This window comes from Streptomyces parvus (assembly GCF_014648875.1).
Taxonomy (GTDB): Bacteria; Actinomycetota; Actinomycetes; order Streptomycetales; family Streptomycetaceae; genus Streptomyces; species Streptomyces parvus.
Window position 1 is genome coordinate 170,640 of record NZ_BMRY01000005.1, and the last position, 56,418, is coordinate 227,057.

Below are 56,418 nucleotides of genomic sequence, written 5' to 3' on the forward strand. Positions count from 1 at the left end.
CCGTGGGAGCCCTCCAGGGCATGGCACCGGACCACGTCGCCCTGCTCGGCTCGCTGAGCAAGACGCTCTCCCCCGCCGTCCGGCTGGGCTGGATCGCCGCTCCCGGCCGCTGGACCGAGGCCCTCGTCGCCAGGGACACCGGAGGCGCCCCGCCCCCCGTCATCGACCAGGACGCCTTCTCCCGCTTCCTCACGTCCGGCTCCTACGACCGGCATCTGCGCGCGTCCCGGCTGCGCTACAAGCGCCGCCGCGACCGCCTCCTGCGCGAACTGGCCGCGCATCTGCCGGGCGCGGCCGTCGGCGGGGCGGCCGCCGGATTCCACCTGCTGCTCCCCCTGCGGGACTGCCCGGCGGACGCCGTGGTGAAGGAAGCGGCCGGCCACGACGTACGCCTGGCGAGCCTGGACGACTACCGGACGGTGCCGGAGGAACCCGGTCCGGACGCCTCGGCCTCGACCCTCGTCGTCGGCTACGGGAACCTCACCGACCAGGCGGTGCCGGAGGCCGTCCGGCGGCTGGCCGCCGCCGTCGAGCGCGTACGGGGTCAGTCGGTCTGACCGAGGGCCGCCGCGTCCAGGCGGGCCCTCAGCTCCCCCGGCAGCCGCAGCTCCGCCGCCCCCAGCACCTCGTCCAGCTGCTCGACCGAGCTGACGCCCACGATCGGGACGACCGGCGGGTCCCCGGCCATCAGCCAGGCCAGCACCACCTGGTTCGGCGTCGCGCCCAGCTCGTCGGCCACCTCGCCGAGCACCGCGAGCCGCCGCGCGCTGCCCGGGTGGTCGTACGCCTCCGGCAGCGGCTTGTCCGCCCGGGTGTACGCGCCCGAGATCAGCGACGAGTAGGCCATCAGCGTCAGGTCGGTCTCGGCCCGCAGATAGTCGAGCAGCTCCGGCGTGACGTGCACGTGCGCGCTCTCCGGCAGGCTCAGGTCGTAGCGCGGCTGGAGGTAGGAGTAGCGCTGCTGGACGCAGGTGTAGGGCGTCATCCCGCCCGCGCGGGCCACGGCGCGCGCCCGCTCCGTCCGCCAGGTGGCGTGGTTCGAGCAGCCCAGGACGGTCGCCTTGCCGTCCCTGACCAGGGAGTCGAAGGCCTCGACCGTCTCCTCCAACGGGACGGTCCGGTCCTCGACATGGGCCCAGTACACGTCGAGGTGGTCCGTGCCCAGGCGGCGCAGGCTGTCCTCCGCGGCCTTGCGGACGACCGCCCCCGACAGCCCCTCGGCCGTCTCCAGTCCGGTGCCGGGCACGGTGGGCCGCGCGCCCGTCTTGGTGGAGATCAGCACCTGGTCGCGCACGCCCCGGTCGGCGAGCCAGCGGCCGATGGTCGCCTCGCTCTCGTCCCCGGTGCCGCCGGGAGCCCAGAACGCGTAGTTGTTGGCGGTGTCGAGGAGGTTGCCGCCCGCCTCGACGTACCGGTCCAGGATGGCGAACGACGTCTTCTCGTCCACCGTGGTGCCGAACGGCAGCGTGCCCAGGGCCAGGGCGCTGGCAAGGGGACCGGTGGGTCCTCCGATACGACGTCGCAGCATGCGGAACTCCTCAACAAGGTGGTCGGCGTGCCCTCCTGGAAGTTCTCCGGGAGGAACGATCACCACCGTAGGCCGCGAACGGACCGGTATCCCGGGCCAATCCGACGACGGAAAACCGGACCGCTTTGCCGCGTCCGCGCTCGGGCACTCGGGGTGCTCGGGTGCTCAGGCTCCCTCGTCCGCGTTCTCCTCCGGCGTCACCCGTCCCGTCAGCGCCGCCAGCGAGCTGCGTACGTGCGCCATGTGCGCCTGGACCTCCTCGCGGCCCTCCTCGTGCTCCCGCAGGATCCGTTCCGTCTCCCGGACCACCCGCTCCTCCCGGACCCGGGCCTCGGCCAGCAGCTCCGCCGCCCGCGCCTCCGCGTCCTCCTGGCCGTGCCGGGCCGCCTCCTGCGTGGCGGCGAGATGCCGGCCCGCCTCCGCGAGAAGGGCCTCCGCACGCTCGGCCAGCTCCGCATGGCGGGCCTCCAACGCGGCTTCCCCGGCAGCCAGTTCGGCCTCGGCAGCCTTGCGGCGCTCCGCGTGCTCCTGCTCCTGGTGGGCCAGCACACTCGCCGTACGCTCACGGGTCGCCGCCATCGCCGACGCGGCGGCCGCCCGCACCTCCTCGGCGTCCTGCAGGGCCGCCGCCAGCAGCTCCTCCGCATCCCGGACCGCCGCGGCCACCCGCTCCGCCGCCGCCCGGTCCGCCGCCTCGCGCACCGCGTCGGCCGCCTCGCGCGCGGCGTCCCCGGCGGCCCGGCCCGCCGCCTCCGCCTCGTCCCGCAGCGCCTGGCCCGCCGCCACGGCCCCGGCCTCCAGCTCCCGGGCCTCGTCCTCGGCCAGGGCCAGGATCCGCTGCGCCCGCTCGCCCAGCTCCGCGTAGTCCTGGACGGGCAGCGTCGCGACGGCCTCCGCCAGCCGGGCCGCCTCGGCGAGAAGCTCCTCCACCCGGCCGGTCAGCCGCGCGACCTCGGCGAGCGCCCTGTCCCCCTCGGCCGTCAGGGTGGCCACCATGCGGTCCACCTGCTCCGGGCGGTAGCCCTTCCCCAGGGCACCGACGACGTCGAACGCGGACACCGGTCCAGCACGCATCCCTGAAACCTCTCTCCGACCCACCGACCCACCGCGATACGTCAAGGATGCGGCAATTGGTGCCGGAAGTCGGAATCGATCAGCGGCATTCAGGCCGGAAGCGACCGGCATCACAGATCCGGGCGAACCGGCACACAGCGAGGCGCCCGAACCCGGGAGGGGTTCGGGCGCCTCGGCAGGACCGTGGGGGCGGACCGCCGGGGCGGGCCGGCAGACCGGGTCAGATCAGATCAAGCCGTCCCACATCTGCTCCAGCAGCACCGACCACCAGCTCTCCGGCGACGCCAGCGCCGCCGGGTCCAGCGCCACCAGCTGTGCCTGGAAGTCGACGGTCCAACGGCCCGCCTGCTCCGGGTTCAGCCCGTACCGCAGTCGCCACATCCGGCCCAGCAGGGCCATCGACCGCACGAACTCGGGCAGCCCGGTGTTCACGAACTGCGGCGGCACCGGCTGCCCGCCGGGCCCCGCCTCCACCGGGACGGCCACGATGTTCGCCGTGCCGTACTGCACACAGATCGCCCGGCCGAAGTCCGTACCCATCACCAGGTACGACCCCGCGTCCGACGCCGGCTGCACCTGACGCTGCGCGGCCAGCTCGGCCAGCGTCGGCACCACCGGCTGTCCCGGCTGCGCCCAGAAGAACGGCCCGAAATCGGCGGGCAGCCCCGCCCACACCAGGGTGCGCGCGACCACTTCCGGCACACCCTGACGGGACACCGCCCGCTGGTCGAACCGGAGGATGCCCTGCGGACCGAACGCCTGCGCCAGCTCCTCGGCGATCGCCTCCGGCGGCAGCGCGGGCGCGGGCGGCATCTGCGGCAGCGGTGCCCGCACCGGCGCGGGCCGCGCCGGGCCGTCCGCCACCTGGTGCAGCTCGCCCTGGTGCGTCAGCAGATGCTGCATGCCCTGCTGGCGGCTGGCGTGATCCGTCCCGTACGGAGCGACGCTGGTGATCCGGACCTGCGGCCAGGTCTCCCGGATCATCCGCGCGCAGTACCCGCCGGGCAGCTCGCACGACTCCAGCTCCGTGTGGAGCTCGATGACCTGCTGCGGGGAGACGTTCATCGCCCGCAGCTCGTGCAGCATCTGCCACTCGGGGTGCGGGGTGCCCGGCGCCGAGCGGCGGATCAGCTGCTGCTCGCTGCCGTCCGGAGCCCGGAACCGCAGCACGGCCTGGTAGCCGGGGCCCACGGTCGGCTGTCCGGTGGGCTGCTGCGGATAGCCGTACGCCGGAGGCGGCGGGGTGTGCCCGCCGGGCGGCGGACCGGGCGGGCCGGGCGGACCCGGCGGCTGCGGTGCGGAACCGGGGGATCCGGCCAGTGAACCCCCGGGGGCCCCGGGGGGACCCGGCGGACCGACCTGGCCCGGAGCCGCGAACATCGTCTCCGCGTGGTGCACCCCGCCCCCCGGAGGCGGCGTGGAACCCGGCGGCGGACCCGGGGGACCGGGAGGCTGCGGCGCACCCGGAGCACCGGGCGGGCCGGGGGGCTGCGGGGCACCCGGAGCACCGGGCGGGCCCGGCGGCCGGGGCGCGCCGGGGACGCCCGCACCGATGCTGCTCCCGTCGGCGAGCATCGTCGCGGCGTGGTGCACCCCGCCACCCGGAGGCGGCGTGGAGCCGGGGGGCGAGGGCGGGCCGGGCGGAGCGGGCGGCGGACCGGGCGGCGGGGTGGAACCCGGCGGGGTGGCGCCGGGCGGGCCGAGCTGGGAGACCAGCTGCGTCGGGACGTACCCGCCCGCGGGGGCCCCGGGCGTACCCGGGCCCGAAGGCGGCGGGGTCGCGCCGGGAGGCATCCCGGGAACACCCGGCGCACCGGGCGGCGGCGGGGTCGACGGACCGCCCCCACGCGTCCCGCGCGGCGGCACCACGGCCTTGCTGGTGGCCGCGTCGGCGATGTCACCGGCCCCGGCCGGAGCGCCCTGCTCCGGCCGGAGCGCCGGCGCCACCTGCGTACGCGGCAGCTGGCTGCCCCCGGACATCAGCGCGGTGGGCGCCTCCGCCGGGACGACCGGCGGCGGGGCCTCCTCGTCGTCCGTCCCCGACAGCGGCGGTGCGAACACCGTCGCGGGCAGCGGGACCGCCGCGTCGTCGGTGTCGGAGTTGGTGTCCGTACCGGCCCAGGGGGTCGCCCCGGCGGGCACACCGTCGGAAGCCGTGGGCTCGTAGGCCGGGCCACCGCCGGCGGCGGGCCACGACGCGCCGGAGCCCCCGGCAGAAGGAGCGGAAGGGGAGGGGGGAGGCGGCGTCGCGTCCGCGGCGGCGGCCGGGCCGGGAACGGGGGTGTCGCCCGACGGTGCGGCCGGAGGCGCGGCCTGCGACGCCGACGGGGACGCGGACGCGGACGGCGACGACGGCTCAGCCGCCTCCGCGTCCGCCTCCCGGCGCTCCGCGCGGTGATCCGGAATCCCCAGCTTGTCCGCCGCCTCCTGGAGCCACTCCGGCGGCGTCAGCAGGAACGACGTCTGGTTCAGATCCACCCGCTGCGGCGGCTCCGGAGCAGCGGCCGGCGCGCCCGCCGGAGCCCCGTACTCCTCCTCGTACCGCCGGATGACCTCACCCACCGGCAGCCCCGGCCACAGCGTCGCCTCACCGCTGTCCCGGGCGATCACCAGCCGCTGACGGCCCCCGTCCGAGACGGGACCCTCCGGCCGGTCCTCGGCCCACACCACGAAACCGAGGTCGAACTCACGGACGCGCACCTCACGGTGCTGGTACGCGGGCACGTCACCGTTGACCCACTCGTCCGCCCGCTCCTGTGCCTGCGCGAAAGTCACCACCGCGCTCACCCCTCCACCGGGACGGCGCGCGCGAAGCCGCCGTCCACCATCAGGTTCGCCACGGTCTCCAGCTCCGGCGGATTGCCCGCCAGCCGCTCCAGGAAGGCGTCGAAGTCCGAACCGCAGGGCAGCAGCAGCCGCTCCACACGCTCCTGGACACTCCAGCCGTCCTGATCCCGGGCGTCGTCGTACGGGCAGAACCACACCGAGCCGACATCCTGGCCGCGCACCTTCACGGCGAGAATCCCGCCCTGGACGAACGCGACGCCCAGGAAGTCCTTGGTGAAGTGATCCCGCAGACACTTGTTCACGTACACCAGGTCGTTCATCGCGGCTTCGTCACGCACCGTGAAGAACGGCTGGTCCACCAGCAGCCCCAGTTCCGCGTCCAGCGCCGCGCCCACGGGGGCCGAACCGCCCGCCGCCTTGAGGAACGAGCGGTACGCGCCGGGCAGCCGGTAGCCGAGGTCCTCCTCGACCCCCTGAACCTGCTGTTCGGTCACCGCGCCGGCGCCCTTGGGCAGCCGGAAGTGCGCCGGACGGGTCTCCTGCAACGGGCGCGTGCCACGCCGGTGCTGGTCCACGTCCGTGCCCGCGAGGCCGGCGTGATGACGCAGCAGCGCCTTCACCTCGACCGGCACCAGCTCCATGCGCCGGCCGCCGGGCACGTGGTGCCACGTCCAGCCGTGCGGGGTCGCCACCGCGGGAATCGTGTCCCACAGGTCGTGTCCGCTCGCCGCCATCGCCGCGTTCGCCGACACGTAGTCGGTCAGGCGCAGCTCGTCGATACCGAAACCCGGAGGCGGATCGGCGATCTCGGCCGCGGCGCGCGCGTACGGCGAGAGAACCGGGTGGCCGCTCCCGTCCATCCGCACCCCACCGGGGTGCCGGGACGCCCGGACCGGATCCGGGAAACTCACGACCTGCCCGGCATAGGCGGCGTTCGGTGGCGCGGCTTGCTGCCCGAGCCGACCTGTCGTCATGGCTGATGCCCCCTGCTGCGTCCGGTGTTCCGCACAGCCTAAGCGGTGGGGCAACAGGGGACCCCGCCCCGCCGGTTCCGTCACGAACGGTCACATTCGCGTGACGGTGAGGCGACGGTCCCGCACCACCGGGCGACACGCAGACACGTTTCCCCGCCCCAGCTTCCCCACCACCCGGCACATTTGGCAGGCTGTCCCCGCAACTCGGGGGATTGCAGGGAGGGACGTCAGCACGATGCATTCAGCACAAACCGTCACATCAGGGGATCCACGCCTCACCTGGAGCGCTACCGGGACCAGCCGTACGCCCCGACTGATCCACCGCCGCGACGGGATCCTCCCCGCCGTGGCCGCCGCGCTGTCCGTCCGGGGCGAGACGCTGACCTGCACCGCGGGCAAGGGGGACCAGCCGCCGGTGCTGCACCCGCTCGTCCAGGACTTCCTCGACGCCCTCACCAGCGGCCAGCGCGAGCGCTTCACCGGCCGCTGCCCCGAAGCGATACTGCTCTCCCGCCACCTCACCGCCGCCGAGACCGGGCGCTCCAAACGGGCCCAGCGAAAACCCCTGACCAACGGGGAAGCGCGGCGCGCGCTCAAGCACGCGCGGATCACCGCACGGCGCATCCGCGAGGACGGCGACCCGCTGCACGGCAGCTACGCACCGCCCTGCCGGTCCTGTTCCGCGCTCCTGTCCCACTTCGGCGTACGCCCCGTCGACCTGACCTCCACCGGCGCCGCGACCACCGCCGAGAAGGGCTGACCGCCCACCGATGCACGACCGCCAGCAGCACACCTCCACCACCCGCTTCTCCGTCGCCGTCGACGCCGCCCTGCGCGAGGCGGGCTGGCAGCCCGGGCGCTGGGACATCCGCCAGGCCGAGGAGTGGGCCGACGCCCTGCGCTCCCACGCCTCCCCGGCCGGCCACCGGCACGCCGTCTTCCCGGCCGCGGTCGAGGCGTGGGCGGAGTTCGGCGGCCTCCGCATCACCGCGGCCGCCCCCGGCCGCCACATCGCGCCGACCGCGGTACGCATCGATCCGCTGAGCGGCCTGCACCTGGCCCGTACGCTCGGGGACCTCGGCCGGGCCCTGGAGACGGAGGTCAGTCCGCTGGGGGCGGAGGGGGAGGAGCAGGCGGTGCTGGCGATCGATACGGAGGGGCGGGTGTACAGCATCGATCACACCGGGGACTGGTTCCTGGGCCAGGACATCGACGAGGCGCTGACCACCTTGGTAACGGGCACGCAGCCGCCGCGCCTTGCCAGCCCGTCCGGCGTTTGAGGACGGAACCGTCGCCTCGGACGGGCCAGCACCATCACTTCCCCGGACACGGAGGGGTCGCCGCTCCCCACCGCCAGGGTTCCGTCCTCAATCGCCGGACGGGCTTAAAGGGCCAGGCCTCACGCGCCCCACGGGCAGAGGAAGGCAGCCCTCAATCGCCGGACGGGCTTGAAAGGCCCACCGGCAGTACCGCCGAGACGCGGAAGCCCCCCGCGTCCGTCGGGCCGGAAACGAACACGCCCCCCAGCCCCAGCACCCGCTCCCGCATCCCCACCAGCCCGTTCCCCCCGCTCGGCAACCCCGCGTCCGCCGCCGCCGCGTCCGACGGGCCGTTCTCGACCTGCATCGCGACCTCGGCCTCCCGATGCGCGAGCCGTACCCACGTCTTCGCGCCCGCCGCGTGCTTGTGGACGTTCGTCAGCGCCTCCTGCACCACCCGGAACGCCGTCTGCTCCACCTCCGGCGGATACGGCCGCAGCTCGCCGTGGACCGTCAGCTCCACCACCATCCCCGCCTGCCGGGACTGCGCCACCAGCGCCTCCAGCTCGTGCAGCCGCGGCCCGTCCTCCGTCGCGGCGGAGGCGGCGGCCGCCGCGGCCGCCTGCCGTACCGACGCCAGCGGAACCCCGCCCGCCGCGGCCGGCGCGGTCAGCGCCTCCCCCGTCCGCAGCACCCCGAGCATCTCGCGCAGTTCCGTCAGCGCCTGCCGGCCCATGTCCCCGACCAGCGCCGCGTTGCGTACGGCCTTCGCCGGGTCCTTCGGGGCGACCGCCTGGAGGGCGGCGGCGTGCACCACCATCAGGCTCACCCGGTGCGCGACCACGTCGTGCATCTCCCGGGCGATCCTGGTCCGCTCCTCCGTACGCGCCCACTCGGCCCGCTCCTCGGCCCGGTCCGCGAGCAGCGACAACTCCCGCTCCAGCGAATCGGCCCGCTCCCGCAGGCTCTCCATCAGACGGCGTCTCGCGCCTATGTAGAGGCCGAGGAGCACGGACGGAGCCGTGAGGCCCACCGCCATGAAGACGGACATCAGCGGGACGTACCAGTCCCCCGGACCGAAGTCGGTCTGCTCGGCCACGCTCTGCCGCAGCCGTACGTACGTGATGATGAACGTCCCCACCAGCGCCATGCTCGCGAGCACGACGGTGATCCGGCGCGGCACCTCGGAGGCGGCCAGCGTGTACAGGCCGACCAGGGCCATCAGGAAGCCCATCTCGGCGGGCGTCATCGCGATCGTCAGCAGCACCACGACGATCGGCCAGCGCCGGCGCACCAGCAGCACCGAACCCGCGAGCAGTCCGAACACCACGCCCACCGGCACCGGAATCCCGGTGTTCCGGGCGAACTCCACCCCCTCCAGGCCACACTCCAGCGCCGATACCAGCGCCAGTCCCACGTCCAGGGCGACACTCCGTCGCCGCTCCCACCACCAGTAGCCGCGGGTGGTCGATCCCGCCGCCTCCCGGTCTGCCCCCGTTGCGGTCATGGCATCCAGCCTACGGGCGGACGCATCTCAATTCCGGGTGACCGGCAACAGCACCCGTCCGGTGATCCCTTCCGTCGTCGCACAGAAGGCGCTTGGTACGGCATAGTGTTGGGTGCCGATCCGGCGAGCCGACGCGATGTCCGGTTCGGTCGGAATTGATCCCCCATGGTGTAATCAGGCAGCACTGCGGTTTTTGGTACCGTCTGTTCAGGTTCGAATCCTGATGGGGGAGCTTCGACACGAGGGCCCCGACCACACCGGTCGGGGCCCTTCCCCGTTTCCCGCCGAAACACCCCCGGTATCCTGCGGATGACCACCACCCGAAGCCGAAGGGCACATCCGTGAGCGCAACCAGCCCGGCAGCCGTCGTCGTCCTCGCAGCGGGTGAGGGCACCCGTATGAAGTCGAAGACCCCCAAGGTTCTGCACGAGATCTCCGGGCGCTCGCTCGTCGGACATGTCGTCGCCGCCGCCCGTGAGCTGGACCCCCAGCATCTCGTCGTGGTCGTCGGACACGCCAGTGAGCAGGTCACCGCCCATCTGAACGCCGGCGACGCCCCCGTGCGCACCGCCTTCCAGGCCGAGCAGAACGGCACCGGGCACGCCGTCCGCATGGGGCTCGAAGAGCTCGGCGGGACCGTCGACGGCACCGTGATCGTCGTGTGCGGCGACACCCCGCTGCTCTCCGGCGAGACGCTCGGCGCCCTCGCCGCCACCCACGCCGCCGACGCCAACGCGGTGACCGTCCTGACCGCCGAGGTCCCGGACTCCACCGGCTACGGGCGGATCGTGCGCGACCCCGCCACCGGCGCGGTCACCGAGATCGTCGAGCACAAGGACGCCACCGACGAGCAGCGGGCGATCCTGGAGATCAACTCCGGGGTGTTCGCGTTCGACGGGCGGCTGCTGGGCGACGCGCTGGGCAAGGTGCGCACCGACAACAGCCAGGGCGAGGAGTACCTCACCGACGTGCTGTCCATCCTCCGCGAGGCCGGGCACCGCGTCGGGGCGTCCGTGGCGGGCGACCACCGCGAGATCCTCGGCATCAACAACCGGCTCCAGCTGGCCGAGGCCCGCCGACTGCTGAACGAGCGGCTGATGGAGCGGGCCATGCTCGCGGGCGTGACCGTCGTCGACCCGGCGTCCACGCTGATCGACGCGACCGTCACGTACGAGCGCGACGCGGTCGTGCACCCGGGGACGCAGCTGCTCGGCTCCACGCATCTCGGGGAGGACTCCGAGGTCGGCCCCAACTCCCGGATCGAGAACACCCTCGTCGGCGCCGGCGCCCGCGTCGACAACGCCGTGACGCTCTCGGCCGAGGTCGGGCCCGGGGCGTCGGTCGGCCCGTACGCCTACCTGCGGCCGGGGACGCGGCTGGGGACGAAGGCCAAGGCCGGTACGTACGTGGAGATGAAGAACGCCACGATCGGGGAGGGGACGAAGGTCCCGCACCTGAGCTACGTCGGCGACGCCACCATCGGCGACCACACCAACATCGGCGCGGCGAGCGTCTTCGTGAACTACGACGGTGTGGCCAAGCACCACACGACGATCGGCTCCCACTGCCGTACCGGATCGGACAATATGTTTGTGGCACCGGTCACGGTCGGGGACGGGGTCTACACCGCCGCCGGGTCGGTCATCACGAAGGACGTGCCGTCCGGTTCGCTGGCCGTGGCACGGGGCCAGCAGCGGAATATCGAGGGTTGGGTAGCCCGGAAGCGTCCGGGCAGCGCCGCCGCGCAGGCCGCTCAGGCGTCGTCGCGGGAGCCCGACGGGCAAAGCTGACCGGAAACAGGTGCGCCGGTGACGGCGTACCGTGATAGATGCTCACCCCATTTCGGCTGGCTCGTTGCACATCGGGACCTATGCGTGCAGCGCCAGATACACGTCTGAGGAGACTGTGCTGTGACCGGGATCAAGACGACCGGCGAGAAGAAACTGATGCTCTTCTCCGGCCGCGCCCACCCCGAGCTGGCCGAGGAGGTCGCCCATCAGCTGGGAGTCGGTCTCGTGCCGACGAAGGCCTTCGATTTCGCCAACGGTGAGATCTATGTGCGGTTCCAGGAGTCGGCACGTGGCGCGGACTGCTTCCTGATCCAGAGCCACACGGCTCCGATCAACAAGTGGATCATGGAGCAGCTGATCATGCTGGACGCGCTGAAGCGCGCGTCGGCCCGCTCCATCACGGTGATCGTGCCGTTCTACGGGTACGCCCGCCAGGACAAGAAGCACAAGGGCCGCGAGCCGATCTCGGCCCGTCTGGTGGCGGACCTGATGAAGACGGCGGGTGCGGACCGGATCCTCACCGTCGATCTGCACACGGACCAGATCCAGGGCTTCTTCGACGGCCCGGTGGACCACCTGTTCGCGCTGCCGATCCTGGCGGACTACGTGGGTGCGAAGGTCGACCGTTCCAAGCTGACGATCGTGTCGCCGGACGCGGGCCGCGTGCGGGTCGCCGACCGCTGGTGCGACCGGCTGGACGCGCCGCTGGCGATCGTGCACAAGCGCCGCGACAAGGACGTGCCGAACCAGGTCTCCGTCCACGAGGTCGTCGGCAACGTCGAGGGCCGGGTCTGTGTGCTGGTCGACGACATGATCGACACCGGTGGCACGATCTGCGCCGCCGCGGACGCCCTGTTCGCGCACGGCGCCGAGGACGTCATCGTGACGGCGACGCACGGCGTCCTGTCGGGTCCGGCGGCCGACCGGCTGAAGAACTCGAAGGTGAGCGAGTTCGTGTTCACGGACACGCTGCCGACCCCGGGCGAGCTGGAGCTGGACAAGATCACGGTGCTCTCGATCGCGCCGACGATCGCGCGCGCGGTGCGTGAGGTGTTCGAGGACGGTTCGGTGACGAGCCTCTTCGAGGAGCAGGGCTGAGCGGAGCAGGTCTGACCGCCTGAGCGGTCCCTGTTGATCCACTTTGGGGTGCGGCCTCCCCGCCGGGTAGACTCAGCGAGTTGCTCGGCGAGGGAGGCCGTACCCACGTGTACGGCGGTCCGTTATCGACGCGCTCTTCGTAGCAGGCCTGTCGTGGGCCGGGTGACCGTTCGAGTTCCGTCACCCCCGACGGCTCTCCGTACCTGACGAGGAGTGCAACATGGCCGAGATCAAGCTCGCCACCGAGGTCCGTACCGAGTTCGGCAAGGGCGCCGCCCGCCGTGTCCGTCGTGCCGACCGCGTTCCCGGTGTCGTTTACGGCCACGGCGCCGAGCCCGTCCACGTCACGCTGCCGGGCCACGAGCTGCTGCTCGCGCTGCGTACCGCCAACGTGCTGATCGGTCTGGAGATCGACGGCAAGAACGCTCTGGTCATCCCGAAGGCCGTGCAGCGCCACCCCCTCAAGGGCACCATCGAGCACGTCGACCTGCTCACCGTGAAGCGCGGCGAGAAGGTCCAGGTCGAGATCGCGGTGCACGCCGAGGGCGACCTGGCGCCGGGCGCCAACCTGCTGGAGTTCGTCCAGAACACCCTGCTGGTCGAGGCCGAGGCCACCCACATCCCCGAGTCCGTCACGGTCTCCGTCGCGGGCCTGGACGCCGGTGACTCGATCGTCGCCAAGGACATCGCGCTGCCCAAGGGCTCGACGCTGGCCGGCGACGAGGACGCCATCGTGATCCAGGTCGTCGCCGCGCAGGCCGAGGAGCCGGCCGCCGAAGAGGCCGCCGAGGGCGAGACCGCCGAGGCCTGAGCCTCGCGGTCCACCCGCAGCACCTCTGTTCCACCTGCTTGACTGACGGGGTGGTGGTTCCCTTCCGGGAGCCGCCGCCCCGTTTGCCTGTGCCGTACGCCGTAAGTCCTGTGCCGTATGCCGTATGTGAGGAGACCGAGCGCTGATGTCCGACGCCACCGACCCCTGGCTCATCGTGGGCCTGGGCAATCCGGGTCCCGACTACGCGGCGAACCGGCACAACGTCGGGTTCATGGTCGCCGACCTGCTGGCGACCCGGATCGGCGGGAAGTTCAAGCGGGCGCAGAAGGCACAGGCGCAGGTCGTGGAGGGGCGGATCGGTCCGCCGGGTCCGGCGAGCCGGCGGGTGGTGCTGGTGAAGCCGATGTCGTACATGAATCTGTCGGGCGGTCCGGTGACGGCGCTGCGCGACTTCTACAAGGTGCCCACCGACCATGTCGTGGCCGTCCATGACGAACTGGACGTCGACTACGGGGCGCTGCGGCTGAAGCTCGGCGGCGGGGACAACGGGCACAACGGGCTGAAGTCGATGACGAAGGCGATGGGTCCGGACTATCACCGGGTGCGGTTCGGGATCGGGCGGCCGCCGGGGCGGATGCAGGTCGCGGACTTCGTGCTGAAGGACTTCTCGTCGACCGAGCGCAAGGAACTGGCGTTCCTGGTGGACCGGTCGGCGGACGCGGTGGAGTGTCTGCTGGCGGAAGGTCTGGAGCGGGCGCAGAGCGCGTACAACTCCTGAGCCACGAGCGCCCCTCCCCCGCCGCGTACAACTCCTGACATTCCTGGTGCTGCTGGGGCGTTTTTCGGCCATAGGTTGACCGCGGGTGCGGGTCTGGCCAAGGATCTGCCCCCATGAAGCGGAGCACTTCCCACCGGGCGGCGGCAGCGGGGCGGCGGATGGCCATGGGGCTGGTCGTCCTGGTGCTGCTGGTCGCGGGTGCGTGGTCGTCGTGGGACACCGCGCACCACATCGTTCTGGCCAAGGGCCGTGACCACGGGACCGTGACCGTGACGGGGTGCGGCGAGGAGAAGTGCACCGGGGCGTTCACCCCTGACTCGGTGTCGCGGGAGCGCCCGCGGGTGACCCTGGACCGGTCCGTCGCGGCGCGTGAGGGGGATCGTTTCCCCGTGGTGGTGAAGCCCGGTTCCGATGCGGTGGTCCGCACGGGGTTGCCGGGCTTTCTGCATGCCTGGGTGCCGCTCGCCGGGGCGCTGCTGCTGGCCGCGTTCGTGATCGGCGGCGGGCTGCGGATGGCGCGGACCGCTTGGGGCGTGGGAACGGCGGGGGCGGCCCTGCTGGTCGCGACGTTCGTCGCGCTGTAGCAGGACCGCCCGTTCGCCTACGCGGTGGTCAGCCGGTGTTGCGCAGACCTGCCGCGACGCCGTTGACGGTGAGCAGCAGGGCGCGGGAGAGCAGCGGGTCGGGCTCCTCGCCGCGCATCGCGGCCTGGCGCTGGCGGGCGAGCAGGGACACCTGGAGGTAGGAGATCGGGTCCAGGTAGGCGTCGCGGATGGAGAAGGTCTGCTGGAGCACCGGGTTGGTGTCGAGCAGCTTCTCGCCGCCGGTGATCCGCAGGACCTCCTGCACGGTGAGGGCGTGTTCGGCCTCGATGCCGTCGAAGACGTGCTTCAGCTCGTCGGGGACGAGCGTGTCGACGTAGTGGCGGGCGATGCGCAGGTCGGTCTTGGCGAGCGTCATCTCGACGTTGGAGATGAAGTTGCGGAAGAAGTGCCAGTGCTCGTGCATCTCGTCGAGGACGGTGTCGAGACCGGCCTCCCGCAGGGCCTTGAGGCCCGAGCCGACGCCGAACCAGCCGGGCACGATCTGCCGCGACTGGGTCCAGCCGAAGACCCACGGGATGGCGCGCAGGCCGTCCAGCGAGACGCCCGAGCCGGGGCGGCGGGCGGGCCGCGAGCCCAGGTGCAGGTCGGCGAGCTGGTCCACCGGGGTGGAGGCGAGGAAGTACGCGGGCAGGTCCGGGTCCTCGACGAGCTTGCGGTAGGCGCTGTGGGCCGCGTCGGAGACGGTGTCCATGGCCGCGTCCCAGCGGGCGAGGGCCTCGTCGGACTGGCGGGGCGCGGTGTGCAGGGCGGAGGCCTGGAGGGTGGCCGCGACGGTCAGTTCCAGGTTCTCGCGGGCGAGCGCGGGGATGAGGTACTTGTCGGAGATGACCTCGCCCTGCTCGGTCACCTTGATCTCGCCCTCCAGCGTCCCCCACGGCTGGGCGAGGATCGCGTCGTGCGAGGGGCCGCCGCCGCGGCCGACGGTGCCGCCGCGGCCGTGGAAGAGGCGCAGCCGTACGCCGTAGCGGTGGGCGACGTCGCGGAGGCGGCGCTGGGCGCGGTGGATCTCCCACTGGGAGGTGGTGATGCCGCCGAACTTGGACGAGTCGCTGTAGCCGAGCATGACCTCCTGGACGTCGCCGCGCAGGGAGACGAGGCGCCGGTAGGAGGGGTCGGCGAGCATCTCGTCGAGGATGGTGTCGGCGGCCTTGAGCTCGTCGGTGGTCTCCAGGAGCGGCACGATGCCGATCTTGGCCCAGCCGGCGTGGAGGTCGAGGAGTCCGGCCTCGCGGGCGAGGACGGCGGCGGCGAAGACGTCGTCGGCGCCCTGGCACATGGAGATGATGTAGGACTCGATGACTTCGGGGCCGAAGCGTTCGAAGGCCTGCTTGATGGTGTGGAAGACGCCGAGGGTCTTCTCCCCGCCCGCGTCGAGCGGGGCGGGGGTGGGGGCCAGCGGCCGGCGCGAGCGCAGCTCCTTGGCCAGCAGCTTCTGCCGGTAGTCACGCGGCATGTCGGCGTAGCGCCAGGACTCCTCGCCGAGCCGGTCGAAGAGCTGGCCGAGGGTGTGGTGGTGGGCGTCGGCGTGCTCGCGTACGTCCATGGTGGCGAGCTGGAGGCCGAAGGCGGCGAGCGTGCGGATGGTGCGGTCCATCCGGCCGTCGGCGAAGAGGCCGCCGCGGTGCGCGCGCAGGGAGGTCTGGATCAGCTCCAGGTCGGCGATGAGCTCGGCGGTGCCGAGGTAGTCGCAGCCGGGGCGGTGGGGGGTGCCCTCGGCGAGGCGCTCGCGGGTGTTGACGAGCTTCTGCCGGATGCAGGTGGCCTTGAGGCGGTAGGGCTCCTCGGCGTTCAGCCGCTTGTAGCGGGGGCTGATGCCGGGGAGGCGCTCCAGGTCGGCCTGGAGGGAGGTGAGGAGTTCCTCGGTGGCTCCGGCGTAGCGGATGGAGTTGGAGAGGAGGCCGCGGAGGTAGTCGATCATCTCCAGGGCGTCGGTGATGCCGTGCTCGTGCTGGAGGATCAGGACGTCCCAGGTGACGGCGGGCGTCACGTTGGGGTTGCCGTCGCGGTCGCCGCCGATCCAGGTGCCGAAGGTCAGGGGGCGGGTCCCGGCGGGCAGTTCGACGCCGACGCGGTCCAGCTCGGCGGCGAGGTCTTCGAGGACGTCGCCGACGGCGCCCGCGTGCAGCTCGTCGAGGTAGTAGATGGCGTTGCGGGCCTCGTCGGCGGGCTCCGGGCGGACGACGCGGAGTTCGTCGGTCTGCCAGATGAGGTCGATGTTCTCCGCGAGGCGGAGGTCGAGGCGGCGGCGGTCGGCCTCGATGACCGGGGTCTCCAGCAGCTCGGCGATGCGGCGCAGCTTGTTGAGGACGGAGCGGCGGGCGGCCTCGGTGGGGTGGGCGGTGAAGACGGGCCGGACGTTGAGGTTCTTGACCGTCTCGCGCAGGTGCTCGGGGTCGGCGTCCTTGAGGCGGTCGGCGGTGCGGGCCAGGAGGCCGCCCTCGGCCGAGCGGCGGTCGCGCATCTCGTGGGCGCGGTGGACCTGCTCGGTGACGTTGGCGAGGTGGAAGTAGGTGGAGAAGGCCCGCACGAGCTGGGCGGCGGTCTCCAGCTCCGTCTCGCCGAGGAGCTCGGCGGCGGCCTCGCCGTCGGTGCGGGTCAGGGCGCGTACTCGTTCGACGAGGTCGAGGAGTTCCTGGCCCTCCTGGCGTACGAGGGTCTCGCCGAGGAGGTCGCCGAGGCGGCGGATGTCGGCGCGCAGCGCGGGGCTGGCGGCAGGGGTCTGGTCGGCACTGCTCACAGTGTGCGGCTCCTTGCAGTGAATGAGGAGGTGCGTTCGCTTCGCCGTCCCCACGTGGGTAGCGGTGGGAGCGGGTGGCGGGGTCCGGGGCCCTGCGGCTGGCAGCGGTGCTGTCGCCACGCCCCGACGAGCGGGTGCGGACCGCGCTGTCCGACCCTCCCAGGATAGGTGTCGTCGCAGGCGGCGTGTCCGTTGCCCCGAGGGGGCGCGGCGCCGCCCGGGCGCACCGGGCGGTAGGGCGTGCCCGGCCATGATCCGCCGGACACGCCCTAACCCCTACCCCGGGGGCGGGCGGGCTACCGCGTGGGACGGGCTGGAGCGGCCTCTCGTGTTGTGGGCCCCGTCACTGCCATACTTACCAAACCGTAGGTTACGGAACCGTAGCCACGGCCGTCCGAGCCTTCTCCCTCACCCTCAGAGGTATCCCCCATGCCGAGCACTCCTCCCGCGGTCGACGAGACCGAGCCACCCGGAGCCGCCGCGGCTCCGCTGCCCTCCGCCACCCTGGGCGGCGACAGCAAGCGGTCGATCGAGCAGTTCGCGCTGCTGGCGTTCATCGTGGTGCCGTTCGTGGCGCTGGTCGCGGCGGTGCCGCTGGCGTGGGGGTGGGGGGTGAGCTGGCTCGACATCGGTCTGCTGGTGGCGATGTACTTCATCGGCTGCCACGGCATCACGATCGGCTTCCACCGGTACTTCACGCACGGTTCGTTCAAGGCGAAGCGGCCGTTGCGGATCGCGCTGGCCGTGATGGGCTCGCTGGCGGTGGAGGGGCCCCTGGTGCGGTGGGTGGCCGATCACCGCAAGCACCACCGGTTCTCGGACGCGGAGGGCGACCCGCATTCGCCGTGGCGGTTCGGGGAGAGCCTGCCGGCCCTGATGAAGGGACTGTGGTGGGCGCACATCGCGTGGATGTTCGACGAGGAGCAGACGTCGCAGCAGAAGTACGCCCCCGATCTGATCAAGGACCCGGCGATCCGGGCGGTCTCGCGCCACTTCCTGACCTTCACGATCGTCTCTCTGGCGATCCCGCCACTGGTGGGCGGGCTGGTGACGATGTCGTGGTGGGGCGCGGCGACGGCGTTCTTCTGGGGCTCGCTGGTACGGGTCGCCCTGCTGCACCACGTGACCTGGTCGATCAACTCGATCTGCCACGCGGTGGGCAAGCGGCCGTTCAAGTCGCGTGACCGGTCGGGGAACGTGTGGTGGCTGGCGGTGCTGTCGTGCGGCGAGTCGTGGCACAACCTGCACCATGCGGACCCGACGAGCGCCCGGCACGGGGTGATGCGGGGGCAGATCGACTCCAGCGCCCGGCTGATCCGCTGGTTCGAGAAGCTGGGCTGGGCCGATGACGTGCGGTGGCCGGATGCCGCGCGTATCGACTCCCGGCGCACGTCCGCCCCCGCCGACGCGGCATGATTGACGACGTGGCCACCGACCCCAGCACGAGCAGCGACCAGAGCAGGACAGCCTCCCCCTCCCGCCGGGCCCGGCGGGTCCGGATGACGGGGAAGGAGCGCCGCGAGCAGCTGCTGGACATCGGGCGCGCCCTGTTCGCCGACAAGGGCTTCGAGGGCACGTCGGTGGAGGAGATCGCGGCGCGCGCCGGGGTGTCCAAGCCGGTGGTGTACGAGCACTTCGGCGGCAAGGAGGGCCTGTACGCGGTGGTGGTCGACCGCGAGATGCGCCAGCTGCTGGACATGGTGACGGGGGCGCTCACGGCGGGCCACCCGCGCGAGCTGCTGGAGCAGGCGGCGTTCGCGCTGCTCGACTACATCGAGTCGTACACGGACGGCTTCCGGATCCTGGTGCGGGATTCGCCGGTGGCGCAGTCCACGGGCACGTTCGCGTCGCTGATCAGCGATATCGCCACGCAGGTGGAGGACATCCTGGGCCTGGAGTTCAAGGCCCGCGGCTTCGACCCGAAGCTGGCCCCGCTGTACGCGCAGGCGCTGGTGGGGATGGTGGCGCTGACGGGCCAGTGGTGGCTGGACGTACGGAAGCCGAAGAAGGCGGAGGTGGCCGCCCACCTGGTGAACCTGTGCTGGCACGGGCTGGAGAACCTGGAGTCGAAGCCGCGGCTGATAGGGCACCGGAAGAGCTGATCGCGGCTGATCACGTAACCCTTCCGCACGTCGTCACCCGTTGTGATGCCGCGTGCGGATTTCCCGCCGTAGTGTGGTCGGGAGGGCAGAGGATTCGTCCATGGGAGGAACCATGACCGCCGAGCCGACCACCGCGCACAGCTCCCGCTGGCCGGTGCCCCCGCAGGACGGATACACCGTGGACGATCTGTTCACGCTGCCCGATCTCCCGCCGCACACCGAGCTGATCGACGGGAGCCTGGTTTTCGTGAGTCCGCAGCGAGACTTTCACAGCACGATGATCGATCTGCTGATGACAGGACTGCGCAGTACGGCGCCCCCGGAAGTGAGGGTGCGCCGGGAGATGACCGTAGTGCTGGATCGGCGGAACGCTCCGGAGCCGGATGTCTCCGTCGTGCGGACCGAGGCGATCACAGGGCTCGACGTGACGCGGTACCAGGCCGCCGACGTCCTCCTCGCCGTCGAAGTCGTCTCCCCCGACTCCGAGGCCCGCGACCGCGAGGCCAAGCCGCACAAGTACGCGACCGCCGGCATCCCGCACTTCTGGCTGGTCGAGATGACCGGCACCGACCAGCACCCCGTCGTGCGGGTCTACGAGCTGGACCCGGTGACGAAGGCGTACGCGCTGACCGGGATCCATCACGACCGGCTGAAGACGGGCGTGCCGTTCCCGGTGGACGTCGACATCTCGGCGGAGGCGCTCGCAGCGCTGTGAGCGGGCCGCATCACGCGTCCGGCTCCAGGAACTCCAGGCGGTTGCCGGCCGGGTCGTGGGCGTAGAAGCGGCGGTGGCCGGGGAGGTTGTCGTCCCAGGTGACGGCCACGCCGTGGGACTCCAGGCGGGCGGCGTACGCCTCGATTCCGGTGACGCGCAGGCCCGGGTGGGCCTTCTTCACGGGGCGGAAGTCCTCCTCGATGCCCAGGTGGAGTTGGACCGGTCCGGCGGCGAACCAGCAGCCGCCGCGGGCAGCGAGCACCGGGGGTTTCGGGATCTCGGTCATGCCCAAGGCGTCGGCGTAGAAGGTGCGCAGGGCGTCCTCGGAGCCGGGCGGGGCGGCGAGCTGGACGTGGTCGACGGCGGCGAGGCCACAGGCGGGGGCGGTCATCACTTCTCCTTGCGGGCTACGGCGAAGATGCGGCGGAACGGGAAGACCGTGCCGTACGGGCCCGGCGGATAGGCCTCGCGGAGCAGGTCGCGGTATTCGGCGAGGAACGCCTCGCGGGCGTCCGGGTCGTCGGCGAGCGCGGTGAGGACGGGGCGCAGGGCGGTGCCCTTGACCCAGTCGAGGACCGCGTCGTCGCCGCCCAGGGTCTGGAGGTAGGTGGTCTCCCAGACGTCGGCCGTGCAGCCGAGGTCGCGGAGGCGGGTGAGGTAACCGGCGGGGTCCAGGACCGAGGCGGTGCGGTCGCCGACGCCGTGGAGCAGGGGGCGCCAGCGGTCGGACTCGCGGAGGCCGGCCAGAAGTGTGTGGCTGGGGGCGGTGAAGTTGCCGGGGACCTGGAAGGCGAGCGTGCCGCCGGGGGCGAGGGCGTCGAGCCAGCGCGGGAAGTGGTCGGCGTGGCCGGGGATCCACTGGAGTGCCGAGGTGGAGACGATCAGGCCGTACGTCTCGGTGGGCTCCCAGGTCGCGGCGTCGGCCTCGGCGAAGTCGAGCAGGGGCGGCCGGGCGTGGGCGGCGGCCTCGGCGAGCATCTCGCGCGAGGTGTCGTAGCCGGTGATCCGGGCCTCGGGCCAGCGGTCGGCGAGGAGCGCGGTGACGTTGCCCGCGCCGCAGCCGAGGTCGGCGATACGGGGTGCGGGGCGGCCGGGCAGGTCGTCGCCGACATGGGCCAGGAGGTCCTGGAAGGGGCGGGTGCGGTGGTCCGCGTGGCGCAGGTACTGCTGCGGGTCCCAGGAGGGCTGGTGGGATGCGGTCATGGGGAACAGGATCACGCCCAGAATCTCTTGATGTCAAGACACTTGAATTCAAGAGACTTCATGTCGAGGGACCCTCTACACTGATCGACATGGAGGACGAGGTCGACCGACTGGTCGCTGCATGGCGCCGCGAGCGCCCCGACCTCGACGTGGAACCACTCGAGGTGCTCAGTCGCGTCTCCCGCCTGGCACGCCACCTCGACCGGGCCCGCCGCATAGCCTTCTCCGAGCACAACCTGGAGCCGTGGGAGTTCGACGTGCTCACGTCGCTGCGCCGGGCCGGCGCCCCGTACCAGCTCTCCCCCGGGCAGCTCCTCACGCAGACCCTGGTCACCTCGGGCACGATGACCAACCGCATCGACCGGCTCACCAAGAAGAACCTCGTCGAGCGGCTCCCCGACCCCAACGACCGGCGCGGCGTCCTCGTCCGGCTCACGGCCGAGGGGCGCGACAAGGCCGACCAGTCGCTGGCCGGGCTGCTCGCTCAGGAGCGCGCGATCCTCGCCGAACTGTCCCGCGCCCAGCGCGGCGAACTGGCCGGGCTACTGCGCCAGTTGACCGCCCCGTTCGACAACATCCCTACCTAGCGGGCCCGTCCCCGGGTCGGCCGGGCCCACCCCCGCCCGGCGGGCCAGCGCCACCGCCGCCAGCGTCGAGTGCACCCCGAGCTTGCCCAGCACGTTCTGCATATGGGTGCGCACCGTGTGCGGGGACAGGAACAGCCGCTCCGCGACCGCTTTGCGGCCCAGGCCCGCCACCATGCAGCGCAGCACCTCGCGTTCCCGGGGCGTCAGCGACTCCACCAGCCGCTCGCTCTCGGAGCGGTGCTTGCGGGCGGCGGTCAGCTCCCGCAGGACGCCGGTGAGCAGGGCGGGCGGCAGATGCGTCTCGTCGCGCAGCACGCCCCGGATCACCGACAGCAGCCGTTGCAGCGAGCAGTCCTTGGCCACCCAGCCCGAGGCCCCCGCCTGGAGCGCCCGGGCGGCGGCGCGCGGGTCGTCCTTCTCGGCCAGCACCACCGACCGCACGCCCGGCCGGGCCGCGCGGACCCCGGCGACCAGGGCGATGCCGTCGACGGCGGCCGGCTCCTCCGGCCGGGGCGCGGGGACCGCGGGAAGCTCGCCGCCGCCCGTCCGGGCACCCAGCTCGGCGTCGACCAGGAGCACGTCGTAGCCCCGCCCCTCGGCGGCCGCGCGCTCCAGCGCGCGCAGCGCGGCCGGGCCGCTGCCCGCCGCGGAGACGTCCACGTCCGGTTCGGCCGCGAGGGCGGCCGCGAGCGACTCGGCGAAGATGCGGTGGTCGTCCACCACGAGAACCCGGATACGCGCCACAGAACCCCCATCGGTGGGGTCGGAAAGCTGCGGGTACGACGTCCGGGGCTCCACTGCGGCCTGCCACGCCGACGACCGCCGTCGTCGAACCGCCTGCCGCCCTGCCCCGGACGCCGTACCCGGCTTTCTCGCTCCCCTGAATCGACACCGGCCCCCACCGGTGCTGAGCATCAGCGTACGGGCGGGGGCCACGAGGGGAAGGCGATTCGGCGAACTGGTCACTTCCTTGTCCCGGCCGTCCCTTGCCGGTGGGTCTTAGGGTGTGCTTCATGTTCCGTCTTGAGACAGAAGTAGACAAAGAACGTCGCATTCTGCTGAGCGGGCGTCTGCACGAGGACAACGTCGCCGCATCGGCCGGCCTGCGTGCGCTGCTCTCCACCTCCGCCGAGCACGAAGTACCGCTGGAGGTGTGGGCGTCGGACGAGCACGGGGGCCTGGCGGGCGGGCTGACCGGGCGGACCTGGGCGTACTGGCTGCACGTCGATCTGCTCTGGGTCGACACCCCGCACCGGGGCCTCGGCCTCGGCGCGCGCCTGCTCGCCGAGGCCGAACGGACCGCCCGCACCGAGCGCGCCTGCACCCGCTCGCGGCTGGAGACCTGGGATTTCCAGGCGCCCGGTTTCTACCGCCGCCAGGGGTACGAGGAGATCGGCCGGGTCGCCGACTACCCGCCCGGGGTCACCGAGTTCATCCTGGTCAAGGACTTGTGAGCCCGGAACACCGGAACGGGCTCAGCTCAGCTCGGTTCAGCTCAGCTCGGTTCAGCTCAGCCGGCGCGCTCCGGCGGACGGGACGGCGTCGAAGATCCCCGGGGCCGTGTGTCCCGCCGCCGCGAACGCCTCGCTGACCGCCTTGGCCACCGTTCCCGCCGCCGTCTCCTCCACCAGGACGACCGCCGAGCCGCCGAAGCCGCCCCCGGTCATCCGCGCACCGAGCGCCCCGGCCGCGTTCGCCGCCTCGACCACCAGGTCCAACTCGGGGCAGGAGACCCGCAGATCGTCGCGGAGCGAGAGGTGGCCCTCGTTCAGGACGGGCCCCGCGGCGCGGACGTCCCCCGCGTCGAGCAGGGCGATGACCTGCTCGACCCGGTGGTTGTCGCTGACGACATGGCGTACGTAGCGGATGACGGACTCGTCCGCCCCGGCGTCGGCGAGGGTGGAGAGGGCCGTGGCGAGGTCCTCGTACGGCAGATCGCGCAGCATCGGTATGCCGAGCAGCCGGGCCCCCTCCTCGCAGCCGGCCCGGCGCTCCGCGTACGCCCCGTCGCCGAGCGCGTGCTTGACCCGGGTGTCGACGACCAGGAGCGTCAGGCCCTGGGAGGCCGGGTCGAAGGGGACTTGGCGCAGCGAGAGGTCGCGGGTGTCCAGGTGGAGGGCGTGGCCCTCGGTGCAGCAGGCCGAGGCCATCTGGTCCATGATCCCGCAGGGCACGCCGACGAAGTCGTTCTCGGCACGGCGGCCGATCACGGCGAGTTCGGCGGCGCTCAGGCCGAGTGCGAAGAGGTCGTTCAGGGCGAGCGCGGTGACGACTTCGAGGGCGGCGGACGAGGAGAGCCCTGCGCCGGTGGGCACGGTGGAGGTCAGCGCGATGTCCGCCCCGGTGACCGGGTGCCCGGCCTCGCGCAGCGCCCAGAGGACCCCGGCGGGGTAGGCGGCCCAGCCGTGGCCGGAGTGCGGGGCGAGTTCGTCGGTGCGCAGCGAGACGACGCCACCGGGGACGTCGGTGGAGTAGAGGCGCAGCACCCCGTCGGTGCGGCGGGAGACGGCGGCGACGGCGGTGTGCGGGAGGGCTAGCGGCATGACGAAGCCGTCGTTGAAATCGGTGTACTCGCCGATCAGGTTCACTCGTCCGGGTGCGGCCCAGATGCCCTCGGGCTCGCTTCCGTACAGCTCGGCGAAGGTGGCGGCGGGGTCGGCCCGGTGCCCCTCGACGGCGGCGGTCACGGTCGGTTCGGCGTGCTCGGTCATGGGGTGGTCGTGTCCTCTCGGCGGGCGAACTGCCAGGCGTCGGCGATGATTCCGGCCAGGTCGGCGCGGGACGGCTGCCAGCCGAGGCGCTCGATGGCGGTGGCGGCGGAGGCGACGAGGACGGCCGGGTCACCGCCGCGGCGGGGGGCGGCGGTCTCGGGGACCGGGTGGCCGGTGACCTTGCGGACGGTCTCGATGACCTCGCGGACGGAGAAGCCGTTGCCGTTGCCGAGGTTGCAGATCAGGTGCTCGCCGGGGGCGGCGGCGGTGAGGGCCAGCAGATGGGCCTCGGCGAGGTCGGCGACGTGGATGTAGTCGCGGACGCAGGTGCCGTCGGGGGTGGCGTAGTCGTCGCCGTAGACGTTGATCGACTCACGCTTGCCCAGGGCGACTTGGAGGACGAGCGGGATGAGGTGGGACTCGGGTTCGTGCCGCTCGCCGCACCTTCCGTACGCCCCGGCCACGTTGAAGTAGCGCAGCGAGACGGCGGCCAGACCGTGGGCGGTGGCCTCTCCGCTGATCATGTGGTCGACGGCGAGCTTGGACGCGCCGTAGGGGCTGGTGGGGGCGGTGGGGTCGGTCTCGGTGATGGGGCTGGAGACCGGTTCGCCGTAGGTGGCGGCGGTGGAGGAGAACACGAGGGTGCGTACGCCGTGTTCGCGCATGGCGGCGAGCAGGGCGGTGGTGCCGCCCACGTTGTTGACCCAGTACTTCTCGGGGTTCACGACGGACTCGCCGACCTGGGAGAAGGCGGCGAAGTGCAGGACGCCGTCGTAGGAGGGGTCCAGATGGCGGGCGGCGTCCTGGATGCGGCCCTCGATGAACGCGGCCCCGTCCGGTACGCCCTCGCGGAAACCGGTGGACAGGTCGTCCAGGACGGTCACGGTGTGCCCGGCCTCCAGCAGGTGCTGGGCGACGACGCTGCCGACGTATCCGGCACCGCCGGTGACCAGGTACTTCTTGGGCAGGTGGGACAGGTTCCGGGGAGTGCTCACTGGCTCGCTACCTCTCGCAGTCGCTCGGCCGCGGCCTCCGGCGGCACGTCGTTGATGAACACGCTCATGCCGGACTCGGACCCCGCGAGGAACTTCAGCTTGCCGGAGGTCCGGCGAATGGTGAAAAGCTCCAGGTGCAGGGCGAAGTCCTCGCGGCCGTCCACCCCGAACGGCGCCTGGTGCCAGGCGGAGATGTACGGGGTCGGCGGCTCGCCGGGACCGAAGATCCGGTCGAAGCGCCTCAAGAGTTCCAGATAGACCTGTGGAAACTCTGTCCGCGCGCCCTCGTCCAGCTCCCGCAGGTCGGGGACGCGGCGGCGGGGGTACAGGTGGACCTCGTAGGGCCAGTGCGCCGCGTACGGGACGAAGGCGATCCAGTGCTCGGTGGCGAGGACGACGCGTGAGCCGTCCTTCTCCTCGCGGGCGACCACGTCGTCGAAGAGGTTGGAGCCGGTCTCCGCGCGGTGCCGGGCGGCCGAGCGGAGCATCAGCCCGGTGCGCGGGGTGACGAAGGGGTAGCCGTAGATCTGGCCGTGCGGGTGGCCGAGGGTGACGCCGATCTCGGCGCCGCGGTTCTCGAAGCAGAAGACCTGGGTGACCTGGTCCAGGGCGGCGAGGGCGGCGGTGCGGTCGGTCCAGGCGGCGAGGACGAGTGCGGCCTGCTCCTCGGTGAGGTCGGCGAAGGACGCATCGTGGTCGGAGGTGAAGCAGACGACCTCGCAGCGGCCGGAGTCACCGGCGAGCGAGGGGAAGCGGTTCTCGAAGACCGCCACGTCGTAGCTGCCGTCGGGGATCTCGCTGTGCCGCCCCTCCCGGGTGGGGCAGAGCGGGCAGGCGTCGGCCGGCGGGTGGTAGGTGCGGGCCTGGCGGTGCGAGGCGATGGCGACCGCGTCGCCGAGCAGCGGATCGCGGCGGATCTCGGACGAGGTCGAGACGGGGTCCAGGGGGCGCTGGTCGACGGCGTCGCGGACGGTGTCCTCCGCGGCGTCGTAGTAGATCAGCTCACGGCCGTCGGCGAGGGTCGTCACCGTCTTCTTCACCAGGGTCCTCCACCCAATCCCTCCAACATAATCGCACATAACAAATCACAAGCAAACACACTCGTCAATGCCCGCAGGCGTGGTGGATCACGAGGGATTCGGCGCGGGGCATGGGCCGCATACCCGGACATTCAACCGCACTCGATCACGATCGAACAAAGAACCCCAACGAGACTGTTCATTTCTCGAACATGACGGCGTAAGTTCCGTCGGGTTAAGTTCGCGATACGAAGCGAGTACCCCCCATGCAGACACTGGCCGAAGGGCTTCGGCTCCCCACGAACGGGCTCGACTACGCCATCCTGGCGATCTACTTCGTCGTCGTACTCGGCATCGGCTTCATGGCCCGTGCCAGCGTGAAGACGAGCCTCGACTTCTTCCTCTCCGGACGGTCCCTGCCCGCCTGGGTGACCGGGCTCGCCTTCGTCGCGGCGAACCTCGGCGCCACCGAGATCCTCGGCATGGCGGCCACCGGCGCGCAGTACGGCGTCGCGGTGGTGCACTGGTACTGGATCGGCGCCATCCCCGCCATGGTCTTCCTCGGCCTGGTGATGATGCCGTTCTACTACCGCTCCAAGGTGCGCTCCGTGCCGGAGTTCCTGCTCCAGCGGTTCGACAGGTCCGCCCACCTGCTGAGCTCCGTGCTCTTCGCGTTCGCGGCGATCCTCATCGCGGGCGTCAACCTCTACGCCCTGTCCATCGTCGTGGAGGCGCTCCTCGGCTGGCCGCAGTGGGTCGCGATCGTCGTCGCGGGCCTGTTCGTGCTGGTCTACATCACGATCGGCGGGCTCTCCTCGGCGATCTACAACGAGGTGCTCCAGTTCTTCGTCATCCTCGCCGCGCTGATCCCCCTCACCGTCCTCGGCCTGAAGCGGGTCGGCGGCTGGGACGCCATGAGCGACTCGCTGACCAAGCAGCACGGCGGGGACTTCATGACCGCCTGGGGCGGCACCGGCATCGGTGACGCCAACCCGCTGGGCGCCAACTGGCTGACGATCATCCTCGGCCTCGGCTTCGTGCTGTCCTTCGGCTACTGGACGACGAACTTCGCCGAGGTGCAGCGCGCGCTGTCCGCGAAGAACCTCTCCGCCGCCAAGCGCACCCCGCTCATCGCCGCCTTCCCGAAGATCTTCATCGTCTTCGCCGTGATGATCCCGGGCCTGGTCGCCGCCGTGATCGTGCCGAAGATCGGCACCCCGGACTCCGACCTCACCTACAACGACGCGATACCCCTGCTGATGCAGGAACTGCTGCCCAACGGCGTCCTCGGCATCGCGGTCACCGGTCTGCTCGCCGCGTTCATGGCGGGCATGGCGGCCAACGTGTCCTCGTTCAACACGGTGTTCACCACCGACATCTGGCAGCGGTACGTGGTCAAGGACAAGCCGGACACGTACTACCTGCGCTTCGGGCGGCTGATCACGGCGATCGGTGTGCTGGCCTCGATCGGCACGGCGTTCATCGCCGCCAGCTTCTCGAACATCATGAGCTACCTCCAGACGCTGTTCTCGTTCTTCAACGTCCCGATGTTCGTCGTCTTCATCATCGGCATGTTCTGGAAGCGCGCCTCGATGAAGTCCGGCGTCTGGGGCCTGGTCGCGGGCACCGCCGCCGCGATGGTCAACTACTTCTGGATCTACAAGGGCGGGATCATCGACATCCCCTCCGACCAGGGCGCCAACTTCGTCTCCGCGATCGTCGGCTTCGTCGCCGGAGCCGTCGTCATGGTCGTCGTCACCCTCTTCACCGCGCCGAAGCCCGAGGCGGAACTGGCCGGTCTGGTGTACGGGACGGAGTCGCCGAGCCCCGACGAGGAGCTGGAGGAGGCCGACAAGGCCTGGTACCGCAAGCCGGCCCTGCTCGGCTGGGGCGCGATCGTGCTCGCCGCCGCGTGCTACATCCCCTACTCGTTCTGATCGGAGGCACTCACCATGTCCGACCTGCACAAGGAAGTCTCCGAACTGGAGCGCAAGTCCGCGACCGCGGCCCGTCTCTTCGACATCCGGCGGATCATCGGCGGCCTGTTCGTGGTCTACGGAGTGATCGTCACCATCGCCGGACTCAGCCCGTCCGACGCCGACCTGAAGAAGGCCGAGGGCGTCCACATCAACCTGTGGACCGGCCTCGCCATGCTGGCGCTCGGCCTGTTCTTCCTGGTCTGGATGAAGCTGCGCCCGGCCGAGGCCCCGGCGGCCCCGGAAGCCGAGCCGGAGCGGGAGCCGGGGTCCGGCGCGGGCTGACCCGCCGCCCGCCCCGACGCCCCCGGGGGCCGTACGTCACCCGTGCTGTCCGGGAACGTACGGTCCCTGTCGCGTTCCGCCCGGCGTGCCGTCGGGGGCGTACGGGCCCTGCGGCGCGCCGCCGTTCGCCGCGGCGCGCTCCAGCAGTCCGGTACGGGCGGCGAGGGCGGCCGCCTCCAGCCGGGAGCCGACCCCGAGCTTCATCAGGACCCGCTGGACGTGGGTACGGGCGGTGCTCGGGGCGATGTCCATCCCGGCCGCGATCAGCCGGGTGCCCTCCCCCTCGGCGACCCGCACCAGCACCTCGGCCTCGCGCGGGGTGAGCATCCGCAGCAGCCGCCGCCCCTCGTCGTCGGGCTGGGCCGCCGGGTTGAGCAGCTCGGCGAAGGCCCCCCGCAGCAGCTGCGGGGCGATGGCGCTCTCCCCCGCCCGCGCCTTGAGCATGGCCCGCTCGACGCCCTCGATGCGCTCGTCGTGCCGGACGTACCCCGCGGCCCCGGCGGCGAACGCCGCGGCGATCCCGCGCGGGCTGGGCACCGGCCCGAGGACCACCACCGCCACCTGCGGGCGCTCCTGGCCGATGCGCGTGATCGGGTCGAAGACGCCGGGGGCGGCGGGCGAGGCCGTACCGAACAGGCAGACCTCCGGGGCCCTGCTGACGACCAGTTCCGCGGCGCCGGAGGTCGGCGCGGCGGCCGCGAGCACCCGGTGCCCGCGGAGTTTCAGCGCCGAGGCGAGTGCCTCGGCGAGCAGACGGTGATCGTCGACCACCATGAGCCGCACGCCCATCGGTCCTCAGCCCCCAAAAGCCCTGTACGCCCGGCCCCCCGGACTCCTGACCCGGCAAGGTACACGCTCGCCCGACGCCGCGCGGCGCATACGTGGCAGAAGCCACCGGGATTGCCGGATTCCGCACTGTTGGGCCTTCGTTGACCTGCGGCCGGTGATCACCTGACGAGCGAGCGGGGCGGAAAATGATCGGCCCCGCCGGTCGGGAGATCGACCGGCGGGGCCTGGTGCCGCCCTGGAGGGGCGGGGTGATCAGTCGGTGCCGTAGGCGACGACGAGGTAGACCTTCTCGTCGGGGTTGACGGTGCTGGGCTTGTGGATCGACCTGGCGGCCATGTAGAACTGCCCGTCGGAGTAGAGCAGTTCGGCCGAGCCGATGTGGAAGCGCTTCTCCGCCTTGCGGACGGCCTCGTCGTCCGGGTTCTCCATCAGCGTCGTCTGCTTGAAGGTCTCGCCGTCGATGGAGACGACCTGGCCGCCCTTGTCGTAGGGAGCCTCCTTGTAGGCGATGATGCTGGTGCCGTCCATCCGGAGCGGGGTCAGGATGTGCCGGTCGCCCGCGTCCGCCCGGCCGCCGAGGAGCTTTCCGGTGTCCAGGTCGAAGGCGACGACCTCGTTCGTGTCGCCGTACTCGCTGGTTCCGTCGTGGCGCTCGGTCGGCAGGTAGAGCCGGTTGTTGCCGACGGCCATGTTCTGGCACTTCTCGACTTCGGTGGAGTCGCAGTCGCCCGCGTACTTCTCCGCGTCGGCGGGGATACGGACCTTCAGCTTGCCGGTCGCCGCGTCGATCGAGAAGAAGTCGGAGATGCCGCTGCCGTCGCCGGCGGTGTCGCCGACGTCGGCCGCGACCACCAGCGGCTTGGTGGAGACGATGTGCGCGTACTCGACGCCGGCGGGCATCTGGTACGAGGACAGCGGCGCGCCGGAGGTCGGGTTCAGCGCCTGGATGGTGAGCTGCGGGCTGTCGTACGTACCGCACTTGCGGACCACGGCGAGGGCCTCGCCGCCCGCGTAGCCGCGGTCGTAGCAGCCGTCCGCTCCGGTCTTCGGCTTCCAGAGTTCGGCGCCGGTGTCCAGCTTGAAGGCCGCGCCGCCCGAGGTGCCGCCCGCCGCGACGGTCGTCCCGCTGAGCGTGACCTCGTCGAAGCTGACCGGCCGGTCGCCACCGGTGGCGGAGGTGACGCTCTTGCTCCACAGGAGCTTCCCGGCGGCCAGGTCGACCACGCCGACCTGGTTGCACGCCGGGTACTTCTTCTCCTTGGTCGGCTTCGACTCCTGGAAGACGATGGCCGTCTTGTAGTCCTTGCTCACGTGCCGGGAGGTGGTGCAGATCTCGCCGGCCAGCGGGAAGGACCAGAGCTTGGTGCCCTTGTCGCGGTCGTAGCCGTTGATCTCGTTGATGCCGGTCTTCACGTACGCCTTGTCGGTGACCCAGGAGCCCTCGACCGTCACGATGTCCTTGACCACCGGCTGCGGCACCTGGAAGGCGACCTTGGACTTGGTGTTGGCGGGCACCTTCTCGCTGCCGCCGGCCAGTCCGCTGCCCTCGCCGCCCTTGCCCTCGCCGCCGGTGGAGCCGGACGAGGAGGCCTCGTTCTTGCCGCCGTCGTCACCGCTGGTGGCGGAGTAGATGACGCCGGCGCCGATGATCAGCACCACGGCGACGGCCGCGGCGACGATGATCTGCATCTGGGTGGAGAACTTCTTGCCGCCGTCGCCACCCGGCTGCGGGGCCCCGAACTGCGGCTGCATCGGCTGGGTCGGGTAGCCGTACGCCTGCTGCGGCATCCCGGGCTGACCGGGCTGACCGGGCTGGCCACCGGGTCCCTGCGGGTAGCCGTACCCCGGCTGCGGGGCCTGGGGGTAGCCGTAGCCGTTGGGCTGCGGCGCGGGCGGGGTGGGGTAGCTGCCCGGCGCCGGGGGCGGCGGGGTGCCGTAGCCCCCGGCGGGCGCGTCCTGCGGCGCGGTGGGCGGCTGCGGCGGGGCGGCGGGCGGCTGCTGGGGCTGCTTGCCGAAGGGGTCCGCGGGCGGCGGGGTCGGCTGGCCGAAGCCCCCGGGCGGCGGGTCCTGCGGCGCACCGAACCCGCCCGAGGGCGGACCGGCGGGCGGCGCCGGGGGCGTGTTCGGAGCTCCCGGCGGCGTGTTCGACGGCTCGTCGGGGTTGGGCGGCTGCTGCGGCGGCTGGGTCATGGCGTGCGTACCTCGGGGGACGAGTGGGTGTGGGGGCGCGTGGGGCTGAGAGCGTCCGACGGCGTTCGGGGGCCGGGAGCGGCCGACTGCGTTCGGGGGCCGGGGCGAGGGGTCACTTCTCGAACACCAGCATCGTCGTCTGCTCCAGCTCTTCCTTGTCGTTGCTCGCGCTCACACGCTGGCTGAAGATGAAGGAACGGCCGTCCTGGTAGAGGACCCTGGCCGAGAAGAAGCCGTTCTCGATGCGCCCGGCGCCCGCCGGGTGCTGGAGCAGCGTCTTGACGGTGCCGCCGGTCGGCGGAAGCGTCACGATGGCGCCGGCGGTGTCGTACTTCGGCCGCATGTAGAGCAGGACGTTGCCGCCCTCCATGCCCAGCGGCTTCAGGACGCGCTCGGCCGGTGCGGGCGCCTCCCACTTGGGCTTCCCGGTGTTCAGGTTGAAGGCGATGACCTTGTTCGTCCGGGAGGTCCCGCTCGAATCGTCCTCGGTCGCGATGTAGAAGGTGTTGGCGTCGGCGGCGACGCCGCTGCATCCTTCGAGCTTCTGGCCGAAGATCGCGAAGCTGTTACCGCAGTCGGCGGTGAGCTTGGCGCCCTTGGAGGGCGTGAGCTGGGAGCGGAGCTTGCCGCTCTCGGTGAGCGCGACGATGGTGTACTGCTTCTTCTCCTCGTGCTCCAGCCGGACGACGAGCGGGGTGGAGGAGTAGACCCTGCTGACTTCCCAGCCGCGCGGCGGCTGGTACGTCCACCGGGGCTTGCCGGTGGCGGGGTTCAGCTCCTGGACCTGGTTCTGCGGGTTCTTGACGTCGTCGGTGCGGCAGCTGACCGCGGCGATCAGCTTGTCGCCCCCGGAGAAGGCGAAGGGCTTGCAGTTGCCCTCGGGGTTGCCGAACAGTTCCTTGCCGTCGCTGACCCGGTAGGCGTTGGAGTTGCCGGTGCGCCCGACGGCGACGGTGTCCCCGCTGATCGCCAGACCGATGTCGGACAGGAAGTCCCAGGTCCCGTTCTTCTTGATCTCCTTCTTCCACCCCGCCTTGCCGGTGTTGAGGTCGACCATCTGGAGGACGGAGCACTTGGCCCGGTCCGTGGTGCCGTCCTTCACTCCGATGACGATCTTGCCGTCGGCGGTCGGGGAGTTGGGCGTGGCGCAGACGTCGGCCGGGAGTTCGAGCTTCCACTTCTGCTTGCCGTCGGCGACGGAGTACCCGGACACGCCCCGGTACATGGCCTTGGCGACCACGTCGCCGGCGAACCAGGGGCCCTGGACGGCCGAGCCGTTGCGCGGCAGGTCGATGTCGTTCTTCTGGAGCCAGGCGACCTTGGCCTCGCCCGGCTTGCGCCCGGCGTTGAGGTCGTCGTCGACCTCGCGCCCGTCGCCGCTGCCGTCGCCCTCGTCGACCGTCGGCGACTCGCTGGGGGCCTTGGGGTCGTTGCTGCCGGTGGCGACGGGCTTCTTCGGGTCGTCGTCACCGCTGTCGCTCACGAGGAACCAGGTGCCCAGCCCGGCCGCCAGGACCACGGCGAGCGCCGCCGCGACGACGATGCCGGTCTTCCCCTTGAGGAACCCGCCACCGGAGCCCGGTCCGCCGGGGGCGGGGGCGCCGGGGTACTGCTGCTGCGGGTAGCCGTAACCGGTCTGGGGCTGCTGACCGTACGGACCGGACGCCTGCTGACCGTACGGCCCCGGGGCCTGCTGACCGTAGGGCCCGGGCTGCTGACCGTACGGACCGGGGGCCTGCTGCCCGTACGGGCCGGGGGCCTGGCCGGGCTGCTGCGGATAGCCGTAGCCGGGCTGCGCCTGGGGCTGCTGCGGATAGCCGTACGCCGGGGCGCCCGGCGGGGGCGTCTGCGGCGGGCCGGCCGGGGGCGCGGGCGGCTGGGCGGGCGGCGGCGTCTGCGGCGGCTTGGCCAGGTCCGGATGACCGGGGGACGGCTGATCCTGGGGCGGCTGAGGAGCTCCGTTCGGCGGCTCCTGCGGAGCCCCGAAGCCTCCCTGCGGCGGTTGCTGGCTGGGCGGCTGGCTCATATCAGCACGTCCCCCTTCGTGCGGCCCGGTGCGCGATCCGGTCTCCCCCGCATTCCCAAGAGGGTCAATCCCCCTCGGAAAGGAGCGAATCGGGCATGGCTTCCGCAGTGTTACGACAGTCGGGCGGGGCTTCTTTGTACCACCCGCCGGGCGTCGGGCACCGATTCGGGCCAACCCCTGTTCCCAAGGGAGAACCGCCTCGTGATGCCGTCGTTACGCCTCGGTCCGAGGTGATGGTCAGTCACCGAAGGCGATCATGGTGAGCAGCTCCAGCTCCGCCTTGTCGTCGATCCCGGTGACGTACGGCGACAGGAGCAGGGAGCGTCCGTTCGCGTAGTGGACCTGGGGGCCCTGGAACGTGCGCTCGGTGTCGACGGCCGGCGTCGGGTGCCGCAGGACCGGCTGCGGTGTGCCGCCCTGGGGTCCGAGCGCCATGATGCCGCCGCTCACCTTGTCGGTCCCGAGCGAGGACGGGCTGAGGTGCAGCAGGACCTTGCCGCCCTCGACCCTGAGCGGCATCAGGGTCTGCGTGGCGGGCGCCGGGACCTTCCACTTCCGCTTGCCGGTGCTCATGTCGAAGGCCACGACGGCGTTGGTCGGCCGGTCCTCGGAGGCGGGCTTGGTGGCGAGGTAGAGGGTGCCGGCGTCGGCGGCCACCCCGTAGCAGTTGTCGAGGTTCCCGCTCTCGTTGCGCATGTCGCCACCGCAGCGCGTCTCGTAGTCGTCGGTGCCGGGGTCGGGCTGGGAGCGGAAGGTGCCGTCGTCGTTCAGCATCGCGATGGCCCACTTCCCCTCCGCCCCGCCCTGCCTCAGGGAGACGACCGGCGGGTTCGTGGAGTAGAACTGGTCGACCTCCCAGCCCTTCTTGACCTTGTACGTCCACACGGTCCGGCCCGTCGCCGGGTCGATGCGGCGCACCTCCTGCTGGGCCGCCTCCCCGTCGCCCGGGTCCTTCCGGCACTCCAGGGCGGCGAGCGGGACGGCCCCGCCGGCGAGTCCGAACGGCTGGCACGGGCCCGGCAGCCGGTCCCACAGGTGTTTGCCGTCGCCGATGCGGTAGGCGTCGGTGCGGGTCAGCCGCCCGACGGTCACCACGTCGCCGTTGACGGCCATGACGATGTCGGAGAGGCCGTCCTGAAGCCCCTTACGCTCCAACTCGGCCTTCCAGCCCGCCTTCCCGGTGATCAGGTCGATCATCATGATCCGGTCGCACTGCGCCTCCTCCGACGTGTCGGACCGCACTCCGACGACGACCTTCCCGTCCGCGCTCGGCGTGGTGGGGGCGGCGCAGATGTCGGCGGGCAGACGCAGGCTCCACTTGCGTGCGCCGTCATCGAGCGCGTGTCCGGACACCGTGCGGTACAGGGCCTGGACGGCGACACCCCCGGTGACCCAGGGGCCGTAGGCGTTCACACCGCCCTCGGGGAGGTCGATCCGGTTGTTCTCGACCCAGCGGACGGGAGCCTCACCGTCCTTGCGCCCCTTGCTGAGCTCGGCGGCCCCGGGGACGTCGGGCTCCTTGCCGCCCTTCGCCCCGTCCTCCGTGTCGGCCCGGTTCGGAGCGGCGCTCTCTTCTCCGACGGCCTTCTCGCCGTCGGAACCGTCATCACCGCCGACGACGAACCAGACACCCGCCCCGATCACGAGGACCCCGGCGAGCACGGCGGCGACGAGCCCGACGAGCCGGCCACGGGAGCGCCCGCCACCCCCGGACCCGCCGGAGGGCTCGGGAGTGGTCTGCGGCGGGAACGAGGGGTAGCCGTACGGGGGCTGCGGCGGCTGACCGTACGGACCGGACTGCTGACCGTACGGGCCGGGCTGCGGGCCGGGCTGTGGCTGCCCCGGGTCCCCGTACACACCCGGCCGTGGTTCGTACGGGGCACCGAAGCCCTGTTGTGGTGGCGGCTGCGACATCGGTGTGGTCCCCCTCGAACGTACGGTCACTGCCGTCCCGTTCTACCACCCGTCACACCGGCCCCACTGGTCCGGTCAGGCGCTGGTCAGTCACCGAAGGCCATCATCGTCCGCATCTCCATCTCCATCTCGTCGGTGTACCCGAAGACATGGGGCCGCATCAGAAGAGAGCGTCCGTCGGCATAGAGGACGAGCGGACCGGCGACAGTGCGCTCGGCCGCCGCGGCCGACGCCGGGTGCCGCAGGACCGATTTCAGTGGGCCGCCCTGCGGGCCGAGCGTCACGATGCCTCCGCCGACCCTCTTGGCCTTCGACTTGGGCGCGCTCAGGTACATCAGCGCCCTGCCGCCCTCGATCCGCAACGGCATCAGGGTCTGATCGGCGGGAGCCCGCACCTTCCACTTCTCTTTACCGGTACTCATGTCGAAGGCGAGCACCTCACCGACTTGCGACCCGTCCGCGGTGGCGTACCTCGAGGCGAGATAGAGCGTGTCGGCATCGGCGGTCAAACCGGAGCAGGTGTCGAGGTTCGCACCCAGGTCGCGCAGCACGAAGGTGCAATGAAGCCAGATTTTGTCCATGTCGACATCGAGTTGGGAGCGGAAGGTCCCGTCGGCGTTCAGAACCACGATCTCCCACTCGTCCTGCGCGGCCCTCACATTCTCCAGCAGGAGCACCAGAGGGTCGGTGGAGTAGATCTGGCCGACCATCCAGCCCTCCTTGAGCTTGTACGTCCACACGGTCTTGCCGGTGGCGGGGTCGATGCGCCGTACTTCGCCGTCGGCCTCGTCGATCGGCTGCTTGCCACAGGCGACGGCGGCGAACATGGCGGCACCACCCGCCGTACCGTACGAATAACAGGGGCCGGCCACTCTGTCCCAGAGGTGCTTGCCGTCGCTGACCCGATAGGCGTCCGTACGGCCAACCCTCCCGATCGTCAGGACGTCACCGCTGGTCGCCATGACGATGTTCCTGAGCCCGTCCTGCGTCGGCGCCTGCGGGAAGGCCTTGGACCAGCCCGCCTCACCGGTGGCCAGGTCGATCATCTGGAGCTTTGCGCAGACCGAATCCTCCGAGGAGGTGGCGGTCAGGAGCCCGATGACGATCTTTCCGTCCGCGGTCGGCCGGGTGGGAGCCGCGCAGACGTCGGCCGGCAGGGGCAGGCTCCACTTCTGTGATCCGTCCTCCATGGAATAGCCGGACACCGTGCGGTACATGGCCATGGCCACGATGTCGCCGGTGGCCCAGGGGCCGAGGGCGGACGCACCACGCCCTGGCAGGTCCACGCCGTTCTTCTGGATCCAGCGGACCTTCGCTTCGCCCTCCTTGCGCCCCTTGTTGATCTCCGCGGCCTCCGCGGCGGGCGTCTTCTTCCGGCTCGGCCCCGCGCCGGGCTGCTTCGGGGCGGTGCTCTCCTTCGCGACGGGCTTCTTGCCGTCCGGTTCGTCATCACCGCCGACGACGAACCAGACACCCGCCCCGATCACGAGGACCCCGGCGAGCACGGCGGCGACGAGCCCGACGAGCCGGCCACGGGAGCGCCCGCCGGAAGGCCGGTTCGGCGGCTGCGGCTGGGGCCGGCCGTACGGCGCGGTGGGCGGCTGGGGCGGGTAGCCGTACGAGGGCTGCGGCGGCTGACCGTACGGACCGGGCTGCTGACCGTAAGGGCCGGGCTGCGGGCCGGGCTGCGGGCCGGGCTGTGGCTGCCCCGGGTCCCCGTACACACCCGGCCGGGGTTCGTACGGGGCACCGAAGCCCTGCTGCGGCGGCGGCTGCGACATCGGTGTGGTCCCCCTCGAACGTACGGTCACTGCCGTCCCGTTCTACCACCCGTCACACCGGCCCCACGGGTCCGGTCAGGCGTCCTCGGCCAGTTCCAGCCAGCGCATTTCCAACTCGTCGCGCTCGGTCACGAGTTCGCGGAGCTCGGCGTCGAGCTTGGCGACCTTCTCGAAGTCGGTGGCGTTGTCCGCGATCTGCTTGTGCAGCGTGGTCTCGCGCGTGGAGAGCTTGTCGAGCTGCCGCTCGACCTTCTGCAGCTCCTTCTTCGCGGCGCGGGACGCCTGCGCGGAGACGGCCGGGGCGGCGGCGGGGGCCGAGGAGGAGCGGGGCGCGGCGGCGGCGGACGGGGTCGCCGCCTCCTCCAGCTTCTGCCGGCGCTCCAGGTACTCGTCGATCCCGCGCGGCAGCATGCGCAGGGCGCGGTCGCCGAGGAGGGCCATGACCTTGTCGGTGGTCCGCTCGATGAAGAACCGGTCGTGGGAGATCACGATCATCGATCCGGGCCAGCCGTCGAGGAGGTCCTCCAGCTGGGTGAGGGTCTCGATGTCGAGGTCGTTGGTGGGCTCGTCGAGGAAGAGGACGTTGGGCTCGTCCATCAGCAGCCGCAGGATCTGGAGCCGGCGGCGCTCACCGCCGGAGAGGTCGCCGACGGGCGTCCACTGCTTCTCCTTGGTGAAGCCGAACTGCTCGCAGAGCTGACCGGCGGTCATCTCGCGGCCCTTGCCGAGGTCGACCCGGTCGCGGATCTGCTGGACGGCCTCCAGGACGCGCAGGTTCGGGTTCAGCTCGTGGACCTCCTGGGAGAGGTAGGCGAGCCTGACGGTCTTGCCGACGACGATCTTCCCGGCGGCGGGCTGCTCCTCGCCCTGGGTGCGGGCGGCCTCGGCGAGGGCGCGCAGCAGGGAGGTCTTGCCCGCGCCGTTGACGCCGACGAGGCCGATGCGGTCGCCGGGGCCGAGCTGCCAGGTGAGGTGGGTGAGGAGGGTCTTGGGCCCGGCCTGGACGGTCACGTCCTCCAGGTCGAACACGGTCTTGCCGAGGCGGGCGTTGGCGAACTTCATCAGCTCGCTGGTGTCGCGCGGCGGCGGCACGTCGGCGATGAGCTCGTTGGCGGCCTCGATGCGGTAGCGCGGCTTGGAGGTACGGGCGGGGGCGCCGCGGCGCAGCCAGGCCAGCTCCTTGCGCATGAGGTTCTGCCGCTTGGCCTCTTCGGTGGCGGCGATGCGTTCGCGCTCGGCGCGGGCGAACACGTAGTCGCTGTAGCCGCCCTCGTACTCGTGGACGACGCCGCGCTGGACGTCCCACATGCGGGTGCAGACCTGGTCGAGGAACCACCGGTCGTGGGTGACGCAGACGAGCGCGGAGCGGCGGGCCCGCAGATGTCCGGCCAGCCAGGAGATGCCCTCGACGTCGAGGTGGTTGGTGGGCTCGTCGAGGACGATCAGGTCCTGCTCCTCGATGAGCAGCTTCGCCAGCGCGATCCGGCGGCGCTCACCGCCGGAGAGCGGGGCGATGACGGTGTCGAGGCCGTGCTCGAAACCGGGGAGGGCCAGCCCGCCGAAGAGCCCGGTCAGCACGTCGCGGATCTTGGCGCTGCCCGCCCACTCGTGGTCGGCGAGATCGCCGATGACCTCGTGGCGGATGGTCGCCTTCGGGTCGAGGGAGTCGTGCTGGGTGAGGACGCCGAGGCGCAGCCCGCCGTTGTGGGTGACGCGTCCGGTGTCCGCCTCCTCCAGCTTGGCGAGCATCCGGATGAGGGTGGTCTTGCCGTCGCCGTTGCGGCCCACGACACCGATCCGGTCGCCCTCGGACACCCCGAGGGACACACCGTCGAGCAGGGCACGGGTGCCGTACACCTTGCTGACCTGCTCGACATTGACCAGATTGACGGCCATTTCACTCCTGTCCGGGGGATCGATCGACCTTCCCAGGGTACGGCGCGGCGGAGGGGGACCGGTCGTGCGGCCTCGGCGTCCCGGACGGAGGGTCGAATACCCTCGTCCGTGGCTTATGACTACAGATGGGAAACAGGGGGCGTACGGGTGGTAGTCGTCGCGACGGTGCTGCGGTGGATCTTCCTCGTAACCGGAGTGGGAATCCTGGCCGCTTTCCTCGTCACCGCCGTTCGGGCCCGCCACGCGGGCGCCGGTTTCGGCGAGCTGGTCGACGTCCTGGAGAACCGGTGGTTCGCCACGGACCAGGTGTTCCTCGCCGTGCTGGCGGGTCTCGCCGGGTCATGGGCCGCGGAGTGGGCGGGCGGAGCGCGCGGGGCGGTCGCCGAATCCGTGCCCACCCTTGCCCCGCTGGGCATCGTCGCCGCGTTCGTCGTCTCCCGTGCCGCCGGGCCGTTCCGCGTGAAGCTGCTCTCGCTGGTCGCCGCGCCGCTGCTGCTGGGCGGAGTGATGACGGGCTGGTGAGCCCCGGGGCCCGGCCCGCCCCGTGACGGTCCCGGGCCGTGCGGTAGCGTGCGCCGACTGATCATGGGGCCCGGGGGGGCGGAGTGGCAGCGGCATGGCAACGGTTCATCGGTCATCGGGTGGCGCCGAAAGCGGCCCTCGTCGTGCTCGCCGCGGCGCTGGTGGCCGGCTTCCTCCTCGTACGGTCCGAGCGGCGCGACGCCCACAACGCCGAGGTCCTGGACACCGCGTGCGGGGGTGTCCTGCCTCGCGCGACGGTGCGTGGTCTGCTGCCCGGTGACGAGACCTGGGAGCTGCGCGGCGAGCTGGACCTGACCGGCCCGTCCGGGCACGGGCCGCGCACCCTGCTGCGGTGCTCGGTGGAGTGGGGCGAGTACGGGCGGCTGGAACTCGCGGCGGTGCCGGTGCTGGACGTTCCGCTGTCCGGCGTACGGCCCCGGGACATCCTTGCGGCGAGGACCGCGAAGGAACCGGACTGGGCCACCGCGTACCGCAGCGCCACCACCCAGGTCACCGCCGGCTGCCCGGCCGGTCTGCCCGGCTACCCCCGCCCGGTGACCCGCTTCCGGGTCCATGCCTCGTTGGGCTACGACGAAGGTTCGGAGATCGCCGGGGCGGCGAAGGAGGTGAGGGCCGCGGTGACGGCCGTCGCCAACCACGTGCGGGACCGGGGCGGTTGTGGAGGCCCGGCGGTGAAGCCCTCGGACGTGCGGCCGCCACCGGAGCCCGTCGAGGATCCGGACGAGGAGTCCGGCGAGGCCGTGCCGTCCTGCCGCTGGTTCCGGCCGGAGCTGCTCGACGGCAGGGCCCGGGGGCGCGACGACCGGGAACCCGACGGCGTCAGCGGCGACGACGCGGACGTCTGCTCCCTGAGGGTGCCGCGCGCGAAACCGGCGAACCGGCTGGACCGTTTCGCCGAGGTGGGTTCGGTGAGCTGGCGGGGCCCGCTGCTGCCTGAGGTGCGCACGGCGTACGGTGCCGAGCTGGCCGCCCTGTCCCCGGACCCGGCCCCGGAGAGCGGCGAGAAGTCGTACACGCTGGCCGTCTGGGCCGAGTCCTCGTGTTCGGGCGCCCGGACGCTGAGCCGGGTCACGGTCGGAACGGCCGCGGCCGCGCTCGCGGCCGACCGGGTCGACCGGATCCTGGCCGCGTACCTGGCCGCGTCCGACTGCCGTGCGGTGAAGGTCCTCGGAAAGGTGTGGAAGTGAGCGACGTCCGCTGGTGGCGCAGGCGGTGGGTACGCCGCACGGCGGCCTGGACCGTGACCGCGGCGGTGCTGGCGGGAGGTCTCTTCCGGGTCTCCGGCGGCTACGGCTCCTGGCGCGACGACCGGGCGCTGGATTCGGCCTGCGACGGCGACCTGGCGGCCGGGGCGGTGCGGGAGCTGTTCGACGGCATCTCCCTGACCTCGTCGGGCCGCTGGACCGACCGGGGGCACTGCACGGTCAGCGCGTCCGACGACGACACGGACGCCGGCCTGGTGCTGTGGTCCGGGCGAACGGAACACATGACGAACCTGGAGAACTCCGGCGGATTCGACGCACCCCTGGGGAACGGCTGGACCGGCTCCTTCCGGTTCAACCCGGACAGCGAGGACACGGACGAGGCGGGGGCCGTCCTGGTGCTGAGCTGCGGCAAGGAATCAGGTAACGAGCAGCTGATGACGGCGGAGGCGGACCTCGGGCGGGGCGGTTTCGACGACCCGGTGGCCCGGGAGCGGCTCGTCGCCGTACTGACGGAGACGGCCTCGGCGTACGCCCGGCGGACCGGCTGTGAGGCCTCGGTCGGCGGGCGGGTGAAGGAGGTCGGCGTTTCGACGACCCGCGCGGACTACAAACCCGTCACCGCGGCCACCGGGAGCTGCGCGGGCCTGCTGGACGGAAGGACCGCCGCCCGCTGGGGCGTGCGCACGGTGCGGGAGATCGCCGGGGAACCTGCGCCCGTGGAGAACTGCGTCCTGGGCGGTCTGCGCGGCGCGTTCCTGTACGGGTTCACCGCGTCCTACGGGCCGTCCGCCCGGTACGCCCACATGCGGCTGGACGTGAGGCGGGACAGCCGGCGGCCCGGTACGAGTGCCTACGCGCTGGCCGCCGGATGCCCCGGCGCGGACGGGACCGCCTTGTTCGAGGTGGAGACGCTCCTCGACGAGGACGACCCCGAGCTCGCGGCGCCCATCGTGGACCGCAAGGGACTGCGGGCGGCCCTTCAGCGCTTCGCCGAGCGCTCGGCGAAGAGGCACGGCTGCGAGGCGCCGGGCCCGGCGTAGGGGGGAGCGTGGGCCGTCCGCAGTCCCTTGCCGCCCCCTCCAGGTGAGCTGTACGCTTTCCTGTACGTACAGGATGCTGTACAGAGGATTCTGGAGGCGATCATGCGCACGATGACCTACACGGAGTCCCGCGCGAATTACGCCGAGACCCTGAGCGCGGTCGTGGACGACCGTGAAGAGGTCGTGGTCACGCGGGCCGGCCACGAGCCCGTGGTGATAGTGGCGCTCGACGAGTACGAGTCCCTCAAGGAGACGGCGTACCAGCTCCGGAGTCCGGAGAACGCCCGTCGACTGCTGGCTTCGATCGACCGCCTGGAGAGCGGCGGCGGCACGGTGCAGGAGCTTGCGGAGTGAAGTTCGTGTGGGACCAGTCGTCGTGGGACGACTACGTCTGGTGGCAGCACCAGGATCGCAAGATCCTCAAGAGGATCAACACGCTGCTCCAGGACATCGCCCGGAACGGCAACGAAGGAATGGGCAAGCCGGAGCCTCTGAAGCACGGCTTCCAGGGGTACTGGTCCCGCCGCATCACCGACGAACACCGGCTCATCCACAAAGTGGTCGGCGACGAGGTCCGCATTGCCGCCTGCCGCTACCACTACGGCCACTGACCCCTACCGCACGCCCGCTCCCCGCCCCGCCCGCTCCACCAGCAGCCAGCCGCCCAGCGTCATCGCGACGGCCGCCGGGGCGCTGACCGGGATCGCGATCAGCAGGGCCGTGCGGCCGTCCAGCAGACCGCCGAAGCCGACGATGGACAGGCCGAGCACACCGAGCAGGCAGAACGTCGCGCCGAGGGCCGCGAGCGGGCCGGTTCCGGAGGTTCCCGGGGTTCCGGGGGTGGCCGGGGCAGCCGGGCGTTCGAAAGTGCGGAAGGCGGCGACCAGGGCCGCGGTCAGGGCCGCCGCGAGGGTGAGGCGCAGCGGGACCTGGGCCCACCAGGCGGCCGACGCGGGCTCGGGCAGTGCGACGTCCAGGGCGAGCAGCGCCCCGTACACCACGAACATCGCCGTGAGGTGCCAGAGGAACGCGGTCATCGCCACCCCGTTGGCCGCCACCACCGTGCGCCAGACGCGGGGGCGCTCCAGCAGGCGGGCGGCCGGGGCGCGGAGCAGCTCGACCGCGCCGACGAGCCAGAGGCCGTGGGCCAGCAGGGCGAGGGTGGGCGGGGCCATGTTGCTGACCTTCTCACCGGGCATCCCGACCATCGAGAGCGGGTACGGGCCGAACACCACCAGCGCCGTGGCGGTGACCAGGCCGCCACCGGCGAGCAGGGCGGCGCGGCGCAGATGGATGCGGCCGTCGGCGCGCAGGAAGCCGAGCTGGTGGACCGCCAGCCAGACGAACGCGAAGTTGAGGAACTCGACGTACGGGACCCCGGCGGCGAACCGCAGGACGTCGACCGTGACCGCCGCACCCGCAAGCCCCGCGAACGCCCCCCAGCCGTACCGCTCGTGCAGCTTCAGCAGCGGCGGGGTGAAGGCGACCATCGCCAGGTAGATCCCGATGAACCACAGCGGCTGGGTCACCATGCGCAGCGTCACGCCGGTCAGCCCGCCGCCCCCGCCGAGGAGTTGGACCAGCAGCGCCGCGGCCCCCCAGACGAGGACGAAGACCATGGTGGGGCGCAGCAGCCGCTGGAGGCGGGCCCGCAGGAAGGCGGAGTAGACGGAGTCCGCAGCGGCCCCCGGAGCGGCCTCGGGGCGCTTGCGGAGCAGGGAGCGGTAGGACAGCGCGTGCGAGAAGCCGCCGACGAAGAAGAACACCGGCATGACCTGGAGCAGCCAGGTCAGCGGCTGGAGCGCTGGAACGACGGCGAGCAGGTTGCCCACCCCGTCCGGGGTGACGGCGGCCATCAGCCAGTGACCGAGCACGACCGCACCCAGCGAGGCGACCCGGAGGAGGTCGACGTAACGGTCCCGGGTGGCGGGCGTCGCCCCGGCCAGTTCACGAACACTTGATCCCATGGGGGTACGGTCGCGCGAGCCGGGTGGGGTGCGGCAGCGCGACCGTACTCAGATCCGGGGTGAGTACGCCGGGCGGGAAGCTCAGATCACGTGCGCGCCCGGCGCGGGCGACACCGCCACCCGTGCGTTGCGGCAGGTCCCCGACGTCAGCAGCGCGGCCGCCACCTTCCCGGCCGTCTCCTCGTCCGGGACCAGGAACGCCGTCGTCGGCCCGGAGCCGGAGACCAGCGCCGCCAGGGCCCCGGCCTCCGTGCCCGCCGCCAGCGTGTCCGCGAGGGACGGGCGCAGGGAGAGCGCGGCGGGCTGGAGGTCGTTGCTCAGGGCTTCCGCGAGTGCGCCGGAGTCGCCGGAGCGCAGGGCGGCCAGGAGGGCGGGCGATGCGGTCGGTCCGGGAACCTCCGTCCCCGCCGTGAGCCGGTCGAACTCCCCGTAGACGGCGGGGGTGGAGAGCCCGCCGTCCGCCACCGCGAAGACCCAGTGGAACGTGCCGCCGACCTCGATCGGGGTCAGCTTCTCGCCGCGTCCCGTACCGAGCGCGGCCCCGCCCACCAGGCTGAACGGCACATCGCTGCCCAGTTCGGCGCAGATCGCGAGGAGTTCGTCGCGGCTCGCGCCCGTTCCCCACAGGGCGTCGCAGGCGACCAGGGCGGCCGCCCCGTCGGCGCTGCCGCCCGCCATGCCGCCCGCGACCGGGATGTCCTTGGCGATGTGGAGGTGGACTGCGGGGTCGATGCCGTACCGCTCGGCGAGCGCGAGGGCGGCGCGGGCGGCGAGATTCGTACGGTCCAGAGGCACCTGGCCGGCGTCCGGGCCCGAGCAGGTGATGCGCAGCTCGTCGGCGGGGGCCGCGGTGACCTCGTCGTACAGGCCGACGGCGAGGAAGACGTTGGCCAGGTCGTGGAAGCCGTCGGGGCGGGCGGCGCCCACGGCGAGCTGCACGTTGACCTTGGCGGGGACGCGGACGGTGACGCCCGTACGGACGGCGCTCACAGGGACGACACCTCCGGCTTGTGCTCCGCGATCGCCGCGAACTCCTCCACCGTCAGCGCCTCCCCGCGCGCCTGCGGCGAGATCCCGGCGGCGACGAGCGCGGCCTCGGCGGCGGGTGCGGAACCCGCCCAGCCGGCCAGGGCCGCGCGCAGCGTCTTGCGGCGCTGGGCGAACGCCGCGTCCACGACCGCGAAGACCTCGGCGCGGGACGCCTTGGTGGCGAGCGGCTCGGTGCGGCGGACGAGCGAGACGAGGCCGGAGTCGACGTTCGGGGCGGGCCAGAAGACGTTGCGGCCGATCGCCCCTGCGCGCTTCACGTCCGCGTACCAGTTGGCCTTCACCGACGGCACACCGTAGACCTTGTTGCCCGGGCGGGCGGCGAGGCGGTCGGCGACCTCGGACTGGACCATGACGAGGGTCCGCTCGATGCTGGGGAACCGCTCCAGCATGGTGAGCAGGACGGGCACGGCCACGTTGTACGGGAGGTTCGCGACGAGCGCGGTCGGCGCGGGGCCCGGCAGCTCGGTGACCAGCATCGCGTCGGAGTGGACGAGGGCGAAGCGGTCGGCGCGCTCCGGCATCCGGGCCTGGACCGTGGCGGGCAGCGCGGCCGCCAGCACGTCGTCGATCTCGACGGCGATCACCCGGTCCGCCGCCTCCAGCAGCGCCAGGGTCAGCGAGCCGAGCCCGGGGCCGACCTCGACGACCACGTCGTCCGGGCGGACCTCGGCCGTGCGCACGATACGGCGGACGGTGTTGGCGTCGATGACGAAGTTCTGACCGCGCTGCTTCGTGGGGCGTACGCCCAGCTTCGCGGCCAGGTCGCGGATGTCTGCGGGGCCCAGGAGGGCGTCGGGCTCTGTGCTGCTCACCCGGTAAGCCTACGGCCGCAGTGGGGCCACGGACTCGCCCCCCGCTGCACGTACAGCTTCTTCGCCCGGTACGTCTGCTCGGCGGCGGGCGCGTCCTGGGGGCGTCCGCTGCCGCCGAGGGACTGCCAGGTCTGCGTGTCGAACTGGTACAGCCCGCCGTACGTGCCGCTCGGGTCGACCGCGTCGGCGCGCCCGCCCGATTCGCAGGCGGCGAGCCCGGACCAGTTCAGCCCGTCCGCCCCGGCGACGGAGTCGGGCCGCTGCCGGGTGCCGGTGCGCACGACGCGGCTCTCCGGCAGGTGGACCAGCTCCTCGGCCGTCCGGCGCGGCTTCTGCCGGACGCCGTTGACGGTCCGGACCGTGTACGTGACCCGGCGTACGCCGTTGCGCCCGGCGCGCTCGACGACCTCGGTGCCCCGGAACAGGGCGGGGTCCTCGCTGCGTTCGACGGCGTACGGAACCGCCTCCTCGCGCACCTCGCGGGTGTCGGTGATCCGCATGACGGAGATCGTCTGGCCGTCGCGCGGGAAGCTCGCCGGGGCGACGGAGGTGGTGTCCTGACCGTGCAGGGTGATGCCCGCCTCTGCGAGGGCCTCCTGGACGGTGGCGGCGTTGGTGCGCAGGGTGCGTTCCTGGCCGTCGGCCATGAAGGTGACGGCGCGTTCGGTGCGGACGGTGAGGGTCAGGCCGGTACGGGCGATCCGGGTGGAGCGGGCCGCCGAGAGGTGCGCCCCCTCGGCCCGGATCCCGAACTCGCGCAGCGCCCCGGCCACGGTGTCGGCGGTCGTCCAGACCCGGTGGCGGACGCCGTCCAGGGTGAGGGTGACGGGCCGCCCGTACTGGACGACCACCTCGTCGCCGTGGTCGAGGCCGGCGCCGGGGTCCGGGGAGACGCGGTCGTGCGCGCCGACGGTGACGCCTTCCTGCTCCAGCAGCTCGGTGACGTCGTCGGCGAAGGTGTGCAGGGTCCGGGGCGTGCCGTCGACCTCCAGGCGGACGGCCTTGTCGTGGGCGACGAACGCGGTGGTGCCGCCGGCCAGGAAGGCGACGACCAGGGCCCGGGGGACGAGCCGGCTCAGCTTCAGGTTCTCGGGATCGGCGACGAAGGCGCGGCGGCGCTTGGCGGCCCGGCGGGCCTCGGCGCGGGTGGGACCCTGCCGGGGCACCGCGGACGGCGTGGGCGGGGCGGACGCCGTGGGCGGCGGCGGGCCGATGAGCGGGGCGCCGACGAACGAAGCGTCCACGAGCGGGGCGTCGACCATGGTCGGGGCGTGCGCCCACACCCTGTCCCCGCCCGCCAGCGTCAGCTGCTCGTGGAACGCGTCGAGACGCCCGTCCTGCGAAGTGCTCAAGCCGTTCACGCCGTTCAAGCCGTTCACGCCGCTCCCGAAGATCCGCCCGTCGACACCCCGTCGTGCGCGGGGACGATAGCGGAGCACCCGTGACTCTCCAAAGCGACACAGCTACAGAGAGTGTCCGAGCGCGGTCAGAAGTCGAACGCCCGCGCCGTGTTGTCGTAGATCGCGGCGGCCAGCACGTCCTCCTCCAGGCCCTTCACCTCGGCCATCGCGCGGAGCGTGACGGGGATGAGGTAGGGCGCGTTGGGCCGTCCGCGGTACGGGGCCGGGGTGAGGAAAGGGGCGTCCGTCTCGACGAGGACCAGCTCCACCGGGGCGACGGCGAGGGCGTCCCGCAGCGGCTGGGCGTTCTTGAAGGTCACGTTGCCCGCGAAGGACATGAAGTACCCGGCCCGCGCGCAGATCCGGGCCATCTCGGCGTCGCCGGAGTAGCAGTGGAACACCGTCCGCTCGGGCGCGCCCGCGTCCGCCAGTACCCGCAGGACGTCCGCGTGCGCGTCGCGGTCGTGGATGACCAGTGCCTTGCCGTGCCGCTTGGCGATCTCGATGTGGGCCCGGAAGGACTCCTCCTGGGCGGCGATGCCCTCGGGGCCCGTACGGAAGAAGTCGAGGCCCGTCTCGCCGACCCCGCGCACGTGGTCGAGGGCGGCCAGCGCGTCGATCTCCGCGAGCGCCTCGTCCAGCGCCGCCTTGCCGCCGGGCTCCCTCGCCCCCTGCCGCGCGGTGCCGTCCGGATCGCCGTGGACGATGCGCGGGGCCTCGTTGGGGTGCAGGGCGACCGAGGCGTGGACGGCGGGGTGGGCGGCCGCCGTCTCGGCGGCCCAGCGGGAGCCCGCCACGTCGCAGCCCACCTGGACGACGGTGGTCACGTTCACCGCGGCGGCCCGGGCGAGGGCCTCCTCGACGGTGGCGTCCTGCATGTCCAGGTGGGTGTGGGAGTCGGCGACCGGAACCCGCAGGGGCTCGGGCAGCGGCGGGGCTTCGGTACGGCTCATGCCGACGATCGTACGAGGACCCCGCCCCCGTACGACGTCGGCATGAGGCCCCACGACGTCGGCATGAGGCTTCCAGGACCGTACGGCGTCGGCACGAACCCCTACAGCGTCGGCACGAAACCCGAAGGCGTCACCTGCGGTGGAACGGGTGCAGCAGGTCGGACAGCCGCCAGTGGCGGTCCGGGGTGGCGGCGGTCGACACCGTACGGTCCTTCGCGCCGGTCTCAGCGGCCTGCGGCGTCTGCTGCTTCCGCAGCAGCTCCTGGACGCCCGCGACCCTCCCCGCCCGCATGATGCGCACCACATGTCCGCCGCAGTTGGCGCAGCTGGGCGTGGAGAGCGGCGACGGCACCCGCTCGCCGTCCGCCGTGTACACGACGAACGCATGGCCGTGCACGTCGACGTGGTGCTCTATCTCGTAGGACTGCTCCCAGCCGTACCCGCACTTCATGCAGGCGAAGGCGTACGCCTCATGAACAGTGGTCGCTGCGATCTCGCTCATGCCTGCTCCTCTTGTCCGCCGGACACGCGCTCCGGGGACGGCCGGCCCGCACGAAAGGTTCGAACGGGTGGCCCGTCCCTTCCAGTGGACACCCGCACCCGGATGGACGCACCAGCTCAGGGGCATTGTTGATGCGTTCTTGGCCTCCTTTGGCCGCCCTTTGCCGACGCATGGCCCGGGAGAGGAGCGAGGCAGGACAGCGCGTGACCGCCAGGGCACCGAGCGCCCCCGAGCGCGCCGCGCGCCGGTCGCGAACGCGCCCGCGCACCACCCCCGCCCGCCCTCGCCCCTTTCCTTGAATTACCAGGGATTTCGCTCCGCCCACACCCCATCCGCACCCCATGAATTCACCATTCAATTGAATCCATGATTTCCCCGGATGCCGCCCCCGATTTGCGACGCCCTCATTCCTCCTTTTCACTCATTACGTCCACCCCATTTCCCACAGGACGGGGAACAACCCATGTTCACCACGGACACCACTGCCACCGACATCGAGCTCGACCTGGACGCCGCTCTCAACCCCGGCGAGGTCGAAGGTCTGTACCGCGACTCCCGTGAGTGCGCCTACCTGGCGCTCCTCGCAGGCGGCGGAGCCCTGCTGCTCTCGCCCCCGACCCCGCGCCCGAAGAAGGGCTAGTCGTCGGCACATGGACCAGAAACATGCTTCGTCGCCCCTGGCGGGTGCCGTGCATGACCTGGCAACAGAGGTGGTCCTCGCTCTTCGGAGCGGGGACCACCTCGCCACGGTGTGCGGCGCTGCGGGAATCGACGAGGAGAATCGGACCGGAATCGCGGCGGTACGGGTCATCGGTGCCGACCTGTTGCTGCCGAGTGTTCTGTACGGACGCCATCCGCATCCGGGTGACGTCGCCGTACTCGACCGGGCGGTACGGGAATTCCCGCCCAAGCCCGACGCTCCGGCCGCCACGGCCTGGAGCCACTGGCACATGATCTCCACGCTCCAGCGGATGGCACCGCCCGCACCGGGAGCCGCCGCCCCCGGCGCCTACGCGGAGCCGGACGCCGCCTGGCTGGAGGAGGCCCCCTGGCAGGCGTTCACCCACCAGCTCTCGGTCCTCGCGCCGCTCGCCGTCCCGGCCGCCCCCTCGGCCGTGCAGCGGGCCGCGGCGAACCGGGCCGTCGACCTGTCGCGCGGCTTCGTCCGCGCGGTGCGGCGGCGCGACTGGCTCCAGGCGGCGGGCGCGGGCCGCTGGCTCGCGGCGGTCGGCGGCGAACCGGCCACCCTGGGCCTGGAGCGCGGCCTGGACTTCGTCGAGCAGATGGGCGGGCACGACCCCCGGGTGACCCTCCACGTGCGGGCCGCCCGGCTGATGGCCGAGGCGAGGGCCCGGTGACGACGACCGCGACCCAGGACCCGCGGGAGACACCGGGTGCGGGCCGCCCGGCCCGCGAGCACGCCTCCTCCGGGACCGCCGGTGCCTCCGGCGCCCCCGGGGCCGCGCTCGCCGTCCTCCCCGGAGTCCTGGCCTCCGCCCTCGCCTGGACCGACGCGCACCGCACCCGCTTCGCACTCCCCGACGACGTCCTGGAACCCCACACCCAGGTCAACGCCACGCTCAAGCCGCTGGGCGAGCTGGCCCAGCTCGGCTCGACGATCCGCGGCACGACCGCCCCCGGCGCCCCGGAGCACGAGCTGGCCGGGGACCTCGTCGCGTACGCCTGGGAGCAGCTGCACGAGGGCGCACTGCTCCTGGAGCTGCTGCGCGCCGAGCCGTTCGCCGCGTACCCGTACGAGATCTACGCAGCCTTCGCCGGATACGGGCTGCGCCACGAGGGCTTCGAGGCGCTGGCCCGCCCCCTCACCGCGACCCGCGCCTGGGCCCACACCGAGCAGCACGCCAACCGCCAGCTGGGACTGGTCAACTCCGAGCGCCGGGTGGGCGTGGTGACCCACACGGACGCGGGCGGGGTGCTGTCCCGGACCTGGCTGGGCGGACTGTCCGAGCCCTGGATGTTCGAGGGCCCCTCGGGCTACGCGCTGACCCACACCGTCTTCCACCTCACGGACTGGGGCCGGATGCCCGACCGGGTGCCGGGGAAGATCGACGGCTATCTGCGGACCTGGCTGCCCGCGTGGGCGGACGGCTGTCTGGAGAGCGGCCAGTGGGACCTGACCGGCGAACTGCTGGCGGTGGCCGCGTCGCTGCCGGGCCCGGCTCCCGCAGAGCTGCTGGACGCGGTCTGGCCGGTGCTCGCCGACGTACAGCATCCGACCGGCTGCGTCCCGGAGACCGGCGTGCCGGTGCAGGACCCCGCGCCGGACCCGTACCCCTTCATCGACTGCTACCACTCCACGCTGGTCACGGCCTTCGCGGCGGCCCTGTCCCTGAGGTCGCTGCGGCAGACGGACGCGCGGACGGACGAGACGACTCCAGGCCGGGAAAGGCACACCCCATGAGCAGCGGCACGACCGCCGGCACCGCCACCGGTATCCAGCAGATCCACGACGTCGGGGCGAAGGCCCTGGGCTGGCTGTACGAACACCGCGAGGGCTTCCGGCTGGAGGCGGACCCGTCCCCGGAGGCGGGAATGCTCGACCGGTTCAAGCCGCTGGGCGAGCTCGCGCTGATCGGGAAGGTCATCTTCCGCGAGGGGGTGGCCGGCTCGCAGCAGTCCTCCCTCGCCCACAAGCTGCTGGACCACGCCTGGCACGAGCTGCTGGATTCGGGGGCGCGGCTGCTGGAGGGCCAGCGGCGCGAACCGCTCTCGCCGGTACCGCTGGAGGTCTACGTACCGTTCCGGGAGCTGGGCTACCGGCAGCCGGACCTGGAGTCCGCGATCCGGCTCAACCACCGCCTGGCCAGCTGGGCGGCGCTGGAGGTGCTGCCGGTGCGGCGGCTCGGCCTCAGCGCCATCGAGCGCCGGTTCGGGGTGGAGCCGAGCGTTCCGGAGACGGCGGCGCTGGCCCACACCTGGCTGGCGCGGCGGCCGGAACCGTGGACGGTCGAGGGCCATATCGGCTACGACATCACGCACACGGTGTTCCACCTCACCGACTGGGGCGAGAAACCGGCCGGGCTGCCCGCCGACATCGCGGAGTACCTGGCCCTCTGGCTGCCGGTCTGGCTGGACGACTGGCTGGACCTGAAGCGCTGGGACCTGCTGGGCGAGCTGCTGGTCGTGGACGCGTGCCTGCCGGAGCCGACGCTGGACCCGGCGGCCTGGGCCGGGTTCGCGCAGGCGCAGGAGCCGGACGGGGCGATGCCGGTGGTCGGCGGGATGCCGGAGGGCGACGAGGAGTCGGTGTTCGACCTGGTCTACCACCCGACGCTGGTCGCCGCGTTCGCCTCGGCGCTGGCGATGTCCCGCGCGCTGTCCGACCTGTCCGCTTCCCCGGCCCCGGCATGACCGAGGTGACGGCGGCCCCGGCGACCGCCCCCGTCTCCCCGGCGGCCACCGCCCGCGTCCTGGCGGAGGCCGCGCGGGCCGTCGACGCGCCCGACCTGGTGCTCGCGGTCAGCCGGAACGGGGTGCGCACCGTCCACACCGGCGGGAGCGCCGAGCCCGGCCCGGTCCCCCGCGAGCTGATGGCGTACGAGCTGGGCTCGGCGTCGAAGCCGTACGCGGGGCTGCTGCTGGCCCGGCTGGTGGCGCAGGGCCGGGTGCGGTACGAGGACCGGGCGGCGGACCTGCTGGCCCCGGGCTTCCCGGTGCACCCGGCGGTACGCCGGATCACCCTGCGCCATCTGCTCACCCACACCTCGGGGCTGCCGGGCCTGCCCGCCGACTTCTACCCGCAGGCGGTGCCCCGCTGGTCGACCGACCCGTACGGCGGCTACCCGGCCGACCGGGTGGTCCGGGCCTTCCTGCGGGCCCGCCCGCGCCACCGGCCCGGAACCCGCTGGCGCTACTCGAACTTCGCCGTCTCGGTCCTCGGCCACACCCTGGCGGCGGCCACGGGGACCCCGTGGGAGGTCCTGCTCCACCAGCAGGTGCTGGCCCCGCTGGGCCTGGACGCGACCCGGGTGCGCCCCGGACCCGACGGCACGGACGCGGTGGGGCACCGCCGCGACGGCACGCCGGTGCCCGCGCTGGACACCGGGGGCTTCACGGCGGCGGGCGCGGTCCGGGCGACCCCGCTGGACCTGCTGACGTTCCTGGAGGCGCATACAGGGGGCGCTGCGGACTCCCCGACGGACTCCTCACTGGCCGCCGCGCTCACCGAGGTGACCCGCCCGGTACTGCGACGCGGCCGGCGGCACGCGCACACCCATACGCTCACGTGGTTCCACCACCCGTCCCCGTACGGCCCGGTGCTCTTCCACGCGGGGGCGACGCTCGGTCAGCAGGCGTTCCTGGGCTTCCGCCCGGGGACGGGGCTCGCGGTGGCGGCGACGGCGACGCGGCGGGTGCACCGGGCGGACACGTTCGTGGCGACGGCGTACGGCTTGCTGACGGAAACGCCGTAGGTAACAGGCGTACGGCGTACTGACGAAACGCCGTAGGCAGTAGGCAGTACGGGGTACTACTGCTTGGGCGGTGCCTTCTCTGCGTTCTTGGCGGCGACGACCGCGTCGAACACCTCCCGCTTCGGCAGCCCGGCATCGGCGGCGACGGCGGCGATGGCCTCCTTGCGCCGCTCCCCCGCCTCCTCCCGCACCCGCACGCGCCGCACGAGTTCGTCGGCGTCGAGGTCCCCGGGACCGGCGTCCGCCGCCCCCTCCACCACGACGGTGATCTCGCCGCGCACGCCGTCGGCGGCCCACACGGCCAGCTCGCCCAGGGGCCCGCGCTTGACCTCCTCGTACGTCTTGGTCAGCTCGCGGCAGACGGCGGCGCGGCGCTCTGCGCCGAAGACCTCGGCCATGGCGGCGAGGGTGTCGTCGAGCCGGTGGGGGGCCTCGAAGAAGACCATGGTGCGGCGCTCGTCGGCGTTCTCGCGGAGCCGGGAGAGCCGCTCCCCGGCCTTGCGCGGCAGGAACCCTTCGAAACAGAACCGGTCGACGGGCAGCCCGGAGAGGGCGAGGGCGGTCAGCACGGCACTGGGCCCCGGCACGGCGGTGACACGGATGTCCTTCTCCACAGCGGCGGCGACGAGCCGGTATCCCGGGTCGGAGACGGACGGCATCCCCGCATCCGTAACAAGAAGCACACGGGCGCCACCGCTCAGCGCCTCGACGAGCTCGGGCGTCCGGGCGGACTCGTTCCCCTCGAAGTACGAGACGACACGCCCCGAGGTGTGGATGCCGAGCGCCTGGGTGAGCCGGCGCAGCCGCCTGGTGTCCTCGGCGGCGACGACGTCGGCCCGCTCCAGTTCGGCGGCGAGGCGGGGCGGGGCGTCCCCCACATCGCCGATGGGGGTCCCTGCGAGCACGAGCGTTCCAGTCGTTCCAGTCACATCAGCCATCCTCGCAGCACGGGCAGCACCCTTCGCACAGATGCGTTCCCTACGATGGCGCGGTGACGAGTACCGCACCCGAGACCCAGCGGGGCCACGACGCCGGGGACCCGCTCGGCGAACAGCCGACCTCCTGGCAACGGCGGCTGCGCCGCTTCGGCCATGTCCCCCGCCCGGAGACCTCCCTCCGCGACCGGCTGGACCCGCCGTACACCCGGCCCGGACGGCAGATGTGGTCGGTGCTCGCGATCCCGCCGCACGTGGCGGACCGCCTGGTGCGCTGGTCGGCCTGGGGCGGCCCGCTGCTCGTGACGCTCGTCGCGGGCCTGCTGCGCTTCTGGAAGCTGGACCAGCCGCACGCGGTGATATTCGACGAGACGTACTACGCGAAGGACGCGTGGGCGCTGGTCAACCAGGGGTACGAGGGATCCTGGCCCAAGGACGTCGACAAACAGATCCTGAACGACCCCTCCTCCGTCCCCGTCCCCACCGACCCGGGCTATGTGGTGCACCCGCCGGTCGGCAAGTGGATCATCGGCCTCGGTGAGCAGCTGTTCGGCTTCACGCCGTTCGGCTGGCGGTTCATGGTGGCGGTGCTGGGCACGATCTCCGTCCTCCTGCTCTGCCGGATCGGCCGGCGCCTGTTCCGCTCGACGTTCCTGGGCTGTCTGGCGGGCCTGCTGCTCGCGGTGGACGGCCTGCACTTCGTGATGAGCCGGACCGCGCTGCTGGACCTGATCGTCATGTTCTTCGTGCTGGCGGCGTTCGGCTGCCTGGTGGTGGACCGGGACCACGCCCGCCGCGGACTGGCGGCCGCGCTGCCGGTGGACGAGGAGGGCGTACTGCGCCCGAACGCCCAAGTGGCGGAGACGCTGCGCCTCGGCCGGCGGCCGTGGCGTCTCGCGGCGGGCGTGATGCTGGGCCTGGCGTTCGCGACGAAGTGGAACGGCCTGTACGTGCTGGCGGCGTTCGGCCTGATGACGGTGTTGTGGGACGTAGGCGCGAGGCGGACAGCAGGCGCGGTGCACCCCTACCAGGCGGTGCTGCGCCGCGACCTGATCCCCGCGTTCGTCTCGACGGTGCCGGTGGCGATCGTCACGTACGTCGTGTCGTGGACCGGCTGGATCGTCACGGACAAGGGCTACTACCGCAACTGGGCGGCCACCGAGGGCAAGGACTCCTCCTGGAGCTGGCTGTTCCCGGACTGGCTGCGCAGCCTGTGGCACTACGAGAACCAGGTGTACGACTTCCATGTCGGCCTCACCTCGGGCCACACGTACGAGTCCAACCCCTGGAGCTGGCTGGTTCTGGGCCGCCCGGTCTCGTACTACTACGAGGAGCAGACGGGCTGCACGGAGTCGGCGACCGGCAAGTGCGCCGCCGAGGTCCTGGCCATCGGCACCCCGCTCCTGTGGTGGCTGGCGTGTTTCGCCCTCGCGTACGTGGTGTGGCGCTGGTTCTTCCGCCGCGACTGGCGGGCCGGCGCGATCGCCTGCGGCGTGGTGGCGGGCTGGTTGCCCTGGTTCTTCTACCAGGAGCGGACGATCTTCCTCTTCTACGCGGTGGTGTTCGTCCCGTTCCTCTGCCTGGCGGTCACGATGATGCTGGGCGCGATCGCGGGCCCGGCGGCAGGCACGGGCGCCCGCGCCGAACTGGGCCTCACCGCCCAGGACCCCACCGGCGAACGCCGCCGCACGCTGGGGGCGATCGCGGTGGGCGTCCTGGTGCTCCTGATCATCTGGAACTTCATCTACTTCTGGCCGCTGTACACCGGGACGTCGATCCCGGAGGACCTGTGGCGGGACCGGATGTGGCTGGATACATGGGTGTGAGCAGGTGAGCCGCCTTTGGGCACAAGCAGGAGCGTAACTTATTTGCTACGCTACCTGTCGACGGTGCGAGAGAGGAGAGCCACCATGACGGCCGAGCACAGCGCGTTCTGGGACGACCTCGCCGAGGACCTGCAGGACCCGGAGTTCCTCCGCCACTACGTGGTGGAATCCATCCGCATCGCCACCATCGACCGCATCGTGAACCAGCTGGATGAAGCCCGCGGCGCGGCGGACCTCTCGAAAGCCGCGCTGGCGCGTGCGATCAGCGCGGAACCTGCTGTCGTACGAAGGCTCTTCTCGGCGAAGCACGTCAATCCGACGCTCGGCACACTGGCCGAGGTCGCAGCTGCGCTGGGCATGCGCATCACCCTGGAACCGCTGCCGCCGGCCGAGCAGAAGTCGGTCACCGAACCGTTGCTGGACGGGCGCGCGGCGGATACTCAAGCGCTCGCACACCACCTCAGCGAGCTACGAAGCGGCACGTCCCAGTCGGCCGCGGCCTGAGCGCTTCATCGCGTCGAGCGAGGGTTGCGTTCTCACAGGCGACGTCTTCGACGGCCGCACTGGGCGCCGACGGCGGTCGCGTGGGTCTGGCGTCACAGGGTGGATCCTTGCCCAACAGCCTTCACCTTGGCGGCGCTTTCGGCTATTCCA

At 72.2% G+C, this 56,418-nt stretch carries 52 protein-coding genes and 1 tRNA gene (1 of these 53 cut by a window edge); 28 read left to right on the forward strand and 25 right to left on the reverse strand.

Annotation, left to right across the window (positions count from 1 at the left end):
• Positions 1-557, forward strand: the 3' portion of a protein-coding gene (gene pdxR / locus IE140_RS17535; RefSeq protein WP_189460521.1) for a MocR-like pyridoxine biosynthesis transcription factor PdxR. The gene continues 883 nt to the left of window position 1, outside the view; only the last 557 of its 1,440 coding nucleotides appear in the window; the start codon falls outside the window, past its left edge; the stop codon is at positions 555-557.
• Here pdxR and IE140_RS17540 read toward each other — a convergent pair.
• From IE140_RS17540 to IE140_RS17555, 4 genes are all read right to left on the reverse strand, one after another.
• Entirely contained in the window at positions 545-1,528 is a 984-nt protein-coding gene (locus tag IE140_RS17540) for an aldo/keto reductase (protein ID WP_150198504.1), read from the reverse strand. The genes pdxR and IE140_RS17540 overlap by 13 nt on opposite strands.
• A 165-nt stretch (positions 1,529-1,693) precedes the next feature.
• Positions 1,694-2,602 carry a cellulose-binding protein gene (locus IE140_RS17545; protein WP_150198506.1) on the reverse strand — a complete coding sequence of 303 codons (909 nt, stop codon included), beginning with the start codon at positions 2,600-2,602 and terminating at the stop codon, positions 1,694-1,696.
• Between the two features lie 225 nt (positions 2,603-2,827).
• Complete coding sequence (locus IE140_RS17550; protein WP_189460523.1) at positions 2,828-5,389, reverse strand: SUKH-4 family immunity protein; 2,562 nt, start codon at positions 5,387-5,389, stop codon at positions 2,828-2,830.
• Complete coding sequence (locus IE140_RS17555; RefSeq protein WP_088575520.1) at positions 5,386-6,363, reverse strand: SMI1/KNR4 family protein; 978 nt, start codon at positions 6,361-6,363, stop codon at positions 5,386-5,388. Before IE140_RS17555 ends, IE140_RS17550 begins: the two co-directional genes overlap by 4 nt.
• A 235-nt stretch (positions 6,364-6,598) precedes the next feature.
• On the opposite strand from IE140_RS17555, the gene IE140_RS17560 reads away from it, so the two are divergent.
• Both IE140_RS17560 and IE140_RS17565 read left to right on the forward strand, forming a co-directional pair.
• The gene (locus IE140_RS17560) at positions 6,599-7,123 is read left to right on the forward strand and encodes a YwqJ-related putative deaminase (protein ID WP_006125158.1); all 525 of its coding nucleotides are present in this window, start codon (positions 6,599-6,601) and stop codon (positions 7,121-7,123) included.
• 10 nt (positions 7,124-7,133) lie between these two features.
• Positions 7,134-7,643 (forward strand): SUKH-3 domain-containing protein, encoded by a 510-nt coding sequence (locus IE140_RS17565; RefSeq protein ID WP_150196168.1) that lies wholly within the window; start codon positions 7,134-7,136, stop codon positions 7,641-7,643.
• Between the two features lie 151 nt (positions 7,644-7,794).
• Here the strand turns inward: IE140_RS17565 and IE140_RS17570 are convergent, their stop codons facing one another.
• Positions 7,795-9,129, reverse strand: coding sequence for a sensor histidine kinase (locus IE140_RS17570; RefSeq protein ID WP_109178865.1), 1,335 nt, complete (start codon positions 9,127-9,129; stop codon positions 7,795-7,797).
• A gap of 159 nt (positions 9,130-9,288) precedes the next feature.
• Between IE140_RS17570 and IE140_RS17575 the strand changes: the two genes are divergently transcribed.
• The 6 genes from IE140_RS17575 (at position 9,289) to IE140_RS17600 (ending at position 14,151) form a co-directional block, all read left to right on the forward strand.
• A tRNA-Gln gene (locus IE140_RS17575) sits at positions 9,289-9,361 on the forward strand.
• A 109-nt stretch (positions 9,362-9,470) separates the two neighbouring features.
• On the forward strand, positions 9,471-10,919 hold the full coding sequence (gene glmU / locus IE140_RS17580) for a bifunctional UDP-N-acetylglucosamine diphosphorylase/glucosamine-1-phosphate N-acetyltransferase GlmU (RefSeq protein WP_150196170.1): 1,449 nt from the start codon (positions 9,471-9,473) through the stop codon (positions 10,917-10,919).
• Between the two features lie 120 nt (positions 10,920-11,039).
• Positions 11,040-12,017 carry a ribose-phosphate diphosphokinase gene (locus IE140_RS17585; RefSeq protein WP_006125162.1) on the forward strand — a complete coding sequence of 326 codons (978 nt, stop codon included), beginning with the start codon at positions 11,040-11,042 and terminating at the stop codon, positions 12,015-12,017.
• A gap of 220 nt (positions 12,018-12,237) precedes the next feature.
• Positions 12,238-12,828 carry a 50S ribosomal protein L25/general stress protein Ctc gene (locus tag IE140_RS17590; protein ID WP_032781565.1) on the forward strand — a complete coding sequence of 197 codons (591 nt, stop codon included), beginning with the start codon at positions 12,238-12,240 and terminating at the stop codon, positions 12,826-12,828.
• A gap of 145 nt (positions 12,829-12,973) precedes the next feature.
• Positions 12,974-13,567, forward strand: coding sequence for an aminoacyl-tRNA hydrolase (gene pth, locus IE140_RS17595; protein WP_010071032.1), 594 nt, complete (start codon positions 12,974-12,976; stop codon positions 13,565-13,567).
• Between the two features lie 113 nt (positions 13,568-13,680).
• Positions 13,681-14,151, forward strand: a complete 471-nt coding sequence (locus IE140_RS17600; RefSeq protein ID WP_109178867.1) for a hypothetical protein — start codon at positions 13,681-13,683, stop codon at positions 14,149-14,151.
• Positions 14,152-14,179: 28 nt separating this feature from the next.
• On the opposite strand, the gene ppc is transcribed toward IE140_RS17600, so the two are convergent.
• Positions 14,180-16,909 carry a phosphoenolpyruvate carboxylase gene (ppc, locus tag IE140_RS17605; RefSeq protein ID WP_150196172.1) on the reverse strand — a complete coding sequence of 910 codons (2,730 nt, stop codon included), beginning with the start codon at positions 16,907-16,909 and terminating at the stop codon, positions 14,180-14,182.
• 429 nt (positions 16,910-17,338) lie between these two features.
• Between ppc and IE140_RS17610 the strand changes: the two genes are divergently transcribed.
• The 3 genes from IE140_RS17610 (at position 17,339) to IE140_RS17620 (ending at position 19,726) form a co-directional block, all read left to right on the forward strand.
• Positions 17,339-18,325, forward strand: coding sequence for an acyl-CoA desaturase (locus IE140_RS17610; protein WP_150196174.1), 987 nt, complete (start codon positions 17,339-17,341; stop codon positions 18,323-18,325).
• On the forward strand, positions 18,322-19,011 hold the full coding sequence (locus tag IE140_RS17615; protein WP_093440305.1) for a TetR/AcrR family transcriptional regulator: 690 nt from the start codon (positions 18,322-18,324) through the stop codon (positions 19,009-19,011). Before IE140_RS17610 ends, IE140_RS17615 begins: the two co-directional genes overlap by 4 nt.
• 112 nt (positions 19,012-19,123) lie before the next feature.
• On the forward strand, positions 19,124-19,726 hold the full coding sequence (locus tag IE140_RS17620) for a Uma2 family endonuclease (protein WP_003968582.1): 603 nt from the start codon (positions 19,124-19,126) through the stop codon (positions 19,724-19,726).
• 10 nt (positions 19,727-19,736) lie between these two features.
• Here IE140_RS17620 and IE140_RS17625 read toward each other — a convergent pair whose 3' ends face one another.
• Both IE140_RS17625 and IE140_RS17630 read right to left on the reverse strand, forming a co-directional pair.
• The gene (locus IE140_RS17625; protein ID WP_150196176.1) at positions 19,737-20,117 is read right to left on the reverse strand and encodes a VOC family protein; all 381 of its coding nucleotides are present in this window, start codon (positions 20,115-20,117) and stop codon (positions 19,737-19,739) included.
• Positions 20,117-20,929, reverse strand: a complete 813-nt coding sequence (locus tag IE140_RS17630) for a trans-aconitate 2-methyltransferase (protein WP_150196178.1) — start codon at positions 20,927-20,929, stop codon at positions 20,117-20,119. Before IE140_RS17630 ends, IE140_RS17625 begins: the two co-directional genes overlap by 1 nt.
• A gap of 89 nt (positions 20,930-21,018) precedes the next feature.
• On the opposite strand from IE140_RS17630, the gene IE140_RS17635 reads away from it, so the two are divergent.
• The gene (locus tag IE140_RS17635; RefSeq protein ID WP_010059740.1) at positions 21,019-21,516 is read left to right on the forward strand and encodes a MarR family winged helix-turn-helix transcriptional regulator; all 498 of its coding nucleotides are present in this window, start codon (positions 21,019-21,021) and stop codon (positions 21,514-21,516) included.
• On the opposite strand, the gene IE140_RS17640 is transcribed toward IE140_RS17635, so the two are convergent.
• Positions 21,472-22,260 carry a response regulator transcription factor gene (locus IE140_RS17640; RefSeq protein WP_032767230.1) on the reverse strand — a complete coding sequence of 263 codons (789 nt, stop codon included), beginning with the start codon at positions 22,258-22,260 and terminating at the stop codon, positions 21,472-21,474. The two genes, IE140_RS17635 and IE140_RS17640, sit on opposite strands and share 45 nt — an antisense overlap.
• Positions 22,261-22,529: 269 nt before the next feature.
• On the opposite strand from IE140_RS17640, the gene IE140_RS17645 reads away from it, so the two are divergent.
• Positions 22,530-22,970, forward strand: coding sequence for a GNAT family N-acetyltransferase (locus IE140_RS17645; RefSeq protein WP_093440297.1), 441 nt, complete (start codon positions 22,530-22,532; stop codon positions 22,968-22,970).
• Positions 22,971-23,021: 51 nt separating this feature from the next.
• Here the strand turns inward: IE140_RS17645 and galK are convergent, their stop codons facing one another.
• From galK to galT, 3 genes are read right to left on the reverse strand one after another with little or no spacing between them, the layout of a single operon-like run.
• Complete coding sequence (gene galK, locus IE140_RS17650; protein ID WP_189460525.1) at positions 23,022-24,227, reverse strand: galactokinase; 1,206 nt, start codon at positions 24,225-24,227, stop codon at positions 23,022-23,024.
• Positions 24,224-25,204 (reverse strand): UDP-glucose 4-epimerase GalE, encoded by a 981-nt coding sequence (galE, locus tag IE140_RS17655; RefSeq protein ID WP_150196185.1) that lies wholly within the window; start codon positions 25,202-25,204, stop codon positions 24,224-24,226. The genes galK and galE overlap by 4 nt, the downstream gene beginning before the upstream one ends.
• A 14-nt stretch (positions 25,205-25,218) precedes the next feature.
• Positions 25,219-26,262, reverse strand: coding sequence for a galactose-1-phosphate uridylyltransferase (gene galT / locus IE140_RS17660; protein WP_150196180.1), 1,044 nt, complete (start codon positions 26,260-26,262; stop codon positions 25,219-25,221).
• A gap of 245 nt (positions 26,263-26,507) precedes the next feature.
• Here galT and IE140_RS17665 point away from each other — a divergent pair, with 245 nt between their 5' ends.
• Entirely contained in the window at positions 26,508-28,178 is a 1,671-nt protein-coding gene (locus IE140_RS17665; protein WP_093440292.1) for a sodium:solute symporter family protein, read from the forward strand.
• A 15-nt stretch (positions 28,179-28,193) separates the two neighbouring features.
• Positions 28,194-28,502, forward strand: a complete 309-nt coding sequence (locus tag IE140_RS17670; protein ID WP_030803347.1) for a hypothetical protein — start codon at positions 28,194-28,196, stop codon at positions 28,500-28,502.
• A 36-nt stretch (positions 28,503-28,538) separates the two neighbouring features.
• Here IE140_RS17670 and IE140_RS17675 read toward each other — a convergent pair whose 3' ends face one another.
• The 6 genes from IE140_RS17675 to IE140_RS17700 all read right to left on the reverse strand — a co-directional run bounded on the left by IE140_RS17675 (position 28,539) and on the right by IE140_RS17700 (position 39,098).
• Positions 28,539-29,291, reverse strand: a complete 753-nt coding sequence (locus IE140_RS17675) for a response regulator transcription factor (protein ID WP_093440289.1) — start codon at positions 29,289-29,291, stop codon at positions 28,539-28,541.
• 252 nt (positions 29,292-29,543) lie between these two features.
• Positions 29,544-31,481, reverse strand: a complete 1,938-nt coding sequence (locus IE140_RS17680) for an outer membrane protein assembly factor BamB family protein (RefSeq protein WP_189460527.1) — start codon at positions 31,479-31,481, stop codon at positions 29,544-29,546.
• A gap of 112 nt (positions 31,482-31,593) precedes the next feature.
• Entirely contained in the window at positions 31,594-33,507 is a 1,914-nt protein-coding gene (locus IE140_RS17685) for an outer membrane protein assembly factor BamB family protein (RefSeq protein ID WP_189460529.1), read from the reverse strand.
• 237 nt (positions 33,508-33,744) lie between these two features.
• Entirely contained in the window at positions 33,745-35,421 is a 1,677-nt protein-coding gene (locus IE140_RS17690) for an outer membrane protein assembly factor BamB family protein (RefSeq protein ID WP_150196596.1), read from the reverse strand.
• A gap of 86 nt (positions 35,422-35,507) precedes the next feature.
• On the reverse strand, positions 35,508-37,202 hold the full coding sequence (locus IE140_RS17695; RefSeq protein WP_150196597.1) for an outer membrane protein assembly factor BamB family protein: 1,695 nt from the start codon (positions 37,200-37,202) through the stop codon (positions 35,508-35,510).
• 75 nt (positions 37,203-37,277) lie between these two features.
• A complete protein-coding gene (locus tag IE140_RS17700) occupies positions 37,278-39,098 on the reverse strand; it encodes an ABC-F family ATP-binding cassette domain-containing protein (protein WP_032767220.1) in 1,821 nt (606 codons plus the stop codon).
• Positions 39,099-39,206: 108 nt separating this feature from the next.
• Here IE140_RS17700 and IE140_RS17705 point away from each other — a divergent pair, with 108 nt between their 5' ends.
• The 5 genes from IE140_RS17705 to IE140_RS17725 all read left to right on the forward strand — a co-directional run bounded on the left by IE140_RS17705 (position 39,207) and on the right by IE140_RS17725 (position 42,497).
• Complete coding sequence (locus IE140_RS17705) at positions 39,207-39,620, forward strand: hypothetical protein (RefSeq protein ID WP_229826836.1); 414 nt, start codon at positions 39,207-39,209, stop codon at positions 39,618-39,620.
• Between the two features lie 119 nt (positions 39,621-39,739).
• Complete coding sequence (locus IE140_RS17710; RefSeq protein WP_229826837.1) at positions 39,740-40,828, forward strand: hypothetical protein; 1,089 nt, start codon at positions 39,740-39,742, stop codon at positions 40,826-40,828.
• Positions 40,825-41,886, forward strand: coding sequence for a hypothetical protein (locus tag IE140_RS17715; RefSeq protein ID WP_150193119.1), 1,062 nt, complete (start codon positions 40,825-40,827; stop codon positions 41,884-41,886). Before IE140_RS17710 ends, IE140_RS17715 begins: the two co-directional genes overlap by 4 nt.
• A gap of 102 nt (positions 41,887-41,988) precedes the next feature.
• Entirely contained in the window at positions 41,989-42,240 is a 252-nt protein-coding gene (locus tag IE140_RS17720; protein ID WP_109181470.1) for a type II toxin-antitoxin system Phd/YefM family antitoxin, read from the forward strand.
• The gene (locus IE140_RS17725; protein WP_150193118.1) at positions 42,237-42,497 is read left to right on the forward strand and encodes a Txe/YoeB family addiction module toxin; all 261 of its coding nucleotides are present in this window, start codon (positions 42,237-42,239) and stop codon (positions 42,495-42,497) included. The genes IE140_RS17720 and IE140_RS17725 overlap by 4 nt, the downstream gene beginning before the upstream one ends.
• Before the next feature lie 3 nt (positions 42,498-42,500).
• On the opposite strand, the gene IE140_RS17730 is transcribed toward IE140_RS17725, so the two are convergent.
• From IE140_RS17730 to IE140_RS17755, 6 genes are all read right to left on the reverse strand, one after another.
• Positions 42,501-43,853 carry an acyltransferase family protein gene (locus tag IE140_RS17730; RefSeq protein WP_189460531.1) on the reverse strand — a complete coding sequence of 451 codons (1,353 nt, stop codon included), beginning with the start codon at positions 43,851-43,853 and terminating at the stop codon, positions 42,501-42,503.
• Between the two features lie 81 nt (positions 43,854-43,934).
• Complete coding sequence (locus IE140_RS17735; protein ID WP_150193428.1) at positions 43,935-44,843, reverse strand: 4-(cytidine 5'-diphospho)-2-C-methyl-D-erythritol kinase; 909 nt, start codon at positions 44,841-44,843, stop codon at positions 43,935-43,937.
• Positions 44,840-45,715 carry a 16S rRNA (adenine(1518)-N(6)/adenine(1519)-N(6))-dimethyltransferase RsmA gene (rsmA, locus tag IE140_RS17740; RefSeq protein WP_093811756.1) on the reverse strand — a complete coding sequence of 292 codons (876 nt, stop codon included), beginning with the start codon at positions 45,713-45,715 and terminating at the stop codon, positions 44,840-44,842. Before rsmA ends, IE140_RS17735 begins: the two co-directional genes overlap by 4 nt.
• Positions 45,712-47,076 (reverse strand): resuscitation-promoting factor, encoded by a 1,365-nt coding sequence (locus IE140_RS17745; RefSeq protein ID WP_150193433.1) that lies wholly within the window; start codon positions 47,074-47,076, stop codon positions 45,712-45,714. The genes rsmA and IE140_RS17745 overlap by 4 nt, the downstream gene beginning before the upstream one ends.
• A 125-nt stretch (positions 47,077-47,201) precedes the next feature.
• Positions 47,202-48,068, reverse strand: coding sequence for a TatD family hydrolase (locus IE140_RS17750; protein WP_093811755.1), 867 nt, complete (start codon positions 48,066-48,068; stop codon positions 47,202-47,204).
• Positions 48,069-48,198: 130 nt separating this feature from the next.
• Positions 48,199-48,570: a hypothetical protein gene (locus IE140_RS17755; protein WP_032767211.1), complete on the reverse strand. Its 372-nt coding sequence runs from the start codon at positions 48,568-48,570 to the stop codon at positions 48,199-48,201.
• Between the two features lie 463 nt (positions 48,571-49,033).
• On the opposite strand from IE140_RS17755, the gene IE140_RS17760 reads away from it, so the two are divergent.
• The 5 genes from IE140_RS17760 to IE140_RS17780 are packed head-to-tail and all read left to right on the forward strand — an operon-like array spanning position 49,034 to position 53,003.
• Positions 49,034-49,210, forward strand: a complete 177-nt coding sequence (locus tag IE140_RS17760; protein WP_007455151.1) for a hypothetical protein — start codon at positions 49,034-49,036, stop codon at positions 49,208-49,210.
• 10 nt (positions 49,211-49,220) lie between these two features.
• A complete protein-coding gene (locus IE140_RS17765) occupies positions 49,221-49,928 on the forward strand; it encodes a hypothetical protein (protein ID WP_024263579.1) in 708 nt (235 codons plus the stop codon).
• Entirely contained in the window at positions 49,925-50,992 is a 1,068-nt protein-coding gene (locus tag IE140_RS17770; protein ID WP_150196763.1) for a DUF6895 family protein, read from the forward strand. Before IE140_RS17765 ends, IE140_RS17770 begins: the two co-directional genes overlap by 4 nt.
• A complete protein-coding gene (locus IE140_RS17775) occupies positions 50,989-51,942 on the forward strand; it encodes a DUF6895 family protein (RefSeq protein WP_093436204.1) in 954 nt (317 codons plus the stop codon). The genes IE140_RS17770 and IE140_RS17775 overlap by 4 nt, the downstream gene beginning before the upstream one ends.
• Positions 51,939-53,003, forward strand: coding sequence for a serine hydrolase domain-containing protein (locus tag IE140_RS17780; protein ID WP_150196764.1), 1,065 nt, complete (start codon positions 51,939-51,941; stop codon positions 53,001-53,003). The genes IE140_RS17775 and IE140_RS17780 overlap by 4 nt, the downstream gene beginning before the upstream one ends.
• A 56-nt stretch (positions 53,004-53,059) precedes the next feature.
• Here the strand turns inward: IE140_RS17780 and rsmI are convergent, their stop codons facing one another.
• A complete protein-coding gene (rsmI, locus tag IE140_RS17785; protein ID WP_208836331.1) occupies positions 53,060-53,941 on the reverse strand; it encodes a 16S rRNA (cytidine(1402)-2'-O)-methyltransferase in 882 nt (293 codons plus the stop codon).
• Positions 53,942-53,994: 53 nt separating this feature from the next.
• On the opposite strand from rsmI, the gene IE140_RS17790 reads away from it, so the two are divergent.
• Positions 53,995-55,764, forward strand: a complete 1,770-nt coding sequence (locus IE140_RS17790; RefSeq protein ID WP_150196766.1) for a dolichyl-phosphate-mannose--protein mannosyltransferase — start codon at positions 53,995-53,997, stop codon at positions 55,762-55,764.
• 84 nt (positions 55,765-55,848) lie between these two features.
• Entirely contained in the window at positions 55,849-56,268 is a 420-nt protein-coding gene (locus IE140_RS17795) for a helix-turn-helix domain-containing protein (RefSeq protein WP_150196767.1), read from the forward strand.
• The last annotated feature ends 150 nt before the right edge of the window (positions 56,269-56,418 follow it).

Coding starts and splice junctions, on each gene's coding strand:
- IE140_RS17730 (WP_189460531.1), bottom strand. CDS start 43,853: ATGGGATCAAGTGTTCGTGAACTGGCCGGGGCGACGCCCGCCACCCGG.
- IE140_RS17600 (WP_109178867.1), top strand. CDS start 13,681: ATGAAGCGGAGCACTTCCCACCGGGCGGCGGCAGCGGGGCGGCGGATG.
- IE140_RS17620 (WP_003968582.1), top strand. CDS start 19,124: ATGACCGCCGAGCCGACCACCGCGCACAGCTCCCGCTGGCCGGTGCCC.
- IE140_RS17775 (WP_093436204.1), top strand. CDS start 50,989: ATGAGCAGCGGCACGACCGCCGGCACCGCCACCGGTATCCAGCAGATC.
- IE140_RS17685 (WP_189460529.1), bottom strand. CDS start 33,507: ATGAGCCAGCCGCCCAGCCAGCAACCGCCGCAGGGAGGCTTCGGGGCT.
- galK (WP_189460525.1), bottom strand. CDS start 24,227: ATGACCGAGCACGCCGAACCGACCGTGACCGCCGCCGTCGAGGGGCAC.
- IE140_RS17755 (WP_032767211.1), bottom strand. CDS start 48,570: ATGAGCGAGATCGCAGCGACCACTGTTCATGAGGCGTACGCCTTCGCC.
- pth (WP_010071032.1), top strand. CDS start 12,974: ATGTCCGACGCCACCGACCCCTGGCTCATCGTGGGCCTGGGCAATCCG.
- IE140_RS17610 (WP_150196174.1), top strand. CDS start 17,339: ATGCCGAGCACTCCTCCCGCGGTCGACGAGACCGAGCCACCCGGAGCC.
- IE140_RS17540 (WP_150198504.1), bottom strand. CDS start 1,528: ATGCTGCGACGTCGTATCGGAGGACCCACCGGTCCCCTTGCCAGCGCC.
- IE140_RS17795 (WP_150196767.1), top strand. CDS start 55,849: ATGACGGCCGAGCACAGCGCGTTCTGGGACGACCTCGCCGAGGACCTG.
- IE140_RS17675 (WP_093440289.1), bottom strand. CDS start 29,291: ATGGGCGTGCGGCTCATGGTGGTCGACGATCACCGTCTGCTCGCCGAG.
- IE140_RS17765 (WP_024263579.1), top strand. CDS start 49,221: ATGGACCAGAAACATGCTTCGTCGCCCCTGGCGGGTGCCGTGCATGAC.
- IE140_RS17565 (WP_150196168.1), top strand. CDS start 7,134: ATGCACGACCGCCAGCAGCACACCTCCACCACCCGCTTCTCCGTCGCC.
- IE140_RS17750 (WP_093811755.1), bottom strand. CDS start 48,068: ATGAGCCGTACCGAAGCCCCGCCGCTGCCCGAGCCCCTGCGGGTTCCG.
- IE140_RS17695 (WP_150196597.1), bottom strand. CDS start 37,202: ATGTCGCAGCCGCCGCCGCAGCAGGGCTTCGGTGCCCCGTACGAACCC.
- IE140_RS17560 (WP_006125158.1), top strand. CDS start 6,599: ATGCATTCAGCACAAACCGTCACATCAGGGGATCCACGCCTCACCTGG.
- IE140_RS17645 (WP_093440297.1), top strand. CDS start 22,530: ATGTTCCGTCTTGAGACAGAAGTAGACAAAGAACGTCGCATTCTGCTG.
- IE140_RS17780 (WP_150196764.1), top strand. CDS start 51,939: ATGACCGAGGTGACGGCGGCCCCGGCGACCGCCCCCGTCTCCCCGGCG.
- IE140_RS17670 (WP_030803347.1), top strand. CDS start 28,194: ATGTCCGACCTGCACAAGGAAGTCTCCGAACTGGAGCGCAAGTCCGCG.
- IE140_RS17760 (WP_007455151.1), top strand. CDS start 49,034: ATGTTCACCACGGACACCACTGCCACCGACATCGAGCTCGACCTGGAC.
- IE140_RS17700 (WP_032767220.1), bottom strand. CDS start 39,098: ATGGCCGTCAATCTGGTCAATGTCGAGCAGGTCAGCAAGGTGTACGGC.
- rsmI (WP_208836331.1), bottom strand. CDS start 53,941: ATGGCTGATGTGACTGGAACGACTGGAACGCTCGTGCTCGCAGGGACC.
- IE140_RS17680 (WP_189460527.1), bottom strand. CDS start 31,481: ATGACCCAGCCGCCGCAGCAGCCGCCCAACCCCGACGAGCCGTCGAAC.
- IE140_RS17630 (WP_150196178.1), bottom strand. CDS start 20,929: ATGACCGCATCCCACCAGCCCTCCTGGGACCCGCAGCAGTACCTGCGC.
- IE140_RS17635 (WP_010059740.1), top strand. CDS start 21,019: ATGGAGGACGAGGTCGACCGACTGGTCGCTGCATGGCGCCGCGAGCGC.
- IE140_RS17555 (WP_088575520.1), bottom strand. CDS start 6,363: ATGACGACAGGTCGGCTCGGGCAGCAAGCCGCGCCACCGAACGCCGCC.
- IE140_RS17665 (WP_093440292.1), top strand. CDS start 26,508: ATGCAGACACTGGCCGAAGGGCTTCGGCTCCCCACGAACGGGCTCGAC.
- IE140_RS17690 (WP_150196596.1), bottom strand. CDS start 35,421: ATGTCGCAGCCGCCACCACAACAGGGCTTCGGTGCCCCGTACGAACCA.
- IE140_RS17625 (WP_150196176.1), bottom strand. CDS start 20,117: ATGACCGCCCCCGCCTGTGGCCTCGCCGCCGTCGACCACGTCCAGCTC.
- IE140_RS17545 (WP_150198506.1), bottom strand. CDS start 2,602: ATGCGTGCTGGACCGGTGTCCGCGTTCGACGTCGTCGGTGCCCTGGGG.
- IE140_RS17615 (WP_093440305.1), top strand. CDS start 18,322: ATGATTGACGACGTGGCCACCGACCCCAGCACGAGCAGCGACCAGAGC.
- IE140_RS17570 (WP_109178865.1), bottom strand. CDS start 9,129: ATGACCGCAACGGGGGCAGACCGGGAGGCGGCGGGATCGACCACCCGC.
- IE140_RS17720 (WP_109181470.1), top strand. CDS start 41,989: ATGCGCACGATGACCTACACGGAGTCCCGCGCGAATTACGCCGAGACC.
- IE140_RS17590 (WP_032781565.1), top strand. CDS start 12,238: ATGGCCGAGATCAAGCTCGCCACCGAGGTCCGTACCGAGTTCGGCAAG.